Here is a 42646-nt window from a genome sequence, read left to right on the forward strand (position 1 = left end):
TGATTAGTATGAATCATAAGGGTTACCTTTTTACGATTTAGATTTCAGTGATTTCACCCTCTATCTAAATCGGTAACCCTTCCCTTTTTTGAAGAGGGAATTGTCAGATCAGATCTGAACTAATGCACATAAGGCTTTTCATACCTCGCAAACAACATTAATTCTGTGTTCATTGTTAAAACTCCTTTTTTCATGCAACCCGCTTGCTGCTTAAACCTGAGAAGTTCGCTTTTACCAGCGCTTCCGCCAGTGGTGGGCAGACGGCGTTACCGCATCGGGCCACCTGGCTGGTTTTGGTCAGTGGTCTGCCTGTATGGTCCCGGTCGATAATGTAATCCTCTGGAAAGCCCTGGGCGGTGTAGAGCTCCCTGGGTGTCAGCATGCGCATACCAATGTCTACGATCCGGTATGCTTGCCCCCGGACCGTGACCAGGCCAAAACGGTCTTTGCTGGTGACCGTGTGGCAGGGCTCACTCAGGGGCAGGCCGACGTTGGTGCCGTAGTATTTCAGGAGGAAGGCGGTTACCAGAGCGTTATGGTCTTTGCTGGTCACAGTGTGCAGTGGTTCGGCAATATCTGAGCCGGTAACACCGGTGTAATGCTTGGCGATAAAGGCGGATACCAGATGGTTTTTGTCTTTGCTGGTGACGGTATGAACGGGCTTGTTGATTTCCGACCCGGTGGACCGGGAATATTGTTTTGACAGGAAAGGCGTGGTCAGGGCAAAGGCTCCACCCTTGGGGCTGGCGGTAACGGTTCTCAGGGGCTCGCTCAAGGAGTGAGCCAGGCTGCGCCCGTTGTAGTGGGCGATGGGCACAATAAACGGCGTTGGCGATTCCAGCACAAACTTCTGAATGCCTTTGGCGATCCTGCGCAGTGTGTTTTCCGCCAGAGGCCTGGCGCGTTCGAAAATACTGGGGCAGGGCACTGACCAGTCAATGCATTCAGCGGCGGTTCGGTAAGGTGTCAGACCTTTACCGTGGGTAGCAGCTGGCCAGATGATAGGCTGACCATCGCACCGGGCGATCAGAAACAGGCGCTTACGGATGGTTGGGGCGCCATAATCGCAAGCTCGGAGTTCTTGCCATTCCACTTGATATCCGAGTCCTGTCTCCAGCAACTCTTGTTTGAAGCTATCCCCCAAAAAGTTTTTGATTTCATCCGTGTCAGGGTGGTTTGTTGGTAATCCAGTTGTTAGAGCGGCAATAAATGCTTTAAAAGTTCGCCCCTGATTTATAGAACAAGCTTTTCCATCAGTAGTTAACGGCCCCCAGTCTTGGAATTCTTCGACGTTCTCCAGCATGATGACTCGAGGCTTGACCGCCGCGGCCCACTTCACCGCTACCCAGGCTAGGCCGCGAATGTTTTTGCTTTTGGGTTTTCCACCCCTGGCTTTACTGTGGTGGGTACAGTCAGGAGAGAACCAGGCCAAGCCCACCGGGCGACCATTACAGGCTTTTACCGGATCCACATCCCACACGGATTCGCAATAGTGCTTGGTGTGTGGGTGGTTAACGGTGTGCATGGCAATCGCTTCCGGGTCGTGGTTAATAGCAATGTCCACCGGCCTGTCCATTGCGTTTTCAATTCCGGTACTTGCACCACCCCCTCCTGCGAAATTATCCACAATTAGCTCACCGGAGAAATTAAGCCCCATCTGGGGTGGAATTCGGTAGTTATGACTTTCCTTTTTCATGGCGCAAAAGTTCCCCCTCCGCTGAATTGAGCGGTTTTCAAGATTTGTTATTAATGCGGGTTGTTACTTGGTATTACCTTTGCCCTTCCAGTCAACTACATCTCGAACAGCTTTAAAGATGCTGATGCCAGATCGTGTTTTTAGTATTGCTTGCCTCCATTCATCTTCGGTCAGATTCCAGCGGTAGATAAGCTGTCTGGCAGTATCAGAATCAATGCCGTTCCGCTCCAAAAGGGTTTGAATGAATGTGTTTGACCGGTTTGGGTGGGCTTTGATGATTGTCATCATCGCTGCTTTTAATGCTGTTGGTTCTATATCTCCTGAGAATCTTTCCAGTTTTCCAAGCCAATCACCATCAACAGGGAAAAGGTAAACCTCATATTTTTCTATCAGCGGCCCACCATGACCCCACTCGGTAGCAGGTGAATAGTCGTAATAGAATGGATTTCCATTGATTGGGTTGATTTCTTCTACACGAATGTATTCAATGTAGCCTTTACCACCATCCATTTTCTCGGCCACTTCAAATTTCAAACCTTCAATCATGGCGATTCTTTTATTGATTTCTAATATGTTCATTACAAGTAACCCTTTAAAGATGTTCTAACCACGCTTACTCAGCCATTCGATAAACAGGCAAGCTGATCCAGCTAAAAGCATTCCCTGAATTAAGATTTCAAAAGTTGGCGACATGTTGTTTCCTCTTATATCCCCAAAAAGATTTCCCGTGCTGCCACGGCTGCCCGTTCACACATGGGTGCATCAAACCAGCCGAAGTGGCACTGCTCTTTTTTAATGCCCAGCTTTGCCGCCAGTTTTGAATAGGCTTCGGTGCGGGTCATTTTTCCGGTTTTATGCAGGGCCTCGAAAGGAGCCTTACACCGTTTCCGCGCTTCCCGGGTGGCGGGATCGGCGAGAGTGCCCAGGGGAATGTCGGTTTTCGGGTGCATGCCCACATAAGCGCCGCAGTTCTGGCAGAGGTAGACCCAGGGCCAGGTGCCAAAGCAACGCCCGTTGTAGACATCCCCATGGCTGGCAATGACGACGGTGCCGCCACAGCAGTTGCAGGTGAGCGGTTTTGGCAGCGGATTCAGCACCCGCTGGATGGCCTTCTCGCAGGGAGTGTGGGGTGTCCTGCTCATTGTTTTCCCCTCGCGCTGTTGACCATATTCAGGATCCACATATCAGCGACAGCGGCCGCCTTCTGCTTGGGCAGCTTGAACCGGGGCGGGTCCTGGCGCTGATGGCGGGTGAACACCACCCGGCCAGGAGCCCATGGCCGCCGGTTGTCGCTTTTGATGGAACGGCTGGCGCCTTCCATGGCCACAATGTCGCTGGCCAGCTGGTTAAGATGCTTTCTTTCCATGGTGTGGCTCCTGTGGTTGTGTGGTGTTCAGCGCTTCAACCGATTCTGTCTCCAGCTCCTCATTCAGCTCCCCATTCAGCTCCGCCAGGGCGTCTTCCAGCTCCCTGGCCACGTCCAGCCGGTGGGGCATATGGGCGGAGGGCATCAGGATCATGGCGCGGGCCAGTTGCAGTGCCTGTTCTATTTTCCGGGTATCCATTTTTGTTCTCCTAAAACGGGATAGTGTCGTCTTCCTGAACGTCGCCGGGCTTACCCCAGACGTTGTCCAGCATGTCTCCCCAGTCGTCCATTTCATCCAGCTCGGCATTAATGGCGCTGAAGTCATCGCTGCCCGCTGGCACGATTTCCTCCTGCCTGGGTTTAGCCGCCGGGTTGTCGTTCCACTGGCTGGGGGTGCCTGGGACTGCGGTCAGATCATGGTTCAGGATCCGGGAGAACCGGCCGTCCGGTTTCACATAGATCCGGCAGGGTGCCAGAAAGGGCACGCCGTTACTGGTGATCAGGTTGTAGGCCTCTTCCGTGGTGCGGGGACAGGGCACCGCAAAACCTGCCCGCTTGAACCACCAGTGCTGGGCCTTGCCCTGGGCGTAGCCGCCGTGCTCAAAGCAGACCCATTCGCTGGTGCTGTCAAAGCCGTGGCGGTAGGTGACCTTCAGGGAGGGCGGCTTGTCCTTCTTTTCGTGGATGGCGTAATAGATGTCGTCTATGTCCAGCCACTCCGCTTCTACCTGGTTGGCCAGTACAGCGGCATCGGTGGCGGTCTCCTGATGCTGGGGTTTTTCCGGCCACTGGTAGCCGCAGTCCGGGCATTGACTGGCAAAGGCCAGGGTGAAGCTGTGGCACTCCGGGCACTCTTTCATGGGGGCTTCGCCGGGTTCACCTTTCTTCTTGCGACGGATGCTGTCCACGTTGATTCGGTCAATGGGGCCGTGTCGTTCAACATTGCCTGCATAGTCCAGTACCAGGCAGTCGGTTTTGCCGGTCTCCGGGCTGATCCGCAGGCCCCGCCCCATGATCTGCACATAAAGGCCAGGGGACTTGGTGGGGCGAAGCAGGGCGATCAGGTCAGTAAGTGGCGCATCAAAGCCAGTGGTCAGCACACCCTGACTGGTGAGTGCCTGGATTCTCCCGGCCTTGTAGTCCTTGAGGATCTGCTCACGCTCTGCGGTGGGGGTGCCCCCGTGAACACAGGCGACCGTGATGCCTTCGTATTCCAGCAGCTCCTTCACCTCTTCCGCATGGGCGACACTGACACAGAAGATCAGCCAGGCCTTCCGGTCTTTCCCGTACTGGAGGATTTCAGTCACCGCCTTGTCGGTAACGTCGTTGCGGTGAACCGCTTCCTCCAGATCCTTGGTGACAAACTCCCCGGTCCGGGTGCGGACGCCTTCCAGGCTGATCTTTTCGGCTCCCCCTTTGCTGATCAGGGGTGAGAGAAAGTTCTCATCAATCAGTCGCTGGATGTCGGTCTCGTAGACCACCTCATCAAACAGGGCGTTGTCGCCTTCCGTGAGCAAGCCTGACTTCATCCGGTACGGGGTGGCGCTGAAGCCGATGACCTTGACCTTCGGGTTCATCATCTTCAGGTCCCGAAAGAAACCGGTGTACATGGTGTCGTCTTTGTCGGCGTTGATCAGGTGGCACTCATCCACAATCACCAGGTCAAAGGCGCCCAGGTCGAAGGCCTTTTTATGGACAGACTGGATCCCGGCAAACAGAATGGCGGAATCGGTGTCCCTCCGGTTCAGGCCTGCGGAGTAAACCCCCGCCGGGGCCAGTGGCCAGATGGCGGTGATCTTGTCGAAGTTCTGTTCCAGAATCTCCTTCACATGGGCCAGCACCAGAATCCGCTGATCCGGCCAGGCTTCCATTACCTGCTGAATAAAGGCGGCGATGATCACCGACTTGCCACCCCCGGTGCTGACGCACACCAGGGGGTTGCCTTTGGCCCGGCCAAAGTACTCATAGATGGCGGTGATGGCTTCGGACTGGTACCAGCGCAGATCAAAGGCCATGGTGTTGCCTCCTTTCTGCTTTTCTGGCGGCCTGGTACTCACGGCAGTGGTCGGCACTGCAAAAGCTGTTGTTGTGGGTGTGCAGGCGACCGCAGCCTTTTAACAGGCAGGGGCGCGGCTTCTTCTGGTGCCGTTTGATCCGCCGACCGCTGAGGGCATTGGGGACGGACAGGGAGGTCAGGTAAGTGAGTAGCTGCATGATCATGACTCCCCCCGGCTTTGCCGTTCGGCCATTACGGCATCCACGATGGTGTAAACGGTTTTTGCCAGCTGTTCGATGGTTTCGTTCAGCCCTGCTTTAGTGACCAGCAATCCTTCCAGAACATGGGCGGCCATCAAATCTTCCGCCTTCTGGCGTTCTGCTGAATCGTTGATGGCCTGCAGGCTGACCCGCTTTTTAGGAAGCCAGTAATCCACGGCGGGGTGGAAGCGGCCATCTTCAAAAAAGGTGAGACAGATACCGAGATCCGCTTCATAACCGATGTAATCACCGGCCTTGGTGGGTGGGGTGCACTTGGGGCGGAAGCTGTAGCCGCCTATCAGGTGTCGTTTGTTGTCGGTGGTGGCAGTCATGGCTATTTGGCCTCCTTTTGGGGAGTGCCAAACACCATTTCATTCAGTTTATGAACGGCAATGGGCAGATTGGCGGTAACTTCTTTTTTCGGGATTTCCAGAATGCCCTTCTCGATGCCCTCGGGCCATGTGGCATCCAGCTGCTTGACCGTGGTGCAGGAGGCCAGCAACTGGATCAGCTCAAAGCGGGTTTTCTTGATGCGTTCCATCAATGCCTTCACTTTGGCGCGGTGTTCCTGAATCCGCTTCAGCTTGGCGGGGTGCTTTTTCAACAGGGTGTCCAGTGCCAGAATGACTTTACTGGAGCGGTAGTTTTGATAGGGAACGGAATAAGGCAGAGATACGATTTTACCGACCAAATCATCCAAATCTCCTTTAAAGTAGTAGGAACGATCCCCGGAATTGGCGAATGTCAGGTAAAGGTTAGTAGTGTCATTTCCCTGTTTCCGGATGTAGGCCTTACTGCTCATGGATAGATAAGCCTTATCAATATCGCGCCAGGGGCCAATCTCTTTTTCATACAGCGGCACCAGTGGCTCAATCAGCTTGGTGAGTTTGCTGTTGAGCTGGTCCATCTCCTTGCCGAAGATTTTCTCCATGGCCGTGACCAACAGGGTGTCTCTGATTTTCTGGTTGAGTTTCATGGCTCTGTTTTCCTTATTGTTGTGGCTTGACCAGCAGTGGCTTTAAATATTCTTAAAGCGGGCTACTAGTTCAGTCAGCTCGCCCGAAAGAGCCAAGAGGCTGCGAGCGTTGTACTGCATGTGTATATTGTTATTTGGGTTAAATAACTTGCGGGCAATCTCCATTCTTTTTGATTCAATTTCTCTTAAAAGAGCCAGCTTTTCTTGATCTTTGCTCAACTTATTGAATTCCATAATTTTGCTCTCGTCTTGTTTTTAGTTACTAAACCAACTGCCCCTGGAACTGATCCCGCAGGCTGTTTAGTTGCGGGTCTGCCAGCAGGTCTTTCTGTTCTACCGCCTGGATTTCTGACGAACTGAGCTGTTCTGGCGCTTCCCCGGTGACAAAGGTCTGGCCGTTGCTTTTCAGGCGGTACTGGATCCAGTACTCCCCGGAGTCCATCGGTTCGGCAAAGCCGAGCAGCAGATCCGGCAGGTAGAGGTGGGACTGGCAGCCCTTGCGCTGTTGCTCGTCAGTGATCGGGCAGTGGTACCGGGCGCAACTCCACTGGCCGTTTTCCACCGGGGTGCTATGCAGGCAGGTTCGGCAGTTGACCGCCGGGGCCTGCTGGCCGTGACAGACCGGGGCGTGGTCGCAGAATTTGCACTGGTACCAGCTGGGGTCGGTGTGGATCTTCTCCGGTGGTGTACTGGTGGCTATAATGCCCGCCGCCTTTTTCACCAGAGCCGTTGCCTGACCCTTGTCGTACTTCACCCGCTCGCCGTAGAGCTCGTCGGTGTTTTTATTCACCGCCAGGTAGTAGGCCCGTTTCAGGGGACCGCCCTGGGCCAGGTGCATGTAGACCTGCATCTGGGCGAAGTGCCGGGGCTTGGATTCTGCCACCCCTTTCTTCTGCAGTTCTTTGAAGGATTTCTCCGAGTGGGTTTTCATCTCGATGACGTGCCAGGTCTTGGGAGCTTCCACAAAACCGAGCCCGACACCGTCCATGGAGCCCCCAAAATGCCCTTCACAGGCAGAGACCCGGAACTGCTGGCCGGTGTGTGGGTCCTCTTCGTGCACCTGAACGCCTGCCGCCCGGAGGTTGTCAGTAAAGCGGGGTTCCGCCATCTGGCCGGTTTCAAACAGTCGCAACATGCGGCCATCAAAGGACGCCGGAGTGCACCAGCGGAAGCTGTACCAGAGCGAGCGGCCGCAGGGTTCACCAATGATCGAGGCGCCCAGGTGGGGACGAAAGCCGGTGTCCCCGTTGGCCTCGTAGTGACGGTAAATTCTCTGAACGGTGCTGTCGGCTTCTGGAATTTTCATGGTGGTCACTCGTTGTTTTTCTGCTTTGGTTATGGGCGACGGTGGTTAACTGCCCCTCCCGGAGAAGGGGCGCACGGGCTTACTTATTCCAGGGTGGGCCACGCCTGTCGGTAGCTGCCGGAGCCGTTACCTGTTGTGGCGGTGCCTGGGTCGCTACCGGGTGCGGGGCGGTGGCGGCGGGATGTTGTGGGGCGGCCGCCGGAGCCGTTGCCGGTCCTGCCATTCCCATCGGCGCTGGCGCTGGAGCTGTTCCAGGCAGGGGCGCTGGCGGGACGGCGTGGGCGGGTTGGGCTGGCTGTGGTTGCCCTGAAAACCCGGCACCGCTGATGGCCTCCCACTTCTTGATCTCATTGGACGGATCCCGACCGGCCTCCTGCTTGATCTTCAGGGTGATCCGGCAGGGGATGTTGATCAGCTCCTCTTCGGTCTCTGCATCAGGATTCCCAACGGCAGTGGCAATGGCGCTTATTTCTTTGCAACCGATTGTCGCTGCCGTTTGACTTGGGTTGGCGATGTTGTGGTTGGTCCACACCTTACGACCGGAGTACGGGCCGTCCATCACCGTCCAGGTGAGTTTCAGGTAAGTGCCGTTTCCAGCCTTGGTTTGCTTGATCTCCGATTCGGTGATCATGGCGATGTACTCCCCATTGGGCAGCGGCTCGAAGCCCTTTGCGGGGGTGTAATCGCTGGCTTTAAATCCCAGACCTGCCATGGTTATTCTCCTTCTGTGGTTGGGGTGTTTACTGCTTGGGTTGGGGTTGGGCTCGATTGAGCCGGGTTCAGTGCCTCGGTGAACGCATCCCAGCTCATGGGCAGTTCAGCAGGCAGTGAGTAGCGATTTTTGGCCACGAAAGCGGGGCGGGCTTCGGTGTACATCACCCGCTGGCCCGTGGAGACGCCCCGGCTTTTTTTCTGGCCAAAGCCTTTGTCTTCCTTCTGGACCACGGTCTTGTAGTTGGCGAACAGCACACAATCCATGCTCTCCTGCACCAGTTCCGAGGCCCGCTTGTGCAGCTTGATCTGGTACCGGTCGTAGCTGTCCACTTCCGGTGACTCAAACCGCTTGATCTCGGCGTGGGCGATCAGGATCACCGCCATTCCCCGGTCCGTCCGCAGGGCGTTGAACCACTGGATCAGGGTGCGCCAGTAGCTGAGGGCTTCCACATAGCCTTTGCCGTAACCGAACTCCTCAATGGAGCTTTTGCCGTGGTCCTGGCAGACCTGAGCCCAGATCAGGGGCTCCAGATGGTCCAGGCTGTCCAGTACCACGGTCTGGTAGCTGTGCTCCTGGTGGTAAAGAGCAGACAGGGCCTCGATCACCTGGCCGTACTGGGTCAGCAGTGGGAAAGCGTCCACCTCCAGTTTGCCCAGGCCGTCTTCTGTCTGGAGGAAGATCGGGGCCGGGGCTCCGGCGGCCAGGGTGGTTTTACCCACGCCGGCATCGCTGTAGATCAGCACCCGGGGGGCGCTCAGCCCCGCCGCCTTGCTGATGGAGTTAAGATCGAAAGCCATTACTTATCCGCCTCCAGCCGTTCAATTTTTACGGACGCCTTGCGGGGCTTGCTGGTCACCGCCTGGGCGACGGTGGCGTAATGTTCCGGGCTCAGCTCCTTCAAAGACTTGAACTGACGGATATCCAGCTCCGGCTTCTGGCGAACCACATTGCTGGCGATATGGGCGGGCAGCTGGGGGTGGATCTCCGCCCACTTCTTCGCGTCCAGGGATCGGCTGATGCCGCCGGTGGTAGTGACCTTGTAGAAGTCACTCTTTACCGTGGCGCTGCCTTCTTCTTTTACGCCAACGTGGGTGAGGATCTTCTCCTCAATGGCGAGCCGGGCCGCTTTCGCTTCGGACTCTTTGCGCTTGGCCTCTTCCAGTTCGTAGGCCAGCTGGTCCAGCAAGCCGGGCTGGTTGAGTGGTTGAGCCGCCGGGGCGGGTGTATTGGTCATGGGTTGGCCCTCCTGGGCACTGTTGTTATTGATGCGTTGTTATTGATGCGTTTTTACAGGTGTTGATCCGTTATGGGTTTGGGGTTGCTCAGTCCTGGAACTGGCTGATGTCCTCCTCGTTGGGGTCCGGGGTGCCGGGGCAGTCAATGGCGTCGTGACTGGCGATCATGGCCGCCAAAGCGTCCGGATCCTGTTCGCACACGGAGAAGTTGCAGTGAGGACAGTCGTAGAGTCCCTGGCGCTGTTCTTCCGGCTGCTCTTCGGGCTCCGGTTTTATCTGAACAACCACCCGGAAACCTTTGTCGTCTGGCTGGCTGACCACTCCGGAAGCTTCCATGGTTTCCAGCAGTCGGGCGGCACGGTTGTAGCCCACCTTTAACTTCCGCTGCAGCTGGGAGATGGAGGGGTTTTTCAGGGTCAGCGCAATGTCCACCGCCTCCTGATAGAGCGGGTCGTCTTCGCTCTCAAAGGCCAGGGTGGGCTGATCCGGATCCGGCTCCAGATCGTCACCGGCCAGATAGGTGTCGGTGTCTGGAATTACGATCATCACCGGGCAACCTTCAGCGTCCGCCAGATCGTGACGGCCCACGGTATTGCCGGGCATCTTCAGTACCGCCTTGACGCCGTCCTTAAAGGTGACGGTGTCCACTGTGGCGGTGAGGGAGACTCGATCTCCGGTGGCGATAATCCGAACGGCCTGGGCCACCGCAGAAGAACAGCGCTCTTTAATGCGAAAGATGACATCTTGCTGTTGGTGCTCCGGGAGCTTTTGCCACACGTCCGGCAGGGCTTTGAGCTCATCCCGGACCAGCGCCATCAAGTCGCCCAGCAGGGTTTCAGCGGAGAGAACAAACTCCTCTTTCTCTTTCAGCAGGCCGAGCGAATCCGCCAGACTGAAATCGTCTGTTTTTTCCATGGTCGTTTACCTTTGGTTTTGGGTGGGTGTGTTACTGCCTGGGGTTAGCCGTCTGGATTAAGAAAACCCAGAAGCCTGTCTGCTGTTTCACGGGAGTCACCATCGGCGTCCTCCTGGTACTCTTCCAGTGCGACACTGACGACGGACCACTCTTTGGCAGAGAGGCCAGCGAATGGGCCTGCCTGCTGAACCAGTTCAGTGACACAGACGTCGCTTTCGTCTTCGGTCTCGCCGTTGATTTCGATCAGCAGGTTTTCGATCAGGAGCGTTTCTGGAAGGGCGGATTCTTTATAGAGGCCGTCGAACTCTTTGCCGGATACGGTGGCGTCCAGTTCTTTCCAGAGGACTCCGTTGTAGTTATCGAATGTATTGAGCAGCTGGAGACGTACTTCTTTGACTTCCCTCTGGATGTCTTTAAGTTCCTGACTTAGGCTTGCAAGCTTCTGGCGTGAGGTGACTTCCTGCCTGGCAAGCTTGTTGATGTGGCTAATGGCCTGTTCCCTGTTCATGTTGTTATCTCTCTTGGTTACAGTTTTTAGCTGTTGGAATATTTATACAAGCAAAAGCTGTTGGCGGCAACAGTTTTTATTATTTTTTTTGCGATGGGTAATTATTGGTTGATTTATATGAGTAACTGATAGTTAGTTGTCGTTTTGAAAAGATTCAGGGATGAATAGCAAACAACAGTTTTCCAGTCGGCTGTCAGAAGCCCTGACGTACTACGGCGTTCCTGAAAAGGGGCGGGGGCGATTGAACCAGATCGCTGACATGTTTGGTGTCTCGGCCAATGCTGTGCGGAAGTGGCTGGAAGCTGAGTCCCTCCCTGAAACCTGGCGTATTCTCGAAATAGCCCGTGTACTGGGTGTTCGCTCGGAATGGTTGCTCAGCGGTCAGGGCGCCATGCAGGCTGACAACAAGGAAGGAGCAGACGCCCGCCATGAACCCATGTTTTCCCTGCTGGCCAATAGCAGTGAGGAAGCCAGAAAACTGTTTTTTCTTGTGGCGGAGAAAGAGAGAAGAGGGGAGCTGGAAGGGCGGCAAATTACCGCCATTGTGAACCTGATAGAGAAGTTTACCGCCGGATCAGGCGACTAGGCTCATATACTGACCAACGACTACGCCGCATATGGTTGTGCCGACCTGTATTTCGTAAATGGGGTATTGCGGGTTCAGCGGCTTGAGGTATTTCATACCGGCATCTTCCACGTACATCTTGAAAGTGCATTCATCCGAACCCGGTAACCGCGCGATGACGGGTAAACCGCTCCGGGCTTCCTTTTCAGGATCCACATAGATTTTTGAACCTTCCGGAAAACTCATGGCCCCAGGGATCTGGCTGGTCATGGAGTCGCCCCTGACCGTCAGGGCATAGGCCCTGTCACTTACTTTTTCAGGACATGGTAATAATTCTTCTGGGTCCTGGAGATAACACACGTCTGACACCTCGCAAAACTGGCCTGCGCTGACCCAAGATATCAGAGGAACCATCCTCATGGTATACATTGCGGTGGGGCTGGAGACGTTTGTGTCGTTGCCGAACCTCAAATAGCTCTCAGTGACACCCAGTACCTTGGCATAGTCTGCCAGATGCCGGGGATTTTTGGTCTGGCCTTTTTCTATCTGGGCAATGCTTTGCTGGGTGATTTTCCGGCCGGTGGCCATTTCCAGCTCATCGGATAAACGACCCTGGCTCCAGCCTTTCTCTTTTCTTAATTGTGCGATCCGCTCACCAATACTCATTGTGCCACCAAGATTTCGACTGATATTTCGGCTGAGCTTTACTGACCGGTTCTGCTCTGGCCAGCTTTTGCTCAAATAGGAACTTATGGTTCACAAGGTACATGTAAACAGGATTATCAACAATATTAGACTGTTATTTGTGAATTGTTTCACAGGAAGAGGGAGCGCATTATTTTACTTGAATACAGTTTAAAACTGTGAAATTCTACCAAAAAACAAATAACCATGGTGGAGTTATGGAGGCACTGAAAAGAGCAATAGAGCTGTGTGGTGGACAAAGGCAGTTAGGTGAAAAACTCACACCACCAGTGAAGCAGCAATCTGTCGGCGGATGGATTGAGCGCGGCAGCATTCCCCCAAAGCGTGTCAGGCAAATCGAAGCGGCGGTTGATGGCCAGGTGACCCGGCATGAACTGGACCCAGAGCTGTACCCGGAAGAAGTCTGAGGAATAACACAAAAAGAAAACCCCGCACTGCGGGAACAGGATACGGGGTTTTCAGGGAGAAAAATAATCATGACACAGAATACTAACCGGGGGAAGCATGACCATTCTATTCGGGGCATCGCCTGACTTTGCCCGGCTGTTTGCCGGTGCGATGGGCGACGCTGGTCTGACCTGCCCCGAGCAACCCATCGCCGACGGTCGGATCCAGCGCTTCCATGTGGAAGGAGACAAGCCCGGCAAGAAAAACGGCTGGTATGTGCTCTATGGGGGGCGCTATCCCGCCGGATCCTTTGGCAGCTGGAAGACCGGGGATAAACACGTCTGGTCACTCCACGACAGCCGGGAGCTGACCCCGGAAGAGCGCCAGGAGCAGGAGCGGGTAATGGCCATGCTCAAGGCGGAGCGGGAACGGGAACAGCAAAAGGTCTGGGCTGATGTGGCCAGGGCTTCCCAGGACGAATGGGAACAGGCTCGCACCGCCGATCCGGACCACCCCTACCTTCTGGATAAGGGGGTGGGTGTTCACGGTATCCGCCAGCGAGAGCAGACGCTACTGATACCGGTCCACGATGAACAGGACGCTCTTTGCACCTTGCAGTATATCTGGCAGGAAGCCGACGGCACTTTCCAGAAGCGCTACAAGACCGGCGGCAAAAAGGCCGGGGGCCTGCATCTGATCGGCGAGATTACCGACACGCTCTACGAAGCAGAAGGCTATTCCACTGCGGCCACCATTCACGAGGCCACCGGCTGTGGTGTGGTGGTGGCCTTTGATTCTGGCAATCTGGAAGCGGTAGCCACCCGGCTGCAGTCCGTGGCCCGGCAACGGATCATCGCCGCTGATAACGACAGCGCCACCAAGAATAATCCCGGACTGACTGCCGCCATCAAGGCCGCCCAGGTCACCGGCTCCACCGTCGTATTTCCCCAATTTCCACCAGGCACCCTGGGCACCGACTTTAACGACCTGAAGCGGGTCGCTCCCGATCTGCTGCTGGAGCAACTGAAGTGCCCGGCCCGGATGATGCCCACCAGTTTCAACCTGGTGTCGGTAGGGGATATGGTCAGCCAGCCCCGGCCCATCAGTTGGTTGATCAAGGGTTTTCTGGAGACCGATTCTCTGGCGCTGATGTTCGGTCAGCCCGCCTGCGGTAAATCTTTTGTGGCCATTGATATGGCCTGCAGCATCGCCACCAATACCCCCTGGCACGGCGCCGAGATTAAACGACCGGGGCCGGTGATCTATCTGGCGGGGGAAGGGTTGAACGGTTTGTCCCGGCGTTTCAAAGCCTGGGAGGTGACCAATGGCAAGAGTCTGGCCGGTGCGCCTCTGTATGTCAGTCAGTGCGCCGCCAGTCTCTACGATGCCGCCAGTGCTGCCCAGGTGGCACACGCCGTGGAGCAGATTATCGAGCAACTGGGCGGGCAGGTGCCGTCCGCCATTGTGGTGGACACGCTGGCCCGTAACTTTGGCGGCGCCGACGAGAACAGCACTCAGGATATGAACCAGTTTGTCCGGCACCTGGACGATTACTTTCGGCGGCAGCATGGCTGTTGTGTGCTGATCGTTCATCACACCGGCGTGGGCAGTCAGGATCGGGCCCGGGGGAACTCTGCACTGAAGGCCGCCCTGGATGCAGAGTACGCCGTCGTCAAAACCGACGACAGTTTGAAGATTACCTCCAAGAAGATGAAAGACGCCGACGAGCCGGACCCGCGAGAGTTCAATCTCAAGGTGGTGGAGCTGCCCTGGCGGGATGAGGACGGGGAAATTCAGACCAGTTGTGTGCTGGAGGATACAGAAGCGCCAGTGGTGAAGAATCTGCTGAAGCAGGGCAAGAGATTAGGCAGAAACCAGAAAGGGTGCCTCACTGTTTTACACCAGCTGTATAAGGAATACCGGCAACGAATGGCGGAAGGTGGCAGAGCTGACGGTCAGGCAAGGGTGGAAACGATTGTCTGGCGTGAGGCCTGTATTGGTGAAGACCGTCCACTTAAGAACAGCAAAAATTTTGGACGTACCCGTGACGACCTGGAAGCGGCAAAAATGATTCGCCTTGAGGGGCCTTATGTATATCTCATGGAGGGAGAAAATGAATAATTCGGCAGCGAGTCGAGCACAAAACAGACTGCAGCTTCCTCATTTGCTCCTCATTAAGGGGGGCGATTTCCTCATTAAGACCTCAAATGGGAAAAGCGGGTTCCTCAAATGGGTTCCTCACTTCCTCATTAAGCCCTCAATAAGCCCTCGTTTTCCTCGCAAAGCACTACGAGACTCCTCCTCATTTAGCCCCCCTTATAGGGGGCAAATGAGGAAGGCGAGTGCTCGAGGAACTGGCGGAGTTTGCCAGGGAGACCGCCCATGAGAATTTCTCTCCCTTTGCCACCCACCGTGAACCACGTTTGGAAACACCGGGTGATCCGCAAGGGTCGAAAGCATATCCCCAGCGTGTACATGACCGAGCAGGGCAAAGAATACCGCCGTCGTGTTCAGGTGGCCTGCTCCGAACAGGGATTTCACAACCGCAAGCTGGACGGCTCGCTTCGGGTGATTGTCCGGCTGCACTTCCCCACCAATCGCCGCTCCGACATCGACAACCGCATGAAGGCCCTGCTGGATGGTCTGACCCATGCCGGTGTCTGGCTCGATGACAGCCAGATCGACCAGCTGGTGATCGTGCGCGGCCAGAAGCTGCCACCGGAGGGCAGTGCTCTGGTGGAGGTTTTGCCATTGACCGCTTTGCCAAAAACAGGGGAGAAACACCATGCAGAGTGAAGATAACAAGGACTACCTGGACAAGATCTGGCTCAACACCAATGAGCTCTATGAGTACCTGGACCAGCAGTTCAGCAGGGGTACCCTGAGAAACTGGCGAACCCAAGAGAAAGGGCCCAGACATTCCCGCATCGAGGGCAAGGTGCTCTATGCACGGGGCGATGTAGACCAGTGGCTGGATAAGCAGGTCAAGGGGCACGGAAAATGAGCTTTGACGTGGATCTGTTCGTGGATATCCGGTCAATGACGAACGAGCTGGATGAGTTTCGCCGCAAGCAGATTCCCTTTGCCTCGATCCTGACAATGACCCGGTTGGGGGCGATAGCCAAGAGGGATGTGGAAGGCGAGATGCAGCGGGTGTTTGACCGTCCTACCCGGTACACCATGAATTCGCTGTTTCTGGATCCGGCCCGTAAGCGGGATGCCGATCCGAAGGCAGTAGTCTGGTTTCGTGACTGGTCACCCAAGGGAACCGCCGCCACCAAGTATCTGACACCGGAAGTGCATGGAGGCGAACGGAACACCAAGCGCTCTGAATCTCTCCTTCGTCAGCGAGGTTTGCTGGGAGCGGATGAGTTTCTGGTGCCTTCGCGCAGTGCCAGGTTGGACCGTTATGGCAACGTCAGTCGTGGCCAGGTGGTGAAGATGCTCTCCAATGTCCGGGCCCAGTTTGATTCCAGCCAGAACACCAGCAACCGCCGGAAGATTCAGTACTTTGTGGGTCGACCCGGAGGCAAGGCCAAGGGTGTATGGATGCGCAGAGGGCGGAAGGTCCAGCCGTTCATGATGATTACCCGGCAACCGAAGTATCGTCGTCGCCTGGACTTCCATGGCGTCTCTGAACGGGCTGTGCGGCGTCATTTCAACAAAGAGTTCGGCAAGGCACTGGCCTATGCCATTGCGACCGCCCATTGACGCCAGGCAGGGGGGGTACCCGTTGGGTCCTTCCTGGACACTTTTGGGCGCGGGTAGTTCGAACCCCGATGAAAAACGACATTTTGAAATTTTCCAAGGGCAACAACATAACCGGGAGCCGTGAAGATGCCGCTATTGAGCACCAACAAGCTCCATGAGCTGACCGGCAAAACCCACCGGACCATCAAGTCCCGGCTGGAAAACATCGAGCCGGTGATTGAGGGGAGAAGCCACCTGTACGAGAGCAAGGAGGTTCTGCCTTTGCTCTACGATGTGGACAAAACAGCGGGTGATTATGACCTGGAGCAGGAACGCGCCCGACTGGCCAAGGAACAGGCTGATGGCAAAGCGCTGGATAACGCCCTCAAGCGCAAGGAACAACTGGAAGTGTCGGCCATGGTGGATCTGGTGGCGGCGGAGTACGCCTTTGTCCGTGGTCGTATGGCTGCCTTGCCGGGGAAGCTGTCCCGGCGACTGGCGTTAATGGATTCCCCTACTGAAATTCAAGACCTGTTGGTGGACAGCATTTCAGAGGCGTTACAGGAGTTGGTGGCGGATGAGCCTGGAAGTATCGAATCTCGATGCGATTGAGTATGCCCGTTCAGAACTGGCCAGGGTGCGCCGGGAGAATCTGAGGCCACCTCCTAATCTGTCACTGGTGGAGTGGGCGGACGAATATCGCTACCTGTCGGCGGAGGCCTCCAGTGAGCCGGGTAAGTGGAAAACCTCAAACGTCGAGGTTTGCCGGGGACCCATGGACGCCTATTCCGATCCCGCTGTGCAGGTGATCACGGTGATGTGCTGCACCCAGCTTATGAAAACTGAACTGATCAACAACATCGTCGGCTATCACATCGACCTGGATCCCTCCCCGATGATCGTTATGCAGCCCAATGAAAAACTGGGTGAAGCCTGGTCCAAAGACCGACTGGCAACGATGATTCGCGATACTCCGGTACTCAACGGACGGATTCTCAGCGACAAGATCCTCCATAAAACCTTTGCCGGGGGGCATGTCTCCATCATCGGCAGTAATGCTCCTGGCGACCTGGCCATGCGACCGGTGCGGATCGTGCTTTGTGATGAGGTGGACAAATACCCCGATAGCGCCGGGGAAGAGGGTGACCCCATCTTCCTGATCGCGGAACGCCAGGCGGTGTTCTGGAACCGCAAGCGGGTAAACGTCTGCAGTCCGACGGTGGAAGGTCGAAGCCGGATTGCCCTGGAGTACAGCAAATCCGACCAGCGCATTTTTGAAGTGCCCTGTCCCCACTGTGGCCATGTGGCGGAAATGAAATGGAGCCAGGTGGACTGGCCGGACAAAGATACCAGCAAGGCCCGCTATGTCTGTGCGGAGTGTGCCAGTCTTTGGAGCGAACCGGAACGACAGCAGGCCATCAAACAGGGCACCTGGCGGGCGACTCAACCCTTCAAGGGACATGCCGGCTTTAACGTCTCCAAGCTGGCCAGTCCCTGGGAGACCCTGTCGGAGCTGGCGGAAAAATGGCAAAACGCCCAGGGCAACCAGCAGCTACTGAAATCGTTCATCAACACCCAGCTGGCGGAAACCTGGAAGCAGAAAGGGGACGCCCCGGAATGGAAGCGGCTCTATGACCGGCGGGACACCTACACCATCGGGCAGGTACCGGAAGGAGTGCTGTTTCTCACTGCGGCCGCAGACGTTCAGAAAAACCGGGTGGAAGTGGAAATCGTGGGCTGGGGGCGGGATAAGCGTTCATGGTCCATCGACTATCTGGTGATTGAGGGTGATATTGCTTCCCCCGAGGTTCAGGCCCGTCTGGATGAAATCGTAACCGGCACCTGGCTAAATCATCTTGGGGTGGAAATGTCCCTGCTGCGTTTTGCCATTGATACCGGCTACAACGCCCAGGTCATCTACAACTGGGCCCGCAGGCACCCGGGCATTGTCATGTGCGTCAAGGGCATGCCGTCCGGCCCGTACCCGATTCTGTGCCGCCCCTCCTATGTGGACCTGAATTTTGAAGGCAAACACATTCAGAAAGGTGTCCAGATCTGGGGAGTGGGAACCGATGCCGCCAAGACAGAGCTCTACGCCTGGCTTCAGATGGAGTTCACAAAAGACAATGATTCGTCATCCCGGCCGCCTGCAGGGTATTGCCGCTTTCCCCAGTACAACGAAGACTATTTCAAGATGCTCACGGCAGAACATCTGGTCACCCGGAAAACCAAACGTGGCACCCAGTACGCCTGGGAGAAGTTCCGGGAGCGCAATGAGGCTCTGGACTGTCGGGTCTATAACCGGGCGGCCGCGGTGGCTGTGGGTATAGACCGCTTCGAAGAAGAACACTGGCGAGAGCTGGAACAGGCACTGGGGCAGTCTCCAGAAAAACAAAAGACACCGGCAGCCAGCCGCAAACGCACCCGCAAGGGGCAATGGATCAAACGCTAATGGCCTTTACACAACAGCAGCTCACCGCACTGGAAGACGCCATCGCCATGGGTACCCTGGAAGTTGAGTATGGCGACAAGAAAGTCCGATACCGCAGCTTGACCGAAATGATGCGGATCCGGGACACCATGCGTCAGGACATTGAGCGTCCCCAGCGGTCACGGGTGGCCTCCTTCAGCAAAGGGCTTCGATAATGGCGGAAAAACAGCGGCTTGGATTATACGACCGGGTTCTGATCAACCTGGCGCCGAATTTCTATATGCGACGCCTGCAGGCCCTGTCCGCGGCCAATATGCTCAAGCGGCGTTATGAAGGGGCCGCCAAGGGGAGGAGAACCGCAGGCTGGCAGGCGGGTGGCAGTTCCGCCACCACCGAGATCGGCCGTGATCTCCATATGCTCATGTACCGCAGCCGCGACCTGCTCAGGAACAACCCCTGGGCTCGGCAGGCACAGCGTGTGATACGAAACAACGTCGTCCGTTACGGCATCGTTGCCGAACTCAAAGGCCCCAACAAAAAAGCCCTGAAAAAGCGCCAGCAACTCTGGCGACAGTGGGCGGAAAGTCACCAGGTCGACGCCAATGGTCAACGAAACCTTTACGGCCTTCAGGCCCTGGCCATGAACACCATTTTTGAGTCCGGGTCGGCGCTGATCCGTCGTCGTCGCCGTCGGGCCAGTGATGGCCTGGCAGTGCCCCTGCAGATTCAGGTGCTGGAACCGGACTGGATCGACACCGGCAAAACCCAGAGCCTGGATAATGGCAACAAAATCGTCCAGGGCAAAGAGTACAACGGCATCGGTCAGCTGGTTGCCTACTGGCTCTTCGACCAGCACCCGGGGGACTACCTTCACTTTCGCCAGTACAATGCCCGCTCCCGTCGGGTGGAGGCCTCTGAAATTCTCCATGTGTTTGACTCGGACCGGCCGGAACAAATTCACGGAGTGCCCTGGTTGTCTCCCGCCATGTTGCGGCTCAGGGATTTTGACGAACTCCAGGACGCCAAGCTGATGCAGCAGAAAATCGCCAGCTGCTTCGCGGTACTGGTGAAAGGCACCGACGCCAACGGGGTGGGCCTGCCCAAAAAGAACAACGGCGACCCGGAACTGCCAGTGGACTCCATCGAGCCGGGCATGGTGGAGTACGTGGGCCATAACGAGATCACCACCGTTACACCGCCCGATGCCGACAACGGCACCGACTATTCCCGTATGGTCTTGCGGGAGATTGCCACCTCCTTTGGCATCACCTATGAACAGCAGACCGGCGACTACAGTCAGGTAAATTATTCCAGTGGCCGTATGGGGCGGCTGGAGTTTGTGGCCAATGTGGAGCACTGGCAGCGGAACATGCTGATTCCCGGTCTCTGCCAGGGCATCTACCGGTGGTTTGATGAAGCCGCTTCCCTGATCGGTGAGAGGGAGCCGGTCACTGCCGACTGGACGCCCCCGGCGGTGCCCGCCCTGGATATGCAGAAAGAAGGGGAGGCGATCCGGGAGTATATCCGGGACGGCCTGATGAGCCAGTCAGAAGGCCTGCGTCGTCTGGGTTACGATCCGGAGAAATTCTTCCAGGAGTACGGGGATGATCTGGCGCGGCTCGATAAGCTGGGGATTGTGCTGGATACGGACCCCCGGAAGACAGCCAGGGGCGGTACACTTCAGCCAGAGGCAAGCCCAGCTGAAGAGTAAGTATTACTTAAAAGGAGTCCATATGAATCAGTTGATAGACTTTTACATACAGAAGCTTGATTGCGAAATGCGCTTGCTGCAAATCAAAGCCGGACAAACGAGCTGCCCGCTCAAAAAATCGCTTTTTTTGGCAGAGTCCAGCCGTGCATCTCTTCGCTTAAAAGGAATCGAAGGTCTTCGTGGCTCATTGACTTCACCTGTGAGGGAAGATACTTAAACTTCTGGATGATGTAGTAGTGAACTGCGTCAAGGCCATCGAGAGCTCTATACCCTTCTCTTTTGGCCAGTTCATCACCAAAAACATCCAGGGTGTAAGCCAGTTCACCCTCGGAGCATCGGAGTCTATGTATAACCTTGTAGTGTTCTGTCGTTTTCATTGAGATCGCTCTATTTGTTCTTGATTGTGTTACACGGGTATGGTCGTACCCGGTAGCTCCAAGACTAAGAAAACAAGAAGCCATTGTCACCATAGAAACCCTGTGCCCAGAAATCCCCCGTCGTTACAACCCGTGACACCCCCTGACCCCCAACCCCTCCCAACCCCTTTCCCCCCTGCATACCATCGTGTCTGAACCTGCGAATTTTCCAATGGAACCCGGACGCGATGGACGACGATCATGTAACCGAACAACACCAGACCCGTGATATTCCGCCCATGCAGTTTGAGGCCCGCGCCATGCCGGGCAGCTGGAACGAAGAGGAACGGACGCTGGAAGTGGTCTGGTCCACCGGTGCCCGGGTGCGTCGGTACGACTGGTGGAAAGACGAAGAATTCAACGAAGAACTTTCCATGGATCCCGCCCATATCCGTATGGAGCGGTTCAACAACAACTCCCCGGTCTGTGATACCCACTCCACCTACTCCCTGAGGAATGTCATTGGCAAGGTTGAGCCAGGGACGGCCACCACCGATGGCACAGAAGGCCGCTGTCGTTTGCGGCTGTCCCGCCGGGATGAGGTGTCCGGCATTGCCCAGGACATTCGTGACGGCATTCTCTGTAACGTCTCCATCGGCTACCGGGTATTCAAGTTCGAGGATGTTTCGGAAAACGACGACAAAATCAAAACCCTCCGGGCGGTGGACTGGGAACCCTACGAACTGTCGTTCGTGCCGGTAGGGGCAGACGATCAGGCCGGTACCCGTTCCCAGCCGGAAGAAAACCACCGTTGTGAATTCATAACCCGGGCGGCAGCGCCCATTAACCCCAGAGAGGAAACCAGGATGGACGAAACAGAAGAAAAGTCCACCGGCGGCCAGCGTGCCGACCAGAGCCAGGGCGGCGCTGCACCGACACCGTCTCCCAGCCAGGAAACCCGCAGTCAGCCCGTGTCGGGTGATGAGGTGCGGGCCGCGGCCGATGCGGCGGTGAAAGCCGAGCGCCAGCGGGTCTCCGATATCCGCCAGGCGGTTCGTTCCGCAAAACTCGGTGATGAATTCGCCGATGAGCTGATCACCAACGGCACGGGGATTGAAGAGGCCCGGAAGCTGATCATCGACAAGTTTGCCGAGCAGGGTGACCAGAACGAAGCCCGTGGTTTTATCAGCTATACCAACACCGCCACTCTGGACGCCAAGCGCTCAGCCATGGAAAACGCCCTGATGCACCGGGTGAATCCGGGCAAGGTGAAACTCACCGATGACGGTCGTGATTTCCGCGGCCTGCGCTTGCTGGATCTGGCCCGGGAAGTGGTGGAGACCAGTGGCGTCAGCACCCGTGGCATGACCCCCAAGGAGATTGCCAAACGAGCACTGTCCACCAGTGACTTCAAGCTGATCCTGGCCAATGTCACCAACAAGACCCTGCAGGACAGCTACGCAGGCAGTCCCCAGACCTTCCGGCCTTTGGTGCGCCAGGTGAGCCTGAATGACTTCAAGCCGGTGCAGCGTACCCGCCTGGGCGATGCCCCTAACCTGGAGAAGGTGAACGAAAACGGCGAGTTCAAGTACGGCAAGCTGGGTGAAGAGGCGGAAAGCTACCGTCTGGAAACCTACGGCAAGATCATTCCCATCACCCGTCAGACCATTATCAACGACGACCTGGACGCCTTTACCCGGCTGGCCCGCATGTATGGTCGTGCCGCTGCGGATCTGGAGTCCGATCTGGTCTGGGGGCTGTTCACCGGGAACCAGAAAATGGCCGATGGCAAAACCATCTTCCATGCCGACCATAAAAACCTCAACGGCTCGGCTGCGGGTATCACCATTGATTCCATTGGTGCCGGTCGTACCGCCATGCGCAAGCAGAAAGGCGTCGATGATCGCCTGATCTCAGTCCGTCCGGAATTCCTGATTCTGCCTTCCAGCCTGGAAACCACCGGGGAGCAGTTTATCAGCCAGAACCTGGCCGCCACCAAAAACGAAGACATCAACCCCTTTGCCGGTCGTCTTCAGCTGATCGCTGAACCCCGCCTGGAAGAGGGTGGCGGCAATGCCAAGGACTGGTTCCTGGGCTGCGGGCCGGACCAGATCGACACCATCGAGCTGGCTTACCTCTCCGGGGATGACGGCCTGGTGCTGGAAGAAGAAGACGGCTTTGATGTGGATGGCGTCAAGTTCAAGGCCCGCCTGGATGTAGCGGCGGCCTTTATCGACTGGCGCGGTTTCTACAAACAGAAAGGCTGAGGGGCTTACTGACTCAGCGCTGGTAACGGGGACCCGTCCCCGTTTCGATCCACTCAGAGGATAAGGACATGGCAGGAAACAAAATACAGGAAGGGCGAATGGTCACCGTGGTGGCCGCGTCCGACGTGGTCAGTGGTCAGGGCATTCTGACCGGTGCGCTGTTTGGCGTGGCAATGACGGATGCCACCACTGGAGAGGCGTTCGAAAAAGACACCTGTGGTGTATACGAGCTGCCCAAAACGGCCGCCGACGATATTGCCCAGGGTGCCAAGGTGTACTGGACCGGTAGCGAAGTCAGCGAAATAGAAACCGACAATACCCTGATCGGTTGCGCCAGTGAAGCGGCCGGTAACGGGGCAACCCTGGTCCGGGTTCGCCTGAACGGCACCGTCTGACCATGGAGTTCGGGCAGCTGGCCAATGGCATGCACCGGGCAATTCTGGCCAGTCCCCTGGCGGAGTCCGCTACGGTGGCCGGAGTCACCACCCGGGTCATCTTCTTCGGGGAGTACCTGGAAGCGGACCCGGTATCCGGGGCACCGGTGGCCAGTATGGACCCGAAAATTGCGGTTCGGCTCAGTGACTTTGCCAACGGGCTGCAACCGGAAGACCGCGTCTCCCTTCGGGGGCTGAACTACATCATTGATGAGGTTCGTCCGGACGGGGAAGGGCTCGCCGAACTGCTACTGAAACGGGACTTCTGACCATGAAGCACCACCGCCAGGCTATCCGCGAAGCCATGGTCGCCCAGTTGACCGGCAAGACCGACGCCGGTGACCGGGTGTTTGCCAACCGGCAGCGGCCACTGCGTCCGGCAGACCTGCCCTGCCTGCTGGTGTACATCACCACGGAAAGCTGTGACACCGGCTATGCCGAACACACCGCGCCCCGACAGGACAAGCGACGGTTGACCGGTGTTGTGGATATCCGGGCAGAGAGCCGGAACGGACTGGATGACCTGCTGGATCGCCTGGCAGCCCAGGTGGAAGCCGCGGTGTTTCAGGATGTCAGCTTTGGCCAGACGGTGGCGGACAGCTTCCTGAGCGGAACCCACATTCAGTTCAGTGAAGAGGGCGAACACTGCATCGGTGCCTGTGAACTGAGCTTTGAACTGCACTATTACACCGATGCCAGTCCCGATCCGGACAGCTGGCCTTACTGGAACAGCGCCAGGGTCACCATCAACACGGACAGCGGTGAATCCGCCGAACAATCCATCAACCTACCGGGGAGTGACCAGCCATGAAGCTGCATATCAAACCCAGAAACGGCCTGAAGGTGCGTACCCCGGCGGGTCATCACCTTCGACCTGAAGGTGAACAGGTCACACAGGACAGCTACTGGCTGCGCCGGCTCAAAGCCGGTGATGTGGAGCTGGTCGAGAACACCACCAGAAAACAGGGAGTGAAGGCAAAATGAGCATCAGCTTTAACCAGATCCCCAACGGCCAGCTGACGCCGTTTGTCTTTGTGGAGTTTGATAACTCCCATGCCAACCAGGGGCCTGCTATCCAGAACTACCGGGCATTGATGCTGGGCCAGCGTCTGCCATCCGGCACTGTCTCCGCCGATGTCCCTGCCCGGGTCACCAGCGAAGAGCAGGTCGCCGAGTATTTTGGCCGGGGCTCCATGATCCATCAGCAGGCCCAGGCGTTTCTCGGCAATAACCGGGTGACCGAACTCTGGGTGATTGCCCAGGACGATCTGAGCGCCGGTGTGCAGGCAACGCTGGATCTGACCATTACCGGCACGGCCACCCAGTCCGGCACCTTCAATTTAATGGTGGGTGGGCGTCGTGTACGTGCCGGGGTGACGGTGGGTGATAACACCACGGCCATTGCCACTGCCGTGGCCGCCGCGGTCAATGCCGACACGGAACTGGCCGTTACCGCCACCGCTTCTGCGAGCACGGTTACCTTCACTGCCCGCCACAAAGGCGAGGTTGGCAATGGTATTGATGTGCGCTGCAACTATTACACCGGCGAACGCTTTCCGGAAGGGGTCAGTGCACCCCGGCAAGCATACCTGACCGGTGGCACCGGCAACCCGGATATCAGTGCGGCCATTGCCGCCATGGGGGATGAGGCTTACCACATCATTGCCATGCCTTACACCGATGCGGCCAACCTCACTGCCCTGGAAACAGAACTGGCCTCCCGCTGGGGACCGGAACGGCAGCTGGATGGGCTGGCGTTTGCCGCGGCCAAAGGCAGTCATGCCGAACTGGGCACCCTGGGGGATTCCAGAAACTCCGAACACGTCAGTATGGGTGGCTTTGCGGGTGTGCCGACCCTCCCCTGGCAGTGCGCTGCAGCACAGGCCGCCGTGGTGGCACTCCATGGCCAGATTGACCCGGCCCGGCCGTTCCAGACACTGCCTCTGGCCGGTGTGCTGGCTCCCTGGCCGGAAGACCGGTTTACCCGACAGGAGCGTAACCTGTTGCTGAACGACGGCATCAGTACCTTTACGGTGAGCCCCGGTGGTGAGGTGCTGATTGAGCGACTGGTGACCACTTATAACCTCAATGCCCAGGGGGCACCGGATCCCAGTTACCGGGATGTAAATACGCTGTTGACCCTGAGCTATCTGCGGTTCGACTTTCGCACCTACATCACCAACAAGTACCCGCGCCACAAACTGGCGGGCGACAGCGTTCAGGTACCCTCCGGGCAGGCCATTATGACGCCCTCCCTGGGCAAGGCCGAAGCCATTGCCAAGTTCATGCAGTGGCAGAACCTGGGCCTGGTGGAAGAGCTGGACCAGTTCAAGCGGGACCTGGTGGTGGAACGTGACGCCCAGGACCCGAACCGCCTGAACTGGCTGTTGCCGCCGGATCTGATCAACCAGCTGCGCATCAGTGCGGCCAAAATTCAATTCAGGGTATAGGGAGGCTGAATCATGAGTCAGATGAGAAAGGGTGGCATCATCGAAGTCACAGTGGATGGCAGCCGCATGGACGCCAAGGGTGCGTTCAGCTACAACCTCGGGCTCCCCCAGCGGGAAGCCCTGGTGGGGGCCGACAAGGTCCACGGGTACAAGGAGACGCCCCAGGTGGCCTACATCGAGGGGGCGATTACCGACAACATCAACCTGGATCTGAAACAGCTGGTGAGCTCGGTCAACATTACCGCGGTTCTGCGCCTGGCCAACGGCAAGAGCGTGGTGCTCAGTAACGGCTGGTATGCCGGAGAAGGCACCGGGAACTCGGAAGAGGGAGAAATTCCCCTGCGTATTGAAGCCATGAGAGGGGAGGAGATCAGCTGATGGCAGCCATGACCAATACCTACACCCTGAAACACCCGGTCATGGTCGGAGACACCCATGTGACCCAGCTGCAATTCCAGCGCCCAAAGGCCAAGCATATGAAAGGCATACGACTGGGGGGCGATATCGGCATGGACGATATTCTGCTGCTGGCCGGTCGGATATCCGGACAGTCCTCCCTGGTGATGGATGAGCTGGACATAGAAGACGTACTGGAAGTGGCGGAGGTAATCAGCGATTTTTTGCCCGCTGGCGAAGCGACTGGGCCGACTGGTTCGGCGTGATCGCCGGTACGTTTCACTTTCCCCCCTCTGAACTCTGGGCCATGGATGACCAGGATCTTGAATTCTGGATCCATCAGGCCCGGCAATGGATTGAAGCCAGGGAGACCTCCTGATGGCCAGAAACCCCAACCTGAAAATCGAAATCAGCGCCCTGGATAAGCTGGCCCAGCCCATGCGCCGGATCAACCGGCGTTTTGACCAACTAAACCGGCCGGTAAAAAAACTCCAGCGCTCGTTCCGGGCCCTGGGGCGGGAAGCGGGGCTGAAGAAAATGGGCCATGCCTTTGCCGGTATTGGTCGCAGTGTGGGCAAGGTGGGCAAGGAGCTGGGGGGCATCATTACCAAAATGGGGGTGCTGGGTGGCCTGGCCGGAGCCGGAGGGCTGGCGGTGGGCAAATCCTTTGTGGACACCGCGGCCCAGTTTGAAAAGTTTGAAACCATTTTATCCCGGCTGGAGGGCAGTGCCGATGCCGGTAAGAAGTCCATGGCCTGGATAGAAGATTTTGCGGCCAACACCCCTTATGAGCTGGAACAGGTCACGGATGCCTTTGTCAAACTCCGGGCCTACGGGATGGATCCCATTGGCGGCGACCTGCTGCGTACCCTGGGGGACACTTCCGCGGCCATGGGCAAAGACATCATGCAGGCAGTGGAAGCGGTGGCCGATGCGGTGACCGGTGAAAATGAACGACTCAAGGAGTTTGGTATCAAGGCCTCTTCCGTGGGTAAGAAGATTGTCTACGAGTACACCAACAGCGCGGGCAAGACCATGCGCAAGGCGGTACAGAAAGGCAACCGGGAAATGATTCAGGGCACCCTGCAGGCTATCTGGAACGATAAATACGGGGGCGCCATGAAAGACCTGTCCAAAACCTGGGAAGGGATGATCAGTAATTTATGGGACCAATGGAACCGTTTCAAAAGAATGGTGATGGAAAATGGCCCCTTCAAACTGCTGAAAGAAAAGTTAAAGGGCTTTCTGGATCGGCTGAACGCCATGGCTAAATCGGGAGAGCTGGAAGCCAAGGCAAAAGCACTGGGCCAGAACCTGGTTATTGCTTTTTACAAAGTGCGTGATGCGCTGTTTTCCCTGCGTGATGGCTTTAAGGAGTTGTCCGAAAAGCTGAAGCCTTTTATTGACTTCGGAAAGCAACTGGTCGACCGGTTTGGCGGCGTCAACGGAGTGCTGACGGCTTTGGGTGTCCTGATGGCGGGTAAGCTGATCATCGCCCTGGGGGCTTTGGTGGTTGCGTTTCAGACGCTGGGGCTGGCGATTATGGCAACCCCGGTGGGCTGGTTGATGGGAGCGCTTGCGGGGCTTGTTGCATTGGGCACCCTCCTGTTCAAGAGCTGGAGTGAGTTTTTTGAATTTTTGAAGTCGCTGGGCAAATGGCTATTGATGAATAACCCCATGGCATTGATTCTGAGAGGCGTCAATTTACTGCTCAAAGCCCTGACCGGCTTCGATATTCTGGACAGCATCAAAAAGAAACTGGCCAATCTGTTGCCCGGCTGGATTACCCGCAAGCTGGGTTGGGGGGAAAGTGACAGCCCTTCTGGCAAAACGGCCACCACCCTGCCTACAGCAGGGGAGGCCCGTTCGGCGGCATCGGTTCGCCAGCAGGCCGCCCGGCAGCAGACCATCGACGTTCACAACCGGGCCGCGGTTACGGTGGACTTTGCCAATGTGCCTAGGGGAACCCGGGTGCAGTCCTCCACGGATCGGGGCACCGATCTGGATACTTCCCTCGATTATGCCATGAGCTGGTAAGGAGTCCATCAATGACCTGGCACCAGCATTACCAACAGGCCAGCTTCCGGGGTGTTCCCTTTTTTGTTGAACTGCACAACGCCAGCGGCGGTCGCAATACGGACAGCCAGGACTTGGTTGACCAGGAAGAGGGCAGCACCGTAGACACAGGGCGCAAGACCCGGCGCTATTCCGTGGACGCCTATGTGGTGGGTGCTGACTACCAGTGGGGGCGGGATGCCCTGTTGAACGCCCTTGATCAGTCCGGGGCCGGTGAACTGGTTCACCCCTACCTGGGCGTACTGCGGGTGATCTGCGACAGCTGGCAGCTGCGGGAGTCGGTGGCAGAAGGAGGAATGGCCCGCTTTTCCCTGACCTTTTCGGAAGAGGGCGAGGCCAGCAACCCCCGGGCCTGGACGGACCGGGTCAGCACTATAGAGAAGCTGGCGGATCTGGCGGAAGCTGCCAGCATCGAGGGCTTTTCAGAAACCTTCTCCACTGACGGCACGCCGGACTTTGTGGCCAGGGATGCCCTGGAACAGCTGGCCAGTGTCACGGAAAAAATCAACCAGGTCAGTGCCCGTTTGGGTGGTCTGGGTAATCAGAGCATTCCGGGCATCAGTGAGTTGAATAACAGCGTCAGCGCTGCCACCGGACTGATGGGGGCGTTTCGCAGTTTGACGACGCTGGGCAACCCTTTGGGCTCCCTGTCATCCCTGGCCGGTTTATTGAATTACGACAGTGGTACCACTGCCATCAATCCACTGACGACCTCCAGACAACAGCAACAGGACAACCGGCTGGCAACGGAAGCCCTGACCCGTGAGGCGGCGTTGATCACCTCGGCGCGGCTGGCGGTACAGGCTCCCTTTGACTCCGTGAACCAGGCAGAGTCCACCCGGGACCGGTTGCTGGGCTCTCTGGATGATATGGCAGGTAATACCTTCAGTGACAATGTCTTTCAACAGTTGCAGGCATTGCGCCAGGGGCTATGCCAGACCCTGCCCGATCCCACACTGCCCCGGGTGGGGGAGTACACGTCAGCGGTTACCCAACCGGCACTGGTGGTGGCCTATGACCTTTACCGGGATCCGGAGCAGGGCAGCGATATTGCCCGGCGGAACGGTGTCGCCCATCCCGGCTTTCTGCCCGGCGGCCAGCCACTGGAGGTGCTGACCCATGGCTGATATCCGGTTAACCCTGGGGGGCAAGATCTGGACCGGTTGGGAGTCGGTCACCCTGAGAACCGGGGTGGAGTTTCTGGCCGGCGCCTTCAGCCTCAGTGTGGGCAGCCAGTGGCAGGGAGTGAACACCCTGGACTTTGACGCCCCCTGTGCCCTCAGCCTGGGTGAGACGCCGGTGGTGAATGGATACATTGGTCAGCTCCACAGTGTCAGCGACACCGGGCTGAAAACCCGGGAACTGCTGGGGTGGGACCGGGCTGCGGACCTGTCCGCCTGCACGGTAGAGCCTGGGCAATTCCGCAACACTGACCTGCTGACGATCATTAACGCCATTGGCAAACCCTTTGGTGTGACCGCCAGCAGTCAGCTACCCCCGGAGCGGGTCCGGCGTTTTGATCTGCTGCCCGGTGAGACCGGATCGGAAGCGTTGGACCGTCTCGGTCGAACCTTTGCGGTGCTGATTTTCAGTAATGGTCGCGGAGAGTTGCAGGTAACCCGGGGGCGTTCCTCTGAGCCATTTCAAACGGCACTGGTGGAAGGGGAGAACATTGTCACCTCAGACCTGAGGGATGACCGCACCCTGCGCTTTTCTCATTACCGAACGCTGGGGCAGCTGGGTGGATTGAGCAATGAGATGGATCCGCAGTCCCGCTGCACACCATCAGGGCAGGCTCGGGATCAACAGATCAGGCGTCATCGACCGTTTACCCTGCTGGCCGAGTCCTCCATGGACAGTCGCCAGTGTCAGCGTCGGGCTCAATGGCAGGCGGCAGTGTCCTCTGCCCGTAGCTGGCGGCTGAAGGTCAGGGTGAAGGGCTGGACTGGCCTGAATGCCCAGCTCTGGCGTCCCTGGGTCAATGTGCCGGTCACCATTGGCAGTCATAACATCAACGAAACCCTGCTGGTGACGGGCTGCACCTATAGCGCCACTCGCTCAGCCCGGTTTACCGATCTGGAACTGGTCAGGGCCGACGCCTATGAGCTGCAGCCGGACAGGAGTCAGTAATGGAGTTTCGACAGCAGCTGGCCCGGGCACTGGCCCCCCTTATACACCGTCTGCAGCTGATGATTGGCCGGGCGGTGATTCATACCCTGAACGACAGTAGCCAACTGCAGAGCCTGCAGCTGGAGGTGCTTGACGAAGAGCTGAAAGAACCAGTGGAGCGGCTGCAGGAGTATGGCTTTACCAGCCACCCGAAACCGGGAGCCGAAGCGGTGGTGCTTTTTCACGGTGGCAACCGCGACCATGGACTGGTCATCGCCGTGGAAGATGTGCGCTACCGATTGAAATCCCTGAAGCCCGGTGAAGTGGCCATTTATGACGACCTGGGCAACCGCATTCACCTGACCCGGGAGCGGATCCATGTTCACGGGGTGACGGCCCTGGTGGTGGATGCTCCGGAAACCACCTGGAACGGCAATATAAATCTTAATGGAACGCTGTCGGCAACGGAGGATGTGACCGCAGGGGGCATCAGCCTGAAAGGGCATAAACACCCCGGCGACAGTGGTGGCACCACAGGAGGCCCTCAATGAGCTGGAGGCCCTCAATGAGCAGGAGACCCCAATGAGCGACTTACGACTGGTGATGTCTGGCGGCGGAGCCGACCTGGAAGTGCTGGCCGGTGACCTGATGATGGATGACGGACTGGAAACCCAGATCATTGTCAGCCTGTTCACGGATCGGCGGCTGCCGGATGACATGACGGTGCCGGAAGGGTTTGACCGGCGGGGATGGTGGGGAGATGCCCTCGGCAATGAGGCAGGGGATGAAACCGGCTCCCTGCTCTGGCTGCTCCAGCGGGAGAAGCTGACCCCGGCGGTGGTGGATCAGGCCCGGCGATACTGCGAACAGGCGCTGACCTGGCTGGTCAGTGATGGCGTGGCGGAACGTGTCATCGTGGCCACTGAAGTGCACCGTCCTGACGCCCTGTTGATCAGCGTGACCGTACAAAGGCCGCAACAGCCCCCAGTAAAATACCAGTACCAGGCCCCCTGGGGCGCCCAGTCCAGCCGGAACTGATTCATGCCATTTATACGACCACCCCTGAAAGAGATTGCCGAGCGCATCACTGCCGATCTGGACAGCCGGATGGGGGGCGCGTCCTTTCGCCGCTCCGTAAAAAGCAAGCTGGCCACCTCCCTGGCCGGGGCCACCCATGGCCTTTATGGCTATCTGGATTACCTGGCCAAACAGATCAACCCGGCAGAGGCGGAAAAAGAGTTTTTGAGGCGCTGGTGTGTCGTCTGGGATGTTCTGCCCCATGATGCGGTGACTGCCACGGGGCAGGTGACGTTTACCGGCAATCCCGGAGCGGTTATCAATCAGGGGGTGATGCTCACCCGCAGTGATGGCGAAACCTACAGGGTCACCACCGGGGTGACGCTCACCGACGGTTCGGCTATAGCGGATACAGAGGCCACTGAAGCCGGGGAGTCCGGCAACACCGAAGCCGGTGTCCTGCTGCAGTTGCAGTCACCCATTGAAGGGGTACAGGCCGAAGCAGTGGTGACCCCCGGGGCGATTACCGGCGGCATGGACGCTGAAAACGATGACGCCCTGCGAGAGCGGCTGTTATTGCGTATTCGCAAGCCTGCCCGGGGTGGCAACCCTGACGACTACGAATGCTGGGCCCGGGAGGTGCCGGGGGTGGATCGAGCCTGGTGTTACCCCAACAAGATGGGGCTGGGGAGTGTTTCTCTCACGTTTACCGCAACGGATCCCGACAACCCCATACCCGACACTGCACTGGTGACCGCCGTCACGGAACACATAGACGCCGTGCGCCCGGTAGCCATGAAAGAACGCTACATCTACGCGCCGGTGGCAGACCCTCAAACCATCACCATTGCCAACCTGCAGCCGGACACCCCGGAAGTGCGGGCCGCTATTGAAGCGGAGTTGAAAGACCTGTTTTACCGGGAAGCGAAACCGGAAGACGGCAACGGGCAGGGCGTGGTGCCGGTCAGCCTGATCCGGGAAGCAATTTCTGTGGCCAATGGCGAAACCGACCACGATCTGGTCAGCCCGGTGGATGATATTACGCCGGCAGAAGGGGCCATGGCCACTTATGGAGGGGTGACATGGCAGTAGATCGAGCCAGTCGCTATGCCGAGCAACTGCGGCAACTGTTGCCCAGAGGTCTGGCCTGGAATACCGACCAGGGCAGCACCCTGAATGAACTGGTGGAAGGTCTGGCAAACGCCTTCGCCCGGGTGGATCGAAGGGCAGAGGACCTGGTCAGCAATGCGCTGCCCCAGTCAACATCGGAACTGCTGCCGGAGTGGGAGCTGGCAGCGGGTCTGCCGGAAGATTGCGGTGGCACCCCTGAAACACTGGAGCAGCGTCGTTCAGCCCTGGTGGAAAAACTGGCGGAAGTGGGGGATCAGTCCCGAGCTTTTTATCTTCGGCTGGCCGACCGGTTGGGGCATACCATCACCATTACCGAGTTCAGCCAGCCAAAGGCAGGCATGGCGACAGCGGGCGATCGGTGCTACGGGGCAGACTGGCATTTTGTCTGGCAGGTAAACATGCCCGACAGCCTGACCATCCATCAGGCCACAGCAGGGCGCAGCGTGGCCGGTGAAGCCCTGACCAGCTGGCAGAGTGGCCAGTTGGAATGCCTGTTTCGACGGCTCAATCAGGCCCATAAAGTGGTGCTGTTTCAGTACGGACAATAACTGGACTACAGCAGGACAATAAAAAACGGAGAACCACCATGCATCGAATTGATGGCCCAGGCGCCACCAGTGACAACCGCTTTACCGGCGGCAACCCCCAGGCGGGCATTCCTGCCACGGTGATTACACCGGACTGGCTGAACAGCCTTCAGGAAGAGCTGGTCAGTGTGATCGGCGAGGACAACCTGGACAAAAGCCAGACCAACCAATTGTTGAAGGCGATTCAGGCCATGAGCGCCAGTCAGGCCGTAGGCAAACTCAATCTTCGTATTATTGATCCCGCTAACCTGCCTGCTTTAGCACCCAATGAGTTGGTACCCATGGGCCAAGAGCTGAACCGGGCGGATTATCCGGAGCTGTGGCAGTACATCGAAAGCAGTGGGGCCATGGTCAGCGATAGTGTCTGGCAGCAGGCCAATCGGGAGGCGTTTTTTAGCTCGGGGAATGGCTCTACAACGTTCCGGCCCGGAAATTTGGTAACCGGAGTGTTTCCGCGATTTCTGGATTTGGCAGGATTGTATGACCCGGATAGGGCCTCTCGCGTTGGTGGGAATGTGGCGGGGAGTTGGCAGAGAGATGATTTAAAAAACCATTGGCACCCATCAATCTCAAATGATGATCCGTACGGGTTTGGTTATTACGGAGGGGGGACTCTGACAAGCTCTTCTGGGCGGTCTGTAACAAATTATGGTGACTCCACGTATCTGGTTGATCACGCAGAAACTCGACCGAAAAACATCGCCATTCTCCCCACTTACACATTCAAATAACGAGAGACGCCATGACTCATACTATCCACCACAGCTTTGACCGCCAATCCCGCCGTTATCTTGGCCCATGCCCAATCCCGGCCAGTATTCTCGACCCGGTGAACCAGTCGGCAGCACCGGCCAACACACTGCCATTCGCGCCCCCGGAAGCAGGAGAGAATGAGACGGTTCTGGTCACAGAAACCGATGATGACTGGGAGGTTGTAAAGGACTATACCGGCACGGTTTATCAAAAGGCTGACGGCCAACCAGTCGAGCACAGTGAGCTGGGAGAGTTACCGGAAACACTAACCCACCTGAAGCCGGGTAGTCCGTTTGATAACTGGGTTGAATCTAGCCAGAGCTGGGTTATTGATCTGGAAGCGGAGAAGAAGCATTACTGTGATCAGGCGCTGGAAGCTCTGAAAACTGAACGCAACCGCCATCGGCTTCAGGGCTTTGCTTATCAGGGGCACCAGGTGGAAGCCACAGAAATCGACCAGGGCAATATTGTTGCGGTCATCACCGGTTACACAGAAGGCATCCGTGCCGAAGATGTGCCGGTGTACTGGAAAACTGCGCCAAACCAATATCTGACCCTGAACGGCAAACCCGATGCAGTTGCCCTTGCCACAGCCATGGACACTTATGTCCAGAGCCTGTTCGGAATAGAGGCCCAGCTGGCCCAGCAAGTTGCGGCTATGACCACCGACCAGCTCAAGGCGTTTGATGCCAGCACACAGTTCCAGGAAGCCTTTGACAACCTGCCATAACTCCCCCTCACTTGCCGTGACCCTTTGTGACTCCCCATGAACCACGCCTGCGTACTGCGGGCGTCGTCCTTTTTACAATGGCAACAGGACTAACCCCCACAGCTGTGTGCCGTAAATGGATGACATGAACAGTGAACTCAGTGCCAGGGCTCTGACCGTTTCTATCGCAATAGGCGCTGCCGTTGTTCGCCTGATTATGGACGCCAGACACATCACCTTTATTGCCGTTCTCCGGGCGGTGTTTGTAGCCGCCTTTGTGGCCTACCTGGTGGGGGAAGCCCTGTCCGGTGTGGCCATCTCGGACGGTGCCAAGAATGCCATGGTGGGTGTCGCCAGCCTGCTCAGCCGGGAACTGGTGGAAGGATTGATTCAGCTGGGTCAGCAGTGGAAGAAAAATCCAAAAGCGTTTCTGGACAGCATTCGCAAAGGGGGAAAGTGATGTTCAAGTTTGGTGCCCGCTCCGAACGGCGCATGCAGGGGGTAGACCCCATGCTGACCCGATGTGCTTCAGAAGCACTGGCCCGTTCAGCTTACGATATGACCATCCCCTGGATGGGAGGCGTCAGAACCGTTGAGGAACAGGCTGAAATCTTCAGCCGGGGTGCATCAAAATGCGATGGGGTAGACCAGCTCTCTTATCACCAGAGTGGCAAAGCCCTGGACATTGAACCCGTTGGCTATAACCGACAACTGGCAGACCCCTCCTACCTGCCTAAAGCCCGAAACCATTTCGCTCAGCAGATGTTTGACCAGTTCTCCCGCATGAAAGCTGCTGGAATCGTACCGGCTAATATCGTCCTGCACTGGGGTGGACTCTGGGGAGCCAACGGCTGGGATCCACAACACTGGGAACTGAGGGAATACTGATATGGACTGGAGCGCTGTTGGCAAACTGATATCCAGGGCAGCACCCCTGGTGGGTGGATTACTGGCAGGTCCCGGCGGTGCCCGCATTGGCGGCATGGTGGCCAGTGCCCTGGGCACCGACCCGGAACCCGAAGCCGTGGCCAAAGCCATCCAGGACAACCCTGAAGCGCTCATCGAACTAAAGCGGTTCGAGACCGAAAACGAACAGCACTTGCGGGAAACCACTTTCAAAACCCTTCAGGTCGAACTGGCCGACAAGGCCAACGCCCGCTCTGCCCACAAAGACAGCAAAATGCCCGCTATCATCACGGTGATGATGACCCTGATTGTGGGTGTGTTGCTGCTGGCCCTGTTCAATCTGGAACTGCCAGAAGGCAACAAGGATGTAGCGTTCATGCTCTTCGGCCAGGCCGTTACCCTTTGGGGCGCATCGGTCACATACTGGGTGGGCACCACTCGCAGTAGCAGTGATAAGAGCAAGATGTTGGGGCAGGCGTAACCATGGGTGAGTATGAAAAAGCCCGCTGGACGGCGGGCTTCTGGTTAAACGGACTGATATCCGAATTTTCGTAGTAGTCGTTTTTTGCGTTTAATGTCTCGGGATACGGAGCTCTTCTGAAAAGAAGCGATAACTTTTTTAGCTTCTTCACTTAAGGTGAATGCAACTGTCTGTTCGGCTTTTCTATTGTTTTTATCTTTCATCGAAAGAAGCCCTCAGTTCTTGAGAAAGGTGCTCAAGGCAGATCCTGCTAGTGAACTGCCGGATTATATCCTCGTAAAGTTCTGATTGTCCTTTTTGAAAGGTTCCCGGCTTTTTGGCCGTAAGTGAGAGCAAATAAATGGTCTCACCCCGTAAGCTATCACTAATCCCAAAGCACAGTAAAGAAGTGTCGGCTTCGGTAGTACCAGCTTTAATATAGCCTCTATTCTTTCGTGCCTGCTCTTTTTTTGTAGAGCTTACAATATGAAGCCCTCTTTTTTCAATGGCTCTCATTGCCGCACTGCTGGGGTTTTGTAGCTGGGCAGGCGTTGTTTTGGGCACTCTGTGAGGGTCAAGATATAGCCACTGATCAGGCTTTCCATCTACCACTCTCGCCAGGGAGAGACGGAACGTTATGTTGGGGTATATTTGCTCAAAAACGGACTTGATCCCAGAGCAGAGCATTCCGATCTGATCCTGGTGGAATTGATTGTCATAAACATCCATGATGTTTCCAGACTGATACTGTAACTTTGCGGTAATTCTTCTTACCTTAAAGTCAACAACTTTGTTGATATTTTCGCTGATTGTTATTAGTTCAACCATGCTGACATCGCTGGCGGATGCATAGTCTTCAATCACGCTATATATAAACTTGAGCAGCCAGACTGACACCAGCACTGCGAAAATGGTCAAAAGAGGGTCTGCAAACCAGCTGGTTATGAAGCCTCGTTTTTCTTCACTGAGAAACGATAAAGACTGGTTCAGCCGATCAATCATGTTCTCACGTGTCATAGCCAGCCCGAGAGCAGGGATGGTTGTCATTAGTAAAGGCCTCACGCCGTTACTTACCAACCTACGTTTATTGAGGCGGACAAACCACAAGGCAGCTCTGCGCAAGGTTCCCGACTGATAGTCCTCTGCCTTCATTGGCCCTTTTTTCCTGTTGTTTTTATCAGCAGAAAATCATACCAATTATTGGCATACTTTGTGTAGTCTCTGACGCGGGAGGGCTAAAGCAGGCATGGAAAGGCATTGATCGGCAGTATTGTTCGCTACCATGCTTATCTGGCAGGATATCGGCTTCACCCACAACAATAATCGGAAACAGGGATGAAACAGCTATTGATGACCACCCTTAACTGGGTGTTTGGTGTGCTTTTTCTATTGGCGGGTATTTTCTCTTTGTGGACATCGCTCAGTGCAGCTGTCGCAATTCTGATGATGTCAGGGCTTTTGCTTCCCCCGGTAAGAAAGTTTGCATATGAAAAATCAGGTTCTGCAATGCAGACCAAACATCGGGCGTGGTCACTGGTCGGCCTTTTTATATTTTCATCCATATTTCTTGGCCAGGCCATTGACGATGAAAATGAGCGTAAGGCTATTGCCCTTGGTTTCAAAGATGCCTCGGAACATCAGAAAGCATTGAGTGTTGGTTTTGATAATTACCAGGATTACCAAGAGTATCTTGCATACATTCAGAAGCAAAAAACAGCTGCTGCAGAAAAGGAAAAGGAAAAAGAAAGAGCCAGGGCAGAGGAAGAAGCCCGATTGGCGGAGCTGAAGAAACAGCAGGAAGAGAAAGCGTGCCGGGAGAGCATCCAGTGTTGGGGTGACCGACACCTGACCGAAGCCAGTATCCAGTGTGATGACCGGGTAGAGCGTTTCGCCAAATACGACCACGAGTGGACCGACGGTTTTTTTGACGCCAAGTTCAGCCGAGCCATCTGGAGAGACCAGGAGGCAGGCCACGTCAAATACGTGGGGGACAAAATCAAGTTCCAGAATGGATACGGTGCCTGGCAAAACCATATCTACGCCTGCTACTACGACACCACCACCGGCCAGGTGCTGGATGTTGAGGTGTATCCGGGGCGGTTGTGAAGGCGGTGACACTATAGAAAAGCCCGCAAAACAAGCGGGCTTAATTCAGGCTTCATTCAGCACGATAAAGCACTATAAACAGCTAGCGGGGGACACTAAAAATGTCCCCTATCTTTTTCTATCTAACTCTAACTCATTGATTTCATTATCATAATGGTCTGAATGAAATTCATACCACATGACGTTAATGATGCCAAAAGCGCAGGCCAGTAATACGCCTAAAATCCATGCAAAATACCACATTGTTCTGTTCCCTCTCTTAGTACAAGGAATGACTTTCTTGTTCAATCTGTTCTGCGGTCATACGGCCCCAGAGCTTGTAGAAGCACCAGAGGGTATAGCCGAGAATGATGGGAACAAACAGGGCCGCTACGGCGGTCATGATGGCCAGGGTCATATAGCTGGAGGTTGCATCCCAAAGGGTCAGGCTGAAGGATGGGTTGGTGCTGGAGGTCAGCACAAACGGGAACAGTGCAAATCCGGCGGTCATGATGATTCCGGCCTGGGCCAGGGCTGAGCAGGTAAAGCTCAGGCCATCTTTCCGGGTGCCGGACAACGCGATCACCCCAAGGGTGCCCACAAAGCCCAGAACCGGTGCCACCATCATCAGCGGGTACTTCACAAAGTTATGCATCCAGATGCCGTTGACCAGTTCCACTGACTTGGTGAGTGGGTTGGAGGGAGCATTGGTGTCCATCACGCTGGTGATATGGAACCCGTCCATATTGGCCACCCAGATGCCGCCCAGGGCAAAGGCTACCAGGGTGATAATGCCGGCATAGCGGGAAACGGCAGCTGCCCGCTCCCGAATGGGGTCACCGGAGCGCAGCTTCTGCCAGACCGCTCCGTGCATGGTCAGCATGGCGGCACTGACTACGCCGCAGAGCAGGGCAAAGGGGTTGAGCAGGTCAAAGAATGAGCCGGTGAAGCTGGAACGCATGTAGCCATCCAGTTCAAACTCAAAGCCCTGGAAGAAATTACCGAAGGCAACCCCGAACACCAGAGAAGGTACGGCACCGCTGGCAAACAGCCCCCAGTCCCAGGCATTCCGCCAGCGGGGATCTTCCAGCTTGGAGCGGTAATCAAAGGCCATGGGGCGGATCAGCAGGGCGAAAAGCACCAGAACCATTGCCCAGTAGAAGCCGGAAAACGCGGTGGCATAGACCGTTGGCCAGGCCGCAAAGATGGCGCCACCGGCGGTGATCAGCCAGACCTGGTTACCGTCCCAGTGAGGGGCTACGGCGTTGATCATGATTCGACGTTCAGTGTCGTTTTTGCTCATGAAGGGCAGCAGATTGGCAGTACCGAGATCGTAACCATCCATGATGGCAAAACCGATCAGCAGAATACCGATAAGGACCCACCAGATGAGCCTGAGAATTTCGTAATCCATTGTGACTCCTCCTTACGCCTGTCCCTGGATGGTTTTTTCTATGGAATCGCCCGCTGAGGACGCCCGTTGATGTTGTTCGAAGTGATAGCGGCCGGTATGCAGGCTGCTGGGCCCTTGCTTGGCAAACTTGATCATCAGCCAGATCTCAATGACGGCAAAGATGCCATAGAACAGGGTGAAGCCGGCAATACTCAGATAAAGGTCCGTCACGGTACGTGTAGAGGCGGACAGATAGGTGGGCAGTATTCCGGAAATGGTCCAGGGCTGGCGGCCAAATTCCGCTACGAACCAGCCCATCTCACTGGCGATCCAGGGAAGGGGCAGGGCCCACAGGCACAGCTTGAGGAAGAACCGGCTCTTGTATTCGGTTCTGCGAGCGGTCTTATAGAAGGCAGTGACCAGCAGCAGGAGCATCAGGACCCCGCAGCCCACCATGATCCGGAAGGCGAAGAACAGGGGCCACACGGTGGGAATGGCATCCTCCGCAGCCTGGCGGATCTGTTCATCGGTGGCGGATGGAATATCATCGGTGTAACGGCTCAGCAACAGGCCGTAACCCAGATCATCCACTACCTCCTGGAAGGCGGCGCGGTTATCCGGGGTGTCCTCACCGTTTTTCAGTTTTTCCAGAAGCTCATAGGCTTCGATACCGCTCTTGATCCGATCCACTTTGTTGTCAATCAGATCCTTGATGCCGGTGACTTCTTCGTCCAGAGAGCGTGTGGCGATAATGCCCAGGGCATAGGGGATCTTGATGGCGAAATCGGTGCGCATCTCTTCCTGGTTGGGGATGCCGAGCACGGTAAAGCTGGCGGGGGCTTCATGGGTATCCCATTCCGCTTCAATGGCCGCCAGCTTCACTTCCTGGACGTCGCCCAGTTCATAGCCGGATTCATCACCCAGCAGAATAACGGACATGATGGCCGCCAGACCAAACCCGGAGGCGACGGCGAAAGAACGGCGGGCAAAGCCGATGTCCCGGCCCTTAAGCAGGTAGTAGGCTGAAATGGACAGGACGAAAATAGCGCCCGTGGTGTAACCGGCAGCCACGGTGTGAATGAATTTAACCTGTGCCACCGGGTTCAGGACCAGGTCCGCAAAGCTGGTCATTTCCATGCGCATGGTTTCAAAATTGAACTCGGCACCCACCGGGTTCTGCATCCAGGCGTTGGCGATGAGAATCCACAGGGCTGACAGGTTGGTGCCAATGGCCATCAACCAGGTACAGGCCAGATGCTGAACTTTGCTCAGGCGGCCCCAGCCAAAGAAAAACATGCCCACAAAGGTGGACTCCAGGAAGAACGCCATCAGGGCCTCAATGGCCAGAGGCGCTCCGAAGATGTCCCCTACATAGTGAGAGTAATAGGACCAGTTGGTTCCGAACTGGAACTCCATGGTCAGACCGGTGGCCACTCCAATGGCAAAGTTAATGCCAAAGAGCTTCCCCCAGAATTTGGTCATGTCTTTGTAGACTTGTTTGCCCGTCATAACATAGACGGACTCCATAATGGCCAATATAAAGGTCATGCCCAGCGTTAGCGGGACAAATAGGAAATGATAGAGCGCAGTGATTGCAAACTGAAAGCGCGAGAGATCTATGACTTCTTCCAGAATCATAAGACTCCTCCACATAATATTTTTGGAGTTACGCCTGACTACTGCATCATAGAGGGTTATCCGGGCTTCAGCCAGTACACCGGTTCCTGGTCACCACTGTTTTTATACGAGAAAAAAGCCGGATTGAACAAGACGGGTGCTCCCCTGAACCAGGATTCCATCAGCAGAAGCCATGCCTGATAAAGAACGAACCAAGGATGGTACGTGGTTTATCTGTATGGGTATATTTCGGTAAACCGCAAAGGCTGTTAACTCCTGACATTCTTTGATAAACAGGATTTTGCATGGGGTATACGAACGCTGCTTCGTTATGGATCAATGCCCCTAACCGGTGGATTTCAGACTGAAACGGTTGATGGTTTTCCGGGCGTTGTACAGATCGATCTGCCAGCTCTCTCTGGCCTGGGGAACCTCCATGGCGGAGACGTTGTCCAGGGAGTAACGGGCACTGAGAGGGGTTTCATAGCGGGCAATAAACTTGAGCCGCTCCCGGCTGGCCTGATAGGTGTTGACCAAAAAGTCGATGGTTCGGTCGCTTAAAGGAACCCGGTAATAACGGATCAGGTTCTGAGCCAGTTTCTCCGCGTTGGTGGCCAGATTTTTATCCACGGCTCCAGCCATGGCTTCTCCCAGGGCCGCTTTTGTCCGCGCACTCATGCCCGGCTCAATATTGGCCAGACTGGTGGCATTGGCACTTTCTATGGCCCGCTGGATCTGTGGATCATGCAAGTGAATATAGGGGTCAAGGATGGTGGCAATTTCAATGGCCAGGTCCCGGGCCCTGGCTTCCGTCAGGTCTTTTTCTGAAGAAGGCAGGGGGGACTCATCCCTGACACTGTCGCGGCGCAAACGCTGTTCACTCAGGAAGTCACGGATACGCAGGGCAACGGCGGCCTTGTCTTCGTCATCCAGCAGGATGGTCTGTTCCGAGATGGTCAGGCTTCGCTTAAGGTTCTCGTTGTTCTGGTTCTGGTATTTGCTGGACAGCTTCTGCCAGCTTTTCAGTGCCCTCTTGAGCTGCAGGCTGTCCCGACCCTGCTTTAGATAGGCCCGGTGGCTTTCATTATAAAGCTGAAGTGCTTTTTCCAGCTGCTGGCTTTTCAGGTTAAGCGCCATCACGTGTTTTCGGGTTTTCAGGGTCAGTTGCCGGGCATCCCTGACCTGATGGCTGAGAGCGTCCAGTGATTTTGTGGCGGTGGCCAGCAATTTATGGGTACTGAGGCCATGGCCACTGGCTATGTCCGAGGGAATGCCGGTATTGTTCAGGTAGTTGTTCAGGGCCTTCAGACGGGAATAGACCCGGGCCCGGCTGATCCTGAAGTCGTTTCTTTCTTCTTCCAGCTTGTCCAGAGCACGGGCCAGGTTCCAGTGGCCGGTGTACTCTATTTTCAGATAGGCGATTTCACGGCCACAGAT

At 56.4% G+C, this 42646-nt stretch carries 54 protein-coding genes and 1 pseudogene; 32 read left to right on the forward strand and 23 right to left on the reverse strand.

From position 1 onward, the window contains the following. Window positions 1–190: 190 nt before the first annotated feature. The 16 genes from ACNRUY_RS09710 to ACNRUY_RS09785 all read right to left on the reverse strand — a co-directional run bounded on the left by ACNRUY_RS09710 (window position 191) and on the right by ACNRUY_RS09785 (window position 10974). Window positions 191–1696 carry a DNA cytosine methyltransferase gene (locus tag ACNRUY_RS09710; protein ID WP_488111456.1) on the reverse strand — a complete coding sequence of 502 codons (1506 nt, stop codon included), beginning with the start codon at window positions 1694–1696 and terminating at the stop codon, window positions 191–193. A gap of 63 nt (window positions 1697–1759) precedes the next feature. Beyond that, complete coding sequence (locus ACNRUY_RS09715) at window positions 1760–2275, reverse strand: phage protein NinX family protein (protein WP_488111457.1); 516 nt, start codon at window positions 2273–2275, stop codon at window positions 1760–1762. A gap of 125 nt (window positions 2276–2400) precedes the next feature. Beyond that, entirely contained in the window at window positions 2401–2838 is a 438-nt protein-coding gene (locus tag ACNRUY_RS09720) for a zinc-finger-containing protein (RefSeq protein ID WP_488111458.1), read from the reverse strand. Then, entirely contained in the window at window positions 2835–3062 is a 228-nt protein-coding gene (locus tag ACNRUY_RS09725; RefSeq protein WP_488111459.1) for a hypothetical protein, read from the reverse strand. Before ACNRUY_RS09725 ends, ACNRUY_RS09720 begins: the two co-directional genes overlap by 4 nt. Further along, window positions 3043–3261, reverse strand: a complete 219-nt coding sequence (locus ACNRUY_RS09730) for a hypothetical protein (RefSeq protein WP_488111460.1) — start codon at window positions 3259–3261, stop codon at window positions 3043–3045. Before ACNRUY_RS09730 ends, ACNRUY_RS09725 begins: the two co-directional genes overlap by 20 nt. A 10-nt stretch (window positions 3262–3271) precedes the next feature. After that, window positions 3272–5077 carry a DEAD/DEAH box helicase gene (locus tag ACNRUY_RS09735; RefSeq protein ID WP_488111461.1) on the reverse strand — a complete coding sequence of 602 codons (1806 nt, stop codon included), beginning with the start codon at window positions 5075–5077 and terminating at the stop codon, window positions 3272–3274. Then, window positions 5067–5276: a hypothetical protein gene (locus ACNRUY_RS09740; protein ID WP_488111462.1), complete on the reverse strand. Its 210-nt coding sequence runs from the start codon at window positions 5274–5276 to the stop codon at window positions 5067–5069. Before ACNRUY_RS09740 ends, ACNRUY_RS09735 begins: the two co-directional genes overlap by 11 nt. Before the next feature lie 2 nt (window positions 5277–5278). Continuing rightward, complete coding sequence (locus ACNRUY_RS09745) at window positions 5279–5650, reverse strand: hypothetical protein (protein ID WP_488111463.1); 372 nt, start codon at window positions 5648–5650, stop codon at window positions 5279–5281. Window positions 5651–5652: 2 nt separating this feature from the next. Then, entirely contained in the window at window positions 5653–6294 is a 642-nt protein-coding gene (locus tag ACNRUY_RS09750; protein ID WP_488111464.1) for an Nmad5 family putative nucleotide modification protein, read from the reverse strand. 42 nt (window positions 6295–6336) lie between these two features. Beyond that, a complete protein-coding gene (locus ACNRUY_RS09755; protein ID WP_488111465.1) occupies window positions 6337–6528 on the reverse strand; it encodes a hypothetical protein in 192 nt (63 codons plus the stop codon). A gap of 28 nt (window positions 6529–6556) precedes the next feature. Continuing rightward, entirely contained in the window at window positions 6557–7600 is a 1044-nt protein-coding gene (locus ACNRUY_RS09760; protein WP_488111491.1) for a PD-(D/E)XK nuclease family protein, read from the reverse strand. A 79-nt stretch (window positions 7601–7679) separates the two neighbouring features. Continuing rightward, window positions 7680–8312 carry a DUF669 domain-containing protein gene (locus ACNRUY_RS09765; RefSeq protein WP_488111466.1) on the reverse strand — a complete coding sequence of 211 codons (633 nt, stop codon included), beginning with the start codon at window positions 8310–8312 and terminating at the stop codon, window positions 7680–7682. A gap of 2 nt (window positions 8313–8314) precedes the next feature. Further along, entirely contained in the window at window positions 8315–9112 is a 798-nt protein-coding gene (locus ACNRUY_RS09770; protein ID WP_488111467.1) for an ATP-binding protein, read from the reverse strand. Continuing rightward, window positions 9112–9549 (reverse strand): DUF7173 family protein, encoded by a 438-nt coding sequence (locus tag ACNRUY_RS09775; protein ID WP_488111468.1) that lies wholly within the window; start codon window positions 9547–9549, stop codon window positions 9112–9114. Before ACNRUY_RS09775 ends, ACNRUY_RS09770 begins: the two co-directional genes overlap by 1 nt. An 88-nt stretch (window positions 9550–9637) precedes the next feature. Then, window positions 9638–10465, reverse strand: coding sequence for a DNA translocase FtsK (locus ACNRUY_RS09780; RefSeq protein WP_488111469.1), 828 nt, complete (start codon window positions 10463–10465; stop codon window positions 9638–9640). 44 nt (window positions 10466–10509) lie between these two features. Further along, window positions 10510–10974, reverse strand: a complete 465-nt coding sequence (locus ACNRUY_RS09785; protein ID WP_488111470.1) for a hypothetical protein — start codon at window positions 10972–10974, stop codon at window positions 10510–10512. A 160-nt stretch (window positions 10975–11134) separates the two neighbouring features. On the opposite strand from ACNRUY_RS09785, the gene ACNRUY_RS09790 reads away from it, so the two are divergent. Then, complete coding sequence (locus ACNRUY_RS09790; RefSeq protein ID WP_488111471.1) at window positions 11135–11560, forward strand: helix-turn-helix domain-containing protein; 426 nt, start codon at window positions 11135–11137, stop codon at window positions 11558–11560. Here the strand turns inward: ACNRUY_RS09790 and ACNRUY_RS09795 are convergent. Then, complete coding sequence (locus ACNRUY_RS09795; protein WP_488111472.1) at window positions 11549–12205, reverse strand: LexA family protein; 657 nt, start codon at window positions 12203–12205, stop codon at window positions 11549–11551. The two genes, ACNRUY_RS09790 and ACNRUY_RS09795, sit on opposite strands and share 12 nt — an antisense overlap. 236 nt (window positions 12206–12441) lie before the next feature. Between ACNRUY_RS09795 and ACNRUY_RS09800 the strand changes: the two genes are divergently transcribed. The 9 genes from ACNRUY_RS09800 to ACNRUY_RS09840 all read left to right on the forward strand — a co-directional run bounded on the left by ACNRUY_RS09800 (window position 12442) and on the right by ACNRUY_RS09840 (window position 20463). Next, entirely contained in the window at window positions 12442–12651 is a 210-nt protein-coding gene (locus ACNRUY_RS09800; RefSeq protein WP_488111473.1) for a YdaS family helix-turn-helix protein, read from the forward strand. A gap of 97 nt (window positions 12652–12748) precedes the next feature. Continuing rightward, entirely contained in the window at window positions 12749–14752 is a 2004-nt protein-coding gene (locus ACNRUY_RS09805; protein WP_488111474.1) for an AAA family ATPase, read from the forward strand. A 261-nt stretch (window positions 14753–15013) separates the two neighbouring features. Then, window positions 15014–15427, forward strand: coding sequence for a RusA family crossover junction endodeoxyribonuclease (locus ACNRUY_RS09810; protein WP_488111475.1), 414 nt, complete (start codon window positions 15014–15016; stop codon window positions 15425–15427). Beyond that, window positions 15417–15635, forward strand: a complete 219-nt coding sequence (locus ACNRUY_RS09815) for a helix-turn-helix transcriptional regulator (RefSeq protein ID WP_488111476.1) — start codon at window positions 15417–15419, stop codon at window positions 15633–15635. The genes ACNRUY_RS09810 and ACNRUY_RS09815 overlap by 11 nt, the downstream gene beginning before the upstream one ends. After that, window positions 15632–16342, forward strand: a complete 711-nt coding sequence (locus tag ACNRUY_RS09820) for a hypothetical protein (RefSeq protein ID WP_488111477.1) — start codon at window positions 15632–15634, stop codon at window positions 16340–16342. Before ACNRUY_RS09815 ends, ACNRUY_RS09820 begins: the two co-directional genes overlap by 4 nt. A gap of 126 nt (window positions 16343–16468) precedes the next feature. Next, on the forward strand, window positions 16469–16933 hold the full coding sequence (locus ACNRUY_RS09825; RefSeq protein WP_488110076.1) for a DUF1441 family protein: 465 nt from the start codon (window positions 16469–16471) through the stop codon (window positions 16931–16933). Next, window positions 16899–18773 carry a phage terminase large subunit family protein gene (locus ACNRUY_RS09830; RefSeq protein WP_488110075.1) on the forward strand — a complete coding sequence of 625 codons (1875 nt, stop codon included), beginning with the start codon at window positions 16899–16901 and terminating at the stop codon, window positions 18771–18773. Before ACNRUY_RS09825 ends, ACNRUY_RS09830 begins: the two co-directional genes overlap by 35 nt. Then, a complete protein-coding gene (locus ACNRUY_RS09835) occupies window positions 18773–18967 on the forward strand; it encodes a phage head-tail joining protein (protein WP_488110074.1) in 195 nt (64 codons plus the stop codon). The genes ACNRUY_RS09830 and ACNRUY_RS09835 overlap by 1 nt, the downstream gene beginning before the upstream one ends. After that, window positions 18967–20463, forward strand: coding sequence for a phage portal protein (locus ACNRUY_RS09840; RefSeq protein WP_488110073.1), 1497 nt, complete (start codon window positions 18967–18969; stop codon window positions 20461–20463). Before ACNRUY_RS09835 ends, ACNRUY_RS09840 begins: the two co-directional genes overlap by 1 nt. A 110-nt stretch (window positions 20464–20573) precedes the next feature. Here ACNRUY_RS09840 and ACNRUY_RS09845 read toward each other — a convergent pair whose 3' ends face one another. Continuing rightward, on the reverse strand, window positions 20574–20840 hold the full coding sequence (locus ACNRUY_RS09845) for a hypothetical protein (protein WP_488110072.1): 267 nt from the start codon (window positions 20838–20840) through the stop codon (window positions 20574–20576). A gap of 227 nt (window positions 20841–21067) precedes the next feature. Here ACNRUY_RS09845 and ACNRUY_RS09850 point away from each other — a divergent pair, with 227 nt between their 5' ends. The 20 genes from ACNRUY_RS09850 (at window position 21068) to ACNRUY_RS09945 (ending at window position 36135) form a co-directional block, all read left to right on the forward strand. Beyond that, window positions 21068–23086, forward strand: coding sequence for a prohead protease/major capsid protein fusion protein (locus tag ACNRUY_RS09850; protein WP_488110071.1), 2019 nt, complete (start codon window positions 21068–21070; stop codon window positions 23084–23086). 68 nt (window positions 23087–23154) lie between these two features. Next, a complete protein-coding gene (locus ACNRUY_RS09855; protein WP_488110070.1) occupies window positions 23155–23481 on the forward strand; it encodes a DUF2190 family protein in 327 nt (108 codons plus the stop codon). Between the two features lie 2 nt (window positions 23482–23483). Further along, window positions 23484–23789 carry a head-tail joining protein gene (locus ACNRUY_RS09860; RefSeq protein ID WP_488110069.1) on the forward strand — a complete coding sequence of 102 codons (306 nt, stop codon included), beginning with the start codon at window positions 23484–23486 and terminating at the stop codon, window positions 23787–23789. Window positions 23790–23791: 2 nt separating this feature from the next. Then, window positions 23792–24331, forward strand: a complete 540-nt coding sequence (locus ACNRUY_RS09865) for a hypothetical protein (RefSeq protein ID WP_488110068.1) — start codon at window positions 23792–23794, stop codon at window positions 24329–24331. After that, entirely contained in the window at window positions 24328–24504 is a 177-nt protein-coding gene (locus ACNRUY_RS09870) for a DUF2635 domain-containing protein (RefSeq protein WP_488110067.1), read from the forward strand. The genes ACNRUY_RS09865 and ACNRUY_RS09870 overlap by 4 nt, the downstream gene beginning before the upstream one ends. Continuing rightward, complete coding sequence (locus ACNRUY_RS09875; protein WP_488110066.1) at window positions 24501–25970, forward strand: phage tail sheath subtilisin-like domain-containing protein; 1470 nt, start codon at window positions 24501–24503, stop codon at window positions 25968–25970. Before ACNRUY_RS09870 ends, ACNRUY_RS09875 begins: the two co-directional genes overlap by 4 nt. A 12-nt stretch (window positions 25971–25982) precedes the next feature. Next, entirely contained in the window at window positions 25983–26348 is a 366-nt protein-coding gene (locus ACNRUY_RS09880) for a phage tail tube protein (RefSeq protein WP_488110065.1), read from the forward strand. After that, a complete protein-coding gene (locus tag ACNRUY_RS09885) occupies window positions 26348–26632 on the forward strand; it encodes a phage tail assembly protein (RefSeq protein ID WP_488110064.1) in 285 nt (94 codons plus the stop codon). Before ACNRUY_RS09880 ends, ACNRUY_RS09885 begins: the two co-directional genes overlap by 1 nt. Before the next feature lie 112 nt (window positions 26633–26744). Further along, window positions 26745–28403, forward strand: a complete 1659-nt coding sequence (locus ACNRUY_RS09890; RefSeq protein WP_488110063.1) for a tape measure protein — start codon at window positions 26745–26747, stop codon at window positions 28401–28403. Window positions 28404–28414: 11 nt separating this feature from the next. Then, window positions 28415–29569, forward strand: coding sequence for a DNA circularization protein (locus ACNRUY_RS09895; protein ID WP_488110062.1), 1155 nt, complete (start codon window positions 28415–28417; stop codon window positions 29567–29569). Next, a complete protein-coding gene (locus tag ACNRUY_RS09900) occupies window positions 29562–30572 on the forward strand; it encodes a phage baseplate assembly protein (protein WP_488110061.1) in 1011 nt (336 codons plus the stop codon). Before ACNRUY_RS09895 ends, ACNRUY_RS09900 begins: the two co-directional genes overlap by 8 nt. Further along, window positions 30572–31102, forward strand: a complete 531-nt coding sequence (locus tag ACNRUY_RS09905; protein WP_488110060.1) for a phage baseplate assembly protein V — start codon at window positions 30572–30574, stop codon at window positions 31100–31102. Before ACNRUY_RS09900 ends, ACNRUY_RS09905 begins: the two co-directional genes overlap by 1 nt. Before the next feature lie 31 nt (window positions 31103–31133). Beyond that, a complete protein-coding gene (locus ACNRUY_RS09910) occupies window positions 31134–31589 on the forward strand; it encodes a phage GP46 family protein (RefSeq protein ID WP_488110059.1) in 456 nt (151 codons plus the stop codon). A gap of 3 nt (window positions 31590–31592) precedes the next feature. Next, window positions 31593–32660 (forward strand): baseplate J/gp47 family protein, encoded by a 1068-nt coding sequence (locus ACNRUY_RS09915; protein WP_488110058.1) that lies wholly within the window; start codon window positions 31593–31595, stop codon window positions 32658–32660. Then, entirely contained in the window at window positions 32651–33247 is a 597-nt protein-coding gene (locus ACNRUY_RS09920) for a YmfQ family protein (protein ID WP_488110057.1), read from the forward strand. Before ACNRUY_RS09915 ends, ACNRUY_RS09920 begins: the two co-directional genes overlap by 10 nt. A gap of 38 nt (window positions 33248–33285) precedes the next feature. Next, the gene (locus ACNRUY_RS09925; protein ID WP_488110056.1) at window positions 33286–34017 is read left to right on the forward strand and encodes a hypothetical protein; all 732 of its coding nucleotides are present in this window, start codon (window positions 33286–33288) and stop codon (window positions 34015–34017) included. Window positions 34018–34028: 11 nt separating this feature from the next. Further along, window positions 34029–34769 (forward strand): DUF4376 domain-containing protein, encoded by a 741-nt coding sequence (locus ACNRUY_RS09930; protein WP_488110055.1) that lies wholly within the window; start codon window positions 34029–34031, stop codon window positions 34767–34769. A 115-nt stretch (window positions 34770–34884) separates the two neighbouring features. After that, a complete protein-coding gene (locus ACNRUY_RS09935) occupies window positions 34885–35208 on the forward strand; it encodes a hypothetical protein (protein ID WP_488110054.1) in 324 nt (107 codons plus the stop codon). Continuing rightward, window positions 35208–35636: a M15 family metallopeptidase gene (locus ACNRUY_RS09940; protein WP_488110053.1), complete on the forward strand. Its 429-nt coding sequence runs from the start codon at window positions 35208–35210 to the stop codon at window positions 35634–35636. Before ACNRUY_RS09935 ends, ACNRUY_RS09940 begins: the two co-directional genes overlap by 1 nt. Window position 35637: 1 nt before the next feature. Next, complete coding sequence (locus tag ACNRUY_RS09945; protein ID WP_488110052.1) at window positions 35638–36135, forward strand: hypothetical protein; 498 nt, start codon at window positions 35638–35640, stop codon at window positions 36133–36135. Between the two features lie 192 nt (window positions 36136–36327). Here the strand turns inward: ACNRUY_RS09945 and ACNRUY_RS09950 are convergent, their stop codons facing one another. Continuing rightward, window positions 36328–37266 (reverse strand): hypothetical protein, encoded by a 939-nt coding sequence (locus tag ACNRUY_RS09950; protein WP_488110051.1) that lies wholly within the window; start codon window positions 37264–37266, stop codon window positions 36328–36330. Window positions 37267–37449: 183 nt separating this feature from the next. On the opposite strand from ACNRUY_RS09950, the gene ACNRUY_RS09955 reads away from it, so the two are divergent. Then, window positions 37450–38220, forward strand: coding sequence for a hypothetical protein (locus ACNRUY_RS09955; RefSeq protein WP_488110050.1), 771 nt, complete (start codon window positions 37450–37452; stop codon window positions 38218–38220). A gap of 108 nt (window positions 38221–38328) precedes the next feature. Here ACNRUY_RS09955 and cydX read toward each other — a convergent pair whose 3' ends face one another. From cydX to ACNRUY_RS09970, 3 genes are read right to left on the reverse strand one after another with little or no spacing between them, the layout of a single operon-like run. Then, window positions 38329–38463: a cytochrome bd-I oxidase subunit CydX gene (cydX, locus tag ACNRUY_RS09960; RefSeq protein WP_488111478.1), complete on the reverse strand. Its 135-nt coding sequence runs from the start codon at window positions 38461–38463 to the stop codon at window positions 38329–38331. 16 nt (window positions 38464–38479) lie between these two features. Beyond that, the gene (gene cydB / locus ACNRUY_RS09965) at window positions 38480–39613 is read right to left on the reverse strand and encodes a cytochrome d ubiquinol oxidase subunit II (protein WP_488111479.1); all 1134 of its coding nucleotides are present in this window, start codon (window positions 39611–39613) and stop codon (window positions 38480–38482) included. Between the two features lie 12 nt (window positions 39614–39625). Next, the gene (locus ACNRUY_RS09970) at window positions 39626–41230 is read right to left on the reverse strand and encodes a cytochrome ubiquinol oxidase subunit I (protein WP_488111480.1); all 1605 of its coding nucleotides are present in this window, start codon (window positions 41228–41230) and stop codon (window positions 39626–39628) included. On the opposite strand from ACNRUY_RS09970, the gene ACNRUY_RS09975 reads away from it, so the two are divergent. Further along, window positions 41168–41410, forward strand: coding sequence for a hypothetical protein (locus tag ACNRUY_RS09975; protein ID WP_488111494.1), 243 nt, complete (start codon window positions 41168–41170; stop codon window positions 41408–41410). The two genes, ACNRUY_RS09970 and ACNRUY_RS09975, sit on opposite strands and share 63 nt — an antisense overlap. A gap of 144 nt (window positions 41411–41554) precedes the next feature. Here ACNRUY_RS09975 and ACNRUY_RS09980 read toward each other — a convergent pair. Then, a pseudogene (locus ACNRUY_RS09980) lies at window positions 41555–42646 on the reverse strand (hypothetical protein); the annotation flags it as partial.

The organism is Endozoicomonas sp. Z74 (assembly GCF_057680865.1).

Excerpts from the sequence above, each read along its gene's own strand:
- ACNRUY_RS09710 (WP_488111456.1), bottom strand. The coding sequence starts at position 1,696 with ATGAAAAAGGAAAGTCATAACTACCGAATTCCACCCCAGATGGGGCTT.
- ACNRUY_RS09715 (WP_488111457.1), bottom strand. The coding sequence starts at position 2,275 with ATGAACATATTAGAAATCAATAAAAGAATCGCCATGATTGAAGGTTTG.
- ACNRUY_RS09720 (WP_488111458.1), bottom strand. The coding sequence starts at position 2,838 with ATGAGCAGGACACCCCACACTCCCTGCGAGAAGGCCATCCAGCGGGTG.
- ACNRUY_RS09725 (WP_488111459.1), bottom strand. The coding sequence starts at position 3,062 with ATGGAAAGAAAGCATCTTAACCAGCTGGCCAGCGACATTGTGGCCATG.
- ACNRUY_RS09730 (WP_488111460.1), bottom strand. The coding sequence starts at position 3,261 with ATGGATACCCGGAAAATAGAACAGGCACTGCAACTGGCCCGCGCCATG.
- ACNRUY_RS09735 (WP_488111461.1), bottom strand. The coding sequence starts at position 5,077 with ATGGCCTTTGATCTGCGCTGGTACCAGTCCGAAGCCATCACCGCCATC.
- ACNRUY_RS09740 (WP_488111462.1), bottom strand. The coding sequence starts at position 5,276 with ATGCAGCTACTCACTTACCTGACCTCCCTGTCCGTCCCCAATGCCCTC.
- ACNRUY_RS09745 (WP_488111463.1), bottom strand. The coding sequence starts at position 5,650 with ATGACTGCCACCACCGACAACAAACGACACCTGATAGGCGGCTACAGC.
- ACNRUY_RS09750 (WP_488111464.1), bottom strand. The coding sequence starts at position 6,294 with ATGAAACTCAACCAGAAAATCAGAGACACCCTGTTGGTCACGGCCATG.
- ACNRUY_RS09755 (WP_488111465.1), bottom strand. The coding sequence starts at position 6,528 with ATGGAATTCAATAAGTTGAGCAAAGATCAAGAAAAGCTGGCTCTTTTA.
- ACNRUY_RS09760 (WP_488111491.1), bottom strand. The coding sequence starts at position 7,600 with ATGAAAATTCCAGAAGCCGACAGCACCGTTCAGAGAATTTACCGTCAC.
- ACNRUY_RS09765 (WP_488111466.1), bottom strand. The coding sequence starts at position 8,312 with ATGGCAGGTCTGGGATTTAAAGCCAGCGATTACACCCCCGCAAAGGGC.
- ACNRUY_RS09770 (WP_488111467.1), bottom strand. The coding sequence starts at position 9,112 with ATGGCTTTCGATCTTAACTCCATCAGCAAGGCGGCGGGGCTGAGCGCC.
- ACNRUY_RS09775 (WP_488111468.1), bottom strand. The coding sequence starts at position 9,549 with ATGACCAATACACCCGCCCCGGCGGCTCAACCACTCAACCAGCCCGGC.
- ACNRUY_RS09780 (WP_488111469.1), bottom strand. The coding sequence starts at position 10,465 with ATGGAAAAAACAGACGATTTCAGTCTGGCGGATTCGCTCGGCCTGCTG.
- ACNRUY_RS09785 (WP_488111470.1), bottom strand. The coding sequence starts at position 10,974 with ATGAACAGGGAACAGGCCATTAGCCACATCAACAAGCTTGCCAGGCAG.
- ACNRUY_RS09790 (WP_488111471.1), top strand. The coding sequence starts at position 11,135 with ATGAATAGCAAACAACAGTTTTCCAGTCGGCTGTCAGAAGCCCTGACG.
- ACNRUY_RS09795 (WP_488111472.1), bottom strand. The coding sequence starts at position 12,205 with ATGAGTATTGGTGAGCGGATCGCACAATTAAGAAAAGAGAAAGGCTGG.
- ACNRUY_RS09800 (WP_488111473.1), top strand. The coding sequence starts at position 12,442 with ATGGAGGCACTGAAAAGAGCAATAGAGCTGTGTGGTGGACAAAGGCAG.
- ACNRUY_RS09805 (WP_488111474.1), top strand. The coding sequence starts at position 12,749 with ATGACCATTCTATTCGGGGCATCGCCTGACTTTGCCCGGCTGTTTGCC.
- ACNRUY_RS09810 (WP_488111475.1), top strand. The coding sequence starts at position 15,014 with ATGAGAATTTCTCTCCCTTTGCCACCCACCGTGAACCACGTTTGGAAA.
- ACNRUY_RS09815 (WP_488111476.1), top strand. The coding sequence starts at position 15,417 with ATGCAGAGTGAAGATAACAAGGACTACCTGGACAAGATCTGGCTCAAC.
- ACNRUY_RS09820 (WP_488111477.1), top strand. The coding sequence starts at position 15,632 with ATGAGCTTTGACGTGGATCTGTTCGTGGATATCCGGTCAATGACGAAC.
- ACNRUY_RS09825 (WP_488110076.1), top strand. The coding sequence starts at position 16,469 with ATGCCGCTATTGAGCACCAACAAGCTCCATGAGCTGACCGGCAAAACC.
- ACNRUY_RS09830 (WP_488110075.1), top strand. The coding sequence starts at position 16,899 with ATGAGCCTGGAAGTATCGAATCTCGATGCGATTGAGTATGCCCGTTCA.
- ACNRUY_RS09835 (WP_488110074.1), top strand. The coding sequence starts at position 18,773 with ATGGCCTTTACACAACAGCAGCTCACCGCACTGGAAGACGCCATCGCC.
- ACNRUY_RS09840 (WP_488110073.1), top strand. The coding sequence starts at position 18,967 with ATGGCGGAAAAACAGCGGCTTGGATTATACGACCGGGTTCTGATCAAC.
- ACNRUY_RS09845 (WP_488110072.1), bottom strand. The coding sequence starts at position 20,840 with ATGAAAACGACAGAACACTACAAGGTTATACATAGACTCCGATGCTCC.
- ACNRUY_RS09850 (WP_488110071.1), top strand. The coding sequence starts at position 21,068 with ATGGACGACGATCATGTAACCGAACAACACCAGACCCGTGATATTCCG.
- ACNRUY_RS09855 (WP_488110070.1), top strand. The coding sequence starts at position 23,155 with ATGGCAGGAAACAAAATACAGGAAGGGCGAATGGTCACCGTGGTGGCC.
- ACNRUY_RS09860 (WP_488110069.1), top strand. The coding sequence starts at position 23,484 with ATGGAGTTCGGGCAGCTGGCCAATGGCATGCACCGGGCAATTCTGGCC.
- ACNRUY_RS09865 (WP_488110068.1), top strand. The coding sequence starts at position 23,792 with ATGAAGCACCACCGCCAGGCTATCCGCGAAGCCATGGTCGCCCAGTTG.
- ACNRUY_RS09870 (WP_488110067.1), top strand. The coding sequence starts at position 24,328 with ATGAAGCTGCATATCAAACCCAGAAACGGCCTGAAGGTGCGTACCCCG.
- ACNRUY_RS09875 (WP_488110066.1), top strand. The coding sequence starts at position 24,501 with ATGAGCATCAGCTTTAACCAGATCCCCAACGGCCAGCTGACGCCGTTT.
- ACNRUY_RS09880 (WP_488110065.1), top strand. The coding sequence starts at position 25,983 with ATGAGTCAGATGAGAAAGGGTGGCATCATCGAAGTCACAGTGGATGGC.
- ACNRUY_RS09885 (WP_488110064.1), top strand. The coding sequence starts at position 26,348 with ATGGCAGCCATGACCAATACCTACACCCTGAAACACCCGGTCATGGTC.
- ACNRUY_RS09890 (WP_488110063.1), top strand. The coding sequence starts at position 26,745 with ATGGCCAGAAACCCCAACCTGAAAATCGAAATCAGCGCCCTGGATAAG.
- ACNRUY_RS09895 (WP_488110062.1), top strand. The coding sequence starts at position 28,415 with ATGACCTGGCACCAGCATTACCAACAGGCCAGCTTCCGGGGTGTTCCC.
- ACNRUY_RS09900 (WP_488110061.1), top strand. The coding sequence starts at position 29,562 with ATGGCTGATATCCGGTTAACCCTGGGGGGCAAGATCTGGACCGGTTGG.
- ACNRUY_RS09905 (WP_488110060.1), top strand. The coding sequence starts at position 30,572 with ATGGAGTTTCGACAGCAGCTGGCCCGGGCACTGGCCCCCCTTATACAC.
- ACNRUY_RS09910 (WP_488110059.1), top strand. The coding sequence starts at position 31,134 with ATGAGCGACTTACGACTGGTGATGTCTGGCGGCGGAGCCGACCTGGAA.
- ACNRUY_RS09915 (WP_488110058.1), top strand. The coding sequence starts at position 31,593 with ATGCCATTTATACGACCACCCCTGAAAGAGATTGCCGAGCGCATCACT.
- ACNRUY_RS09920 (WP_488110057.1), top strand. The coding sequence starts at position 32,651 with ATGGCAGTAGATCGAGCCAGTCGCTATGCCGAGCAACTGCGGCAACTG.
- ACNRUY_RS09925 (WP_488110056.1), top strand. The coding sequence starts at position 33,286 with ATGCATCGAATTGATGGCCCAGGCGCCACCAGTGACAACCGCTTTACC.
- ACNRUY_RS09930 (WP_488110055.1), top strand. The coding sequence starts at position 34,029 with ATGACTCATACTATCCACCACAGCTTTGACCGCCAATCCCGCCGTTAT.
- ACNRUY_RS09935 (WP_488110054.1), top strand. The coding sequence starts at position 34,885 with ATGGATGACATGAACAGTGAACTCAGTGCCAGGGCTCTGACCGTTTCT.
- ACNRUY_RS09940 (WP_488110053.1), top strand. The coding sequence starts at position 35,208 with ATGTTCAAGTTTGGTGCCCGCTCCGAACGGCGCATGCAGGGGGTAGAC.
- ACNRUY_RS09945 (WP_488110052.1), top strand. The coding sequence starts at position 35,638 with ATGGACTGGAGCGCTGTTGGCAAACTGATATCCAGGGCAGCACCCCTG.
- ACNRUY_RS09950 (WP_488110051.1), bottom strand. The coding sequence starts at position 37,266 with ATGAAGGCAGAGGACTATCAGTCGGGAACCTTGCGCAGAGCTGCCTTG.
- ACNRUY_RS09955 (WP_488110050.1), top strand. The coding sequence starts at position 37,450 with ATGAAACAGCTATTGATGACCACCCTTAACTGGGTGTTTGGTGTGCTT.
- cydX (WP_488111478.1), bottom strand. The coding sequence starts at position 38,463 with ATGTGGTATTTTGCATGGATTTTAGGCGTATTACTGGCCTGCGCTTTT.
- cydB (WP_488111479.1), bottom strand. The coding sequence starts at position 39,613 with ATGGATTACGAAATTCTCAGGCTCATCTGGTGGGTCCTTATCGGTATT.
- ACNRUY_RS09975 (WP_488111494.1), top strand. The coding sequence starts at position 41,168 with ATGATAGAGCGCAGTGATTGCAAACTGAAAGCGCGAGAGATCTATGAC.
- ACNRUY_RS09970 (WP_488111480.1), bottom strand. The coding sequence starts at position 41,230 with ATGATTCTGGAAGAAGTCATAGATCTCTCGCGCTTTCAGTTTGCAATC.